Source organism: Hydrogenophaga sp., from assembly GCF_026125785.1.
Lineage (GTDB): Bacteria > Pseudomonadota > Gammaproteobacteria > Burkholderiales > Burkholderiaceae_C > Hydrogenophaga.
In genome coordinates this window covers 55,096-110,641 of sequence record NZ_JAHCKL010000010.1, presented here as the reverse complement: position 1 = coordinate 110,641, position 55,546 = coordinate 55,096, and the positions used below count along the sequence as shown (strand labels likewise).

Genomic DNA, 55,546 nt, shown 5'->3' with positions numbered 1-55,546 from the left:
GTGGCCTTCGGCGAGGCCGTTGTGAACGAGGCCGGGGACGCGCATTCGCCTGCGGCCCGGGCCTTGGGCGGGCTGGTGCGCAAAGGCCAGGCCCATCTGGCCCGCCCGGGGCCCGCCGTCAGCGAACGCCAGTCACTGGCCAGCGACATCGCTGCCGCCATCAGCGCGCTCATGGCCGAGCGCTACGCCGCTGGCCGTGCTGCGAGCATCCAGGGCATGGAGCGCATCGTTCTGGACCACGCCAAACGCCAGCTGGACCTCCAGCGCGCCTGGTTCCAGCCCTTCGGGTTCGAGTCCCACCCGGGTGCAGTTCCACCCTTGAGCGAGGCCCTGGCCGGTTGTCCGGATGTCTGAGTTCGCGCCCTGGATTGGACCGAACATCCAACCTTTGGGCCGATAATGCGCCCATGTCCCAAGACCGCGCCAACGCCCGTCCGCTGACCACCGCGGACCTCATCCACCTCGAACAGATCCGCCAGCTCAAGGCCCGGTACTGCCGACTCATCGACACCAAGCGGTGGGACGACCTGCGCGCCGTCTTCACCGACGATTGCCGCTTCGACGGCATGGGCAACTACCTGCCGGCCGGTGCCGAAGCCGACGCCTTCGTCAGCTTCGTGCGCGTGCGCCATGCCCACACGATCTCCGTCCACCACTGCCACACGCCCGAGATCGTGCTGAGCTCGGACCGCGAGGCACGCGGCATCTGGGCCATGGAGGACTTCGTGGAATGGCAAGGCCTCGAACACGTGGCCGCCGAATGGACCGGCTTCCGCGGCTTTCGCGGCTACGGCCACTACGAGGAGGCGTACCGCCGCAGTGGCGACCAATGGCTCATCGCGTCCGTGCGGCTCACCCGGCTGCGGCTCGACGGCGTGCCCGCCGACGCTCCGCCGTGCCGGCCTGGTGCCTTGAAGGCGTCTGCCGACTGGCTTTGAGGGGTGGCGGCGGCCCCCGCCAAGACTCACCCAGGCAAAAGGCCTTGCGACGTGTGACGCCACAGGGCTTTTGATGTTCTGGTGTTGGAGAGATGCATCACGGCATCGAGTGACTGAAGCTAAGTGGTTGCCCGTGGATTGATATGCATACTGCCTCTGGATAGCCGTCACGGACGCCTATCCAGAGGTCTGATAGGAGCGTCATGGGTAACAGATGGGGTATTCCAAAGGACGTTGAAACACTGGTGCTGATTCGGGACACGGTATGCGTGTACTGCGGCGTGGGCTTTGGTGAAGAAAGGCGCACCAAGCGATCATGGGAGCACATCGTCAACGACCTACGCCTCTGCACTGCCGATAACATCGCGCTCTGCTGTGTCGGGTGTAACTCGTCGAAGGGCGCGAAGTTGCTCCAAGACTGGCTGAAGTCAGATCGCGCGAAGAGACGGGGGATTTCCGAGGGCACGATTGCGCCCGTTGTGCATGACGCCTTGCTGCTCCATCACTCATCGACAAGCTCCTGAATCGACCCATACAGCTTTTGCTTTAGCGCACTATGGTCAACGCCATAGTGCAACCGCCGGTTCACACTGGTGTTTCATGAAGCTCGTTTGCCGATTGTCGGTCGAGTAGAGGGGCAGGGTGGCGAGGCGGAACTGCATGACCCTGTTGCGGCAGGTTGAGTGTTTGCGCGGCCTGGCGGCGTGCACCTCCATTGGGGTTGTGTGCTGGACGCCCAGTTCAGGTGGCTACACGGGCCTGAAAAGAAAAACCCCGCCACTTTTTGAGTAGCGGGGTTTCTTTTACCAACTTGGTGCCGGAGAGAGGAGTCGAACCCCCGACCTTCTCATTACGAATGAGCTGCTCTACCAACTGAGCTACACCGGCGAAGCTCGGCATTATAGCGTCCTGCCCGGCGGGGCTGGTGCCGGAACTCAGTCCTCCAGGTGGTAGCGCGTGACGCGCTCGACCTCGTTCTTCGAGCCCAGGATCACGCTCACGCGCTCGTGCAGCCTGGTGGGCTGGATGTCCAGGATGCGCTGGCGGCCGTTGGTGGCGGCGCCGCCGGCCTGCTCGACCAGCCAGCCCATGGGGTTGGCCTCGTACATCAGGCGCAGCTTGCCGGGCTTTTCGGGTTCGCGCTTGTCCCAGGGGTACATGAAGATGCCGCCGCGCGTCAGGATGCGGTGCACGTCGGCCACCATGCTGGCGATCCAGCGCATGTTGAAGTCCTTGCCGCGCGGCCCTTCCTTGCCGGCCAGGCATTCGTCCACATAGCGCTTCACGGGCGCGTCCCAGTGGCGCATGTTGCTCATGTTGATGGCGAATTCCTTGGTGTCCTCCGGGATCTGCACGTTCTCGCGGGTGAGCACGAAGGAGCCTTGCTCGCGGTCCAGCGTGAACATGGCCACGCCGTCGCCGACAGTGAGCACCAGGGTGGTCTGCGGGCCGTAGACGCAGTAGCCGGCGGCCACCTGGCGGTGGCCGGCTTGCAGGAAGTCGCCCACGTCGACGCCGCGGTCGTCCTCGGGCATGCGCAGCACGCTGAAGATGGTGCCGATGCTGACGTTCACGTCGATGTTGGATGAACCGTCCAGCGGATCGAACAGCAGCAGGTACTCGCCCTGCGGGTAGCGGTTGGGCACCACGTAGATGCCTTCCATTTCCTCGCTGGCCATGGCGGCGAGGTGGCCACCCCATTCGTTGGCTTCGATCAGCACCTCGTTGGCGATGATGTCGAGCTGCTTCTGCACCTCGCCTTGCACGTTCTCGGAGCTGGCCGAGCCGAGCACGCCGCCGAGGTCACCCTTGTTGACAGCCTGGCTGATGCTCTTGCAGGCGCGTGCCACCACTTCAAGCAGCAGGCGAAGCTGCGAGGGGATGTGACCGTGGTCGCGCTGCTGTTCGACGAGGTAGCGGGTGAGGGAGATGCGTTTGGTGCTCATGGTGGTGTGGTCGTCGGGTCAGTCGGCCAGTGCGCGGGTGACCACCTCGCGCACGTCGTTGCTCAGGTCGGGCTTGGCCGCGACGCGGGCGATGGCTTCGCGCGCGGCGCTGCGGTAGGGCTCGGCCAGCTTTTTCCAGCGGTCGAGTGCACGGGCGAGGCGGGCTGCCACCTGCGGGTTGAAGGCATCGAGTTCGATCACGCGCTCGCTCCAGAACCGGTAGCCGGCGGCGTCGCTGCGGTGGAAGGCACCCGGGTTGGCGCTGCAGTAGCTGAAGATCACGCTGCGCGCCCGGTTGGGGTTGCGCAGGTTGAAGTCCGGATGGGCCAGCAACTGGCGCACCGCGGGCAGGATGTGGCCACCGCGGTCGCTCGCGCCGGCCTGCAGGGCGAACCATTTGTCGATCACCAGGGCCTCGTGGCGGAACAGGCTGTGGAAGCGTTCCAGCGCGGTGCGCGCCAGCGGGTGCTCACTGCCCACCAGGGCGGCGAGGGCGTTGAAGCGGTCGGTCATGTTGCCGGCGCGCTGGAAGTGCAGCCAGGCGCGCTCGGGCCAGTCCAGCCGCGCGTCGTGGCGCCAGGCCAGGCACAGCATGGACAGGGACAGGCCGGCCAGGGCGCGGCGGCCGGTGCTCACCGGGTCGGGGCGGTAGGCGCCGTTGTCCTTGTGGTGCTCGAAAGCCCAGGCCCAGTCGTCGCGCAGGGCGCTGGCGAGCTGCGCGCGCATGGCCTCACGCACCGCGTGCACGCGCTGCGGATCGACCTCGGCCAGTTGTTCGGCGATGTAGGTCTCGCCGGGCAGGGTGAGCACGAGCTCCTTGAAGGCCGCGTCCAGGCTGTGGTGGCGCAGCACGTCGCGCATGGCCCCGATGAAGGCACCATCGAGCGGGGCGTCGGGTGCGGGGCCTTCGGCCTGGATGGCGTTGAGCGCCCGGCGCAGGGCGAGGCGCTGGCCCGCCTCCCAGCGGTTGAAGGGGTCGGTGTCGTGCGCCAGCAGCGTCAGGAGCTGGGCATCGGTGTAGTCAAAATCCAGCACCACCGGTGCGGAGAAGCCGCGCAGCATCGAAGGCACGGGCTCGGCATCGAGGTTCACGAAGGTGAAGCTCTCGCTGGGCTGCGTGAGCACGAAGGTGCGGGTGCCACTTTCCGGTTGTCCCCAGTGGGCCAGTTGCAGCGGCAACTCGCGCCCGTGTGCGTCGATGAGCCCGAGCGCGACCGGAATCACGAACGGCTCCTTGTGGGCCTGTCCTGGTGTGGGTGCGCAGCTTTGCGTGAGTGTGAGGGTGTAGCTGCGGGCCTGCGCGTCGTACCGGCCTTCGGCGTGCACATGCGGCGTGCCGGCCTGGCTGTACCAGCGCTTGAATTGCGGCAGCAGGCGCGCGAGTTCGGACCCGGGATTGGCGTCGGCGACAGCCTGGGCGAAGTCGTCGCAGGTGACGGCATGGCCGTCGTGGCGCTGGAAATACAGCTTCATGCCGCGCGCGAAACCTTCGCGGCCCACCAGGGTCTGCATCATGCGCACGACCTCGGCGCCTTTCTCGTAGACCGTGACGGTGTAGAAGTTGTTGATCTCGGCGTAGCTGTCGGGCCGCACCGGATGGGCCATGGGGCCTGCGTCCTCGGGGAACTGCGCGGTGCGCAGCACGCGCACGTCCTCGATGCGCTTGACCGCGCGCGCCGAGGGTTCGGCGCACAGGTCCATGCTGAATTCCTGGTCGCGGAAGACCGTCAACCCTTCCTTGAGGCTGAGCTGGAACCAATCCCGGCAGGTGACGCGGTTGCCGGTCCAGTTGTGGAAGTACTCATGCCCCACCACCGACTCGATGTTGGCGAAGTCGGTGTCGGTCGCGGTGGCGCTGTTGGCCAGCACGTACTTCGTGTTGAAGATGTTGAGGCCCTTGTTCTCCATCGCCCCCATGTTGAAGTCGGCGGTGGCCACGATCATGAAGCGCTCCAGGTCCAGCGGCAGGCCGAAGCGGGCCTCATCCCAGGCCACGCTGGCGATGAGCGAGTTCATCGCATGCTCGGTCTTGTCCATGTCCCCTGGACGCACGTACACCTGCAGCAGGTGATCCGTGCCGCTGCGCGACGTGATGCGCTGCTCGCGCGCGACCAACTGGCCTGCGACAAGCGCGAACAGGTAGCAGGGCTTCTTGTGCGGGTCGACCCACTTGGCGAAATGGCGGCCCTCGGGCAGCGTGCCTTCCTCCACCAGGTTGCCGTTGGACAGCAGCACCGGGTAGCGGGCCTTGTCGGCGCGCAGGGTGACGGTGTAGCTCGCCATCACGTCCGGGCGGTCCAGGAAGTAAGTGATGCGGCGGAAGCCCTCGGCCTCGCATTGCGTGAAGAAGGTGCCCTGGCTCACGTAGAGGCCCATGAGCTGGGTGTTCTTCTCAGGCACGCAGGTGGTGAAGATCTCCAGGTCGAAGGGCTCAGGGCCCTCCGGGAGGTTCTCCAGCACGAGCTGCGTACCCTCGATCTTGAAAGAGCAGCCCGCACCGTTGACCAGCACGCGCGCCAGGTTCAGGTCTTCGCCGTCGAGCCGCAGCGCCTGGGCGGTTGCGTCCGGGTTGCGGCGCAGGCGCATCTTGTTGAGCACGCGCGTCTTGGCCGGGTCCAGGTCGAAGCAGAGGTCGACGGTTTCGATCCAATAGGCCGGCGGTGCATAGTCTTCGCGGCGAATCACGGTGGCGGGGCCTTCACGCAATGAACTCATGGGTCAGACCCCTTGTTTGAGGGAAGCTTCAATGAAGGGATCGAGATCGCCATCCAGCACCTTCTGCGTGGCGGATATCTCGACGTTGGTGCGCAGGTCCTTGATGCGGCTGTTGTCCAGCACGTAGGAGCGGATCTGGTGGCCCCAGCCCACATCGGTCTTGCTGTCTTCCAGCTTCTGCTGTTCTTCCTGGCGCTTGCGCAGCTCGTGGTCGTAGAGACGCGAACGCAGGCGCTTCCACGCCACGTCGCGGTTGCTGTGCTGGCTGCGGCCGTCCTGGCACTGCACCACGATGCCGGTGGGGATGTGCGTGAGGCGCACGGCCGAGTCGGTCTTGTTGATGTGCTGGCCGCCCGCGCCGCTGGCGCGGTAGGTGTCCACGCGCACGTCGGCGGGGTTGATCTCGATCTCGATCGAGTCGTCGATCTCGGGGTAGACGAAGATCGAGGCGAAGGACGTATGGCGCCCGCCGGAGGAGTCGAACGGGCTCTTGCGCACCAAGCGGTGTACCCCGGTCTCGGTGCGCAGCAGGCCGTAGGCGTATTCGCCCTCGACCTTGACGGTGGCGCTCTTGATGCCGGCGGTGTCGCCCTCGGTCTCGTCCTCGATGGTGGTCTTGAATCCCTTGCGTTCGGCGTAGCGCAGGTACTGGCGCAACAGCATGCTGGCCCAGTCGCAGGCTTCGGTGCCGCCCGCGCCGGCCTGGATGTCGACAAAGCAGTTCAGCGGATCGGCCGGGTTGTTGAACATCCGGCGGAATTCCAGCTTCTCCACTTCGACAGCGACCTTGGCGGCTTCGGCCTCGATGGTGAGCAGGCCGGCCTCATCGCCGTCCTCGCTGGACATCTCGAACAGCTCGGTGTTGTCGGCCAGTTCGCTGGACAGCCGGTCCAGAACCAGAACGATGTCTTCCAGGGACTTTTTCTCGCGGCCCAGATCCTGGGCCCGCTTGGGGTCGTTCCAGACGGTGGGGTCTTCCAGCGCCGACTCGACCTCCTTCAGTTTCTGGGCCTTGGCATCGTAGTCAAAGATACCTCCGGAGCTCGGCCACCCGGGAGGTCAGGTCCTCGAGCTGGCTGCGGATGGTGTTGGTGCGTTCGGCGTCCATGGTTCTTTTCCTGCGAATCGGGTCAAAACCGCAATTTTCTCATGGGCGCGGCCCGCTGCGGGCCCGCCGGGCTGGGCGTGGCCTCAGAAGCGCCAGGTGGCGCCGACCATGAAGGCGGCCGTGCCCAGCAACTGGACTTCCAGCGCTGCGCGTGGCGAGAGCCGGTAGCCGACCGCGGGAATGATCACCGGGGAGAAGCCGCCGAAGTTGAGCGGTACCTTGTCCTTGTACTGGCCCACGTAGCCATAGATGATGCCGGCGCTGGCGGACACGTAGATGCGGGGCTGTTCCGGGAAGAGGCCGGGCCAGGACTTGCCTATGTAGGCATAGGCCGAGGGCTGGCCAAATGAATTGTTGAACAGGCTGAATCCGCAGAAGCGGTTGTCGGGCAGCAGCCGGGTCAGGCTCAGTGCATAGACGGGGCGGTGCTCTTCCGAGTAAGTCCAGTGGTGGGTGTAGGGTGAAAAGAAGGTCTCGTAGCGTGGTTCGGAACCGGCTGCGGGCTGCTCGATCCCCGGACAGGGCCGCAGATCCATCGCGTGGCTGGACACGGACCAGCCGGCGCCGCAGAGCATGGACGCCCACAGGGCGAGGGTGATCGAGGGGTGCTTGTTCTTGTGCATGGCGGTCCAGTATGCCCGGCACGGGTGCGGGCCCTGCAACAACCCGTAGGCAGCGCGGGGTTCTCGCGCCTACTCGTTGGGGGCGGCAAGGAAGTCTTCGACGAGCCTGGCCAGTTCGCCGGGCTGGTCGTGGTGCATCATGTGGCCCGCATCCTGGACCAGGGCCTGGCGCAGCCGCGGCACGGACTGCAGACGCTCCTCGAACTGCGCGAGTGTGTACTTGCCCTTCCACCACAGGCCCAGGCTGTCGTCGCTCGCCGTCACCACGAGCACCGGCGCACTGATGCGGCGGTAGAGCTCCAGTGCTTCATCGACGCGGAACAGCTGTGCGCTGATCACCTTGTGCGCCGCATCGCCAAGGATGGCCCATTCGCCGTCCGCGTTCGGCGCCGCCCATTGGCGTGCCAGCCAGTCGGCCTTGTCCCGGGGCAGGCGGGGGTTGGTCTTCATCAGGCGTTCGGCCACGCCTTCGGCGGACGCGTAGCGCTTGAGGTCGCTTTCGCCCCGGTGCAGAGCCTTGATCTCGTCGATCCATTGTGCGTAGCGGCCCGGTGCCTGCGCGGCCCGCGTTTTTGGCATGCCGAAGCCTTCGAGGTTGACCAGGCGGCGGATGCGCTGGGGCCGCACACCTGCGTACATCATGGACAGGTTGCCGCCCATGCTGTGTCCCACCAGATCCACGGGCTGGTCGCCCACCACGCGGTCGAGAAGGATGTCCAGGTCTGCCAGGTAGTCGGGGAACCAATAGGCGTCGGGGGCGGGGCCTTCGCTGCGCGTGTGGCCATAGCCTCGCCAATCTGGCGCGATGATCCAGCGCTCGGTGCGCATGGCGTCCACCATGAACTGCCAGGACGCTGACACGTCCATCCAGCCATGCACCAGAACCAGCGGTGTCTGGCCTGCCTCGCGCCGTCCCCAAGTACGCAGGTGGTAGTTGAGCTGGCGGACCGGGACGAACTCGCTGTGGGAGAGGCGGCGGGCTTGGTACATCCAATGGATCATAAAGAACACGAGCGCGACAAGCCGTCAGGCCAGTCAAGCCCGGGACAAGTGCCGCGCATGGCGCGCAAAGCACAAGGCCCGGCAAAGCCGGGCCTTGTGGCTCTCGCAGGGGAGCGGGTTCAGCGTGCGGCGGTCTGCGCGGGCTCTGCCACGTAGATCTCCACGCGGCGGTTGGCCGCGCGGCCGGCGGGGGTGCCGTTGTCGGCCACCGGTTCGCGCGAGCCGCGCCCATCGGTGGTAAAGCGCGCCGGGGACACGCCGCGCGCCACGAGGTAGTCGCGGGTGGCGTTCGCGCGGTCGAAGGACAGCGGGTTGTTGATGGCGTCGCTGCCGGTGCTGTCGGTGTGGCCGATGATGGCCACCTGCGTCACCTGGTTGCTCTGCAGCGTGGTGGCGAATTGGTTGAGCACACCGCCCAGGGCGGGATTGATGGCGGAGCGGCCGGTGGCGAATCCCGCATCGGCCGGAATGTCGAGCTTGAGGCGGTTGTCCGCCGTCTGGCTCACGCCAATGCCCGTACCCTGGGTGGCTTGTTCCATCGCGCGCTTCTGCTCCTGCATGCGCGTCGACCAGATGTAGCCGCCCAGCGCGCCCGCGCCGGCGCCGATGACGGCGCCCTTTGTAGCGCCCTTGGAGCCGCCGGTGAGGCCGCCCAGCACCGCACCCGCCACGGCGCCTATGCCTGCGCCCTTGGCCGAGTCGGACTGGGTTTCGCTCATGTTGGCGCAGCCGGCCAGGGCGATGGCTGCGGCCAGGGTGGTGAAGGTGAGGGCACGGGTGAGACGGTTGCTGTTCGAATTCATGGTTTTCTCCACTGCGTTATTGAGGGTCACGGCCGGTCGTCCGTGCTTTCGGCGGTGATCGCCGAGGCCCTAAACTTACACCCTGTCTGCAGGGCGTGCCTGTAGGAATTGACCGACTTTACAAAAACTTTCATGAACACTGTTTCTCTGGGTGGCAGCGGGTTGCAGGTCACACCGATCTGCATGGGCACCATGACGTTTGGCCAGCAGGTCGATGAGGCTTCGGCGCACCGCATCCTGGACCGTGCGGTCGAGCGCGGCCTGAATTTCCTGGACACCGCCGAGATGTACTCGGTGCCCGCGCGTGCCGAAACCTACGGCGCTACCGAGACCATCCTTGGCAACTGGTTCGCCCAGCGCCCTGGCCTGCGTCAGAAGCTGGTGCTGGCCACCAAGGTGGCCGGCCCTTCGCGGGGCATGCCCTGGATCCGTGGGGAAGTGGCGGGCCTGACCCGGGCCGAGATCGTCCAGGCTTGCGAGAAGAGCCTGCGCCGCTTGCAGACGGACACCATCGACCTCTATCAGATCCATTGGCCGGCGCGCAATGTGCCCATGTTCGGTGCCACCGCGTTCGACCCCTCCAAGGACCGCGACTGCGCGTCCGTCCAGGAGCAACTGGAAGCCATGGCCGAGTTGGTGCGCGCGGGCAAGGTGCGGGCCATCGGCTTGTCCAACGAGACACCTTACGGCGTGCACGAGTTCGTCCGTGTCGCGGAGCAACTGGGCCTGCCGCGCGTGGCCACGGTGCAGAACCCGTACTGCCTGATCAACCGGAGTTATGAGAACGGGTTGGACGAGACCTGCCATCGCCTGGGGGTGTCGCTGCTGGCGTATTCGCCGCTGGGCTTCGGCCTGCTCAGCGGCAAGTATGACCAGAGCGGCCTGGTCGGGGACGCCGGGCGCCTGGCCCTGTTCGAGTCCATGCGCAAGCAGCGCTGGGGCCGGCCCGAGGCGCTGGATGCCGCGCGCCGCTACAACGCGCTGGCGAGCGAACACGGGCTCACGCCCACGCGCATGGCACTGGCCTTCTGCTACGCCAACTGGCGCGTGGCCAGCACCATCATCGGTGTGACGACTCAGGCCCAGCTCGATGAATGCCTGGACGCCTGGGGCACCACGCTGTCGCCCGAACTGCTGGCCGCGATCGACGCGATTCGCCAGGGTGCACGCGATCCCGCCCAGTAGGCACGCACAGACACACGGAACTTGGCCAAGAAGCCGCACGTCAGCGAAACCCCCGCCACCGCCTGGCTCAAGGCGCATGGCGTGGCGTTCAGCGAGCATCCCTACGAGTACCTGGAGCACGGTGGCGCGCTGCACAGCGCGCAGGTGCTGGGCCTGGACCCGTTCGCGGTGGTCAAGACCCTGATCATGCAGGACGAGACCGCGCGACCGCTGGCGGTGCTCATGCACGGCAACCGCACGGTGTCGACCAAGAACCTGGCGCGCCAGATCGGCGCCAAGGCCGTTGAGCCCTGCAAGCCCGAGGTGGCCAACCGCCACAGCGGCTACCTCGTGGGCGGCACCTCGCCGTTCGGGCTCCGCCGTGCCATGCCGGTCTACGTGCAGTCCAGTGTGCTGGTCTTGCCGCGCATCTGGATCAACGGCGGCCGCCGGGGCTATCTGGTGGGCATCGAACCCTCGGTGCTGACAGGCCCGCTGGGCGCGGCGGCGGTGGACTGCGCGCTGGCAGAATGAAACGCCACGACCCACCGCGAGGTGCCGCGTCGTCACGAGAATGAAGACCGAACCGAGGATATTCCCATGGCAATGACTTACCCACTGCTGGCCACGCTGGCGGCCTACCTGATCGGCTCGCTGTCCTTCGCTGTCCTGGTCAGCCGCACCATGGGTCTGGCCGATCCACGAACCTACGGCAGCAAGAACCCGGGTGCCACCAACGTGCTGCGCTCGGGCAGCAAAGCGGCGGCCATCGTCACACTCCTGCTGGATGCGCTCAAGGGCTGGGTGCCGGTGGTGGTCGTGAAGGGCTGGGGCGAGGCGTGGGGCCTGGGCGATGGCACAGTGGCGCTGGTCGGGCTGGCGGCTTTCCTGGGCCATCTCTACCCTGTCTTCTTCCGCTTCCAGGGCGGCAAAGGGGTGGCCACCGCAGCCGGCGTGATCGTGGGCCTTCAGCCCTGGCTGGGCCTGGCCTCGCTAGCGACCTGGGCGATCATCGCTTTCTTCTTCCGCTATTCCTCGCTCGCGTCGATCGTCACCGCGGTGTTTGCGCCCGCCTATTTCCTGCTCGGGAAGGGCGTGGCGTGGGATGCTCCCGGCGTGCAGGTGATCAGCCTCACGGTCATGGCGCTGCTGCTGGTATGGCGGCATGCGGAGAACATCAACCGCCTGATCGCAGGCAAGGAAAGCAAGCTGGGAGCGAAAAAGCCATGAACGAACCCCGACCCATTCAACGCATCGGCATGGCCGCGCGCTACAGCGAGGCCGCGGTGTTCGGCGGCGTGGTCTACCTGGCCGGCATGGTGCCCGAGCGGGGCGATGCCGACATCCGGGGCCAGACGGAGGATGTGCTGGAGCAGGTGCAACAGCGCCTGCGCGAGGCCGGCAGCGACAAGTCCCGCATCCTGCGTGCACAGATCTATCTGGCCGACATCGGCGAGATCGGGGTCATGAACGAGGTGTGGGATGCCTGGGTGGTGCCCGGCGCCGCGCCGCCGCGTGCCACCGTGCAGGCGGCGCTGGCGCAGTCCCACTACCGCATCGAGATCGTCGTCACCGCCGCGACCCTGTAGGGTTGGTGCCCGGCCTCACAGGGCTTGGCCGCGTCGTCAGTAGCGCCGTTCCAGCGTGAGCTGGTCGTTGTTGCGTTGCATCTGGAAGCGCGTGAGGAAGCTGTTGCCCAGCAGCACGAAGGGCATGGCTTGAGGCAGCACCAGGCCGGGCACGTCGTACACCATGGCCTCGCCGACCTTGATGCTGGCCAGTCTGACCTCGTAACCCGCCACCGCGCCGTTGGCCGTGCTGACCTTGACCTTGCGACCTTTGTCAAAGGCCAGGTTGATGCGGCGCGCGTCCGACTCGCTGAGGATCACCAGCGTGGCGCCGGTGTCGACCATGAACTGCACCTCCCGGCCATTGATCTGGCCTGGTGGCATGAAGTGACCCTGTGCATCGGCGGTCATCACGATGCGCTGCGGGCCTGCCTCTGCATCGGTCTTGCCGCGGCCCACGCTGACCGGAGCATCGCCCACGCGCAAGGTTTGCCGCTGGCCATTGACCTCGATCACAGCCACTTCGCCCTGCGCACTGAGCAGGCGCACACCCTGGTGGAGCTGCCCTGGCGTGAGAAAGCGCGGTGCCCCGCCGTCGATGACCAGCAGCGCCCGTCCGTTGGACAGGCCCGAGAGCGTGACCTGCTGCGCCAGCGCTGGCAGCGCCAGGCCCGCTAAGCCCAGCAACGCGACAGCGGGCGAGATACGCATCTAGTCGCGAAAATTGTTGAAGGACAGCGGCAGGTCCTTGAGCTCGCTGCGGATCAGTGCCATGGCCGCCTGCAGGTCGTCGCGCTTGGCGCCGCTCACGCGCACCGCATCACCCTGGATGGCGCCCTGCACCTTGAGCTTGCTGCCCTTGAGAATCTGCTGGACCTTCTTGCCGTCCTCGGTGCTGACGCCGTTCTTGACCTTGATGGCTTGTCTGACCTTGTCGCCACCCGCCTTCTCGACCTTGCCGGCTTCGAGGAAGCGCACGTCCACGCCACGCTTGGCGAGCTTGCCGCGCAGCACGTCGTCGATCTGCTGGAGCTGGAAGTCGGCATCGCCGTGCAGCACGATTTCCTTCTCTTTCTCCTTGAACTCGATGGCCGCGCTCGTGCCCTTGAAGTCGAAGCGCGTACCGATCTCGCGCGCAACCTGGTCGATGGCGTTCTTTACTTCCACGAAATTGGCTTCAAGGACGGTGTCAAAAGAAGGCATGGCGTTCTCGGATCAGGAAGAAGAAGAGGAGGAGGAAGAAGACAGGGAGATGATGTCCCGGTAGAAGTCGATGATCTTCTGCTTGGAGCTGCCCATGACGCGTGCGCTCCAGACCAGCTTGCGGTCCTTGTTGTCGGCGATCACTTCGGCATCGCGCAGGGCCAGCAGCTTCTCGGGCTTGATGTCCAGCCCGCACAGCGTGATGGCCGCCAGCTTCTCGCGCCGCGCGCGCACCCAGGGAAAGAGGGCCTTGATGTAGAGCCACGCGGGCAGGTGAAACATGAACTCGTTGGGGAACTTTACCGCGAAGGATTTCGGGATGCGCTCCATGTGCGGTTGCGCGGCCCAGCTGATGAAGCGTTCGTCGGCCACCATGGGGCGGAAGCCGAAGTCGGGGTGGCGTTCGTAGAGCTCTCGGAAGCGCCGTGCGATGTAGGTGCAGCGCGCCGGATGGAAGACCACCACCGAGGAGTTGCCCCTGGCGTATTTTCGGCCCTTGGTCGCGCGCCATATGGCACGGCCGATGCGGCCGAAGGGAATGATGGCGCTTTGCAGCATCAGCACCGTGTCCTGGTCTTTCATGAATCCCACGGCCTCGCCCATGTCTCCCATGATGACGGTGTCCAGATCGATGTAGACCACAGGCAGGTCCTGCGGCAGCACGCCTTCCTCGAACATGGCCAGCTTGGCCTGGCAGCCCACCGACTTGAAGGGCTTCTGCATGTAGAAGGGCGGGAATAGCCGGGTCTGCACATGGGGGAGCAGGCCGGCCTTGGGTTCGTCGCAGATGAGCACGAAGCGTGGCACGCTGCGGCTGTGCGCCGTGATGCGCTCGATGAGGTGGTTGATCAGCGTCACCGGGTATTTGGTGCCCCAGCACACCAGCACGCATTGCCAGGTGGGGTCTTGGGCGGGCCTGCTGGCGGGCCTGTCGGCGGCGGAATTCATGGACAGACGAAGGGGGGCTTGGCGCCCGGTCCGAGCGCGGGCGGGTGAGACAATCGAAGGATGATAGTCGAGAACCAGGTTCCTCTACAGGCCTACAACAGCTTTGGCATCGTCGCTCGCGCGCTGCATCTGGCCCGGGTCCGCGACGAGGCGGACGTTGGTGCGCTCATGGCCGGCAGTGCATGGCCGGTGCTGACGCGCGAAGCCCCGCCTTTCGTGTTGGGTGGCGGCAGCAACCTGGTGATCACCGGTGATGTGCGCGCGCTCGTGCTCAAGGTCGAGATCGCCGGGCGTCGCCTGGTCGAGGAGACCGCCAGAGGGTGGGTGGTGGAGGCTGGTGCCGGAGAAAACTGGCACGGCTTCGTGCGTTGGACGCTGGAACAGGGCTGGCCGGGGCTGGAGAACCTGGCGCTGATTCCCGGCACTGTTGGCGCCTCGCCGGTGCAGAACATCGGAGCCTATGGCGTGGAGTTGCAGGACCGTTTTCACAGCCTCGATGCCATCGACCTGCAGACCGGACAGCGCTTCACGCTGGACGCGGCGCAATGCGGGTTCGGCTACCGGGACTCGGTGTTCAAGCACGCCCCTTCGGACGCGCGCGGCATGGGGCTGGCCGGACGTGCGCTCATCACCCGCGTGCGCTTCTGGCTTCCCCGGCCCTGGAAGCCTGTGCTCGGGTACGCGGACCTGGAGCGCAAGACCGCCGAAACCGGCATCCATGCGCCCGATGCCCGGAAGATCTTCGACTGGATCTGCGCCATCCGCAGCGCCAAGCTGCCCGACCCCGCGGTGATCGGCAACGCGGGCAGTTTCTTCAAGAACCCCACGGTCTCTCCCGAGCAGTGCGCGGACATCATCGCGCGCGACCCCAAGGTGGTGCACTACCCGATGGCCGACGGCAGCATCAAGCTGGCCGCGGGCTGGCTCATCGATGCCTGCGGCTGGAAAGGCCGCGGCGTGGGCAATGCCGGTGTGTACGAGCGCCAGGCCCTGGTGCTGGTCAACCGGGGCGGTGCTACCGGTGGCGAGGTGATGACCCTGGCCAAGGCGATCCAGACCAGCGTCTACGAACGCTTCGGCATCCTGCTGGAACCCGAGCCCGTGGTGGTCTGAGAGGCCGGTCGCGGACCGATGGCCCCCGTGTTCGAGGGGGTGGCCCGCAAATGCGGGGTACCCGCGCAGCCTGTGCGTTGCTAACTTCCTGGCGATGCCTTGAGGGGGATTTCCCTTCGGCATTTCAATGCTATGGAAAGGGGAGCAACATGCGAGGGAACATGCGTTGGTGGTCTGTGCTCCTGCTGGGGACTCTGGCGGCGTGCGGCGGCGGAGGCGACGGCGGCGGGGCGGGCAGCAATGGTCCTCTGGTCACCGGAGCGGCGGTGAAAGGACCGGTCGAAGGGGCTTCGGTCTGCGTGTACGCCGTCAGCGGCGGCACCAGGGGCGCACGCATCGACCTTTCCGGAGCGCAGGTGGTCAATGGGTGCTACGTGACGCAGGCCGATGGTGTCTACCGTCTGGCACTGCCTGCCGGCTCCAGTGGCGACGTGGTCATCGAGGCCAGTGGCGGGCGCTACTGCTCGGACGAGCAACCGGTGACGGCAGGTACCTGCGGTGGTGGGGCCACGCTGACATCACTCGCCGGCCAGACCATGGTGACCGCGGTCACCTTGCCGGCCGTGGGCGCCTCGGTCCAGGCCTATGCCACGCCACTGACCACCGCGGCGTTCAACGCGACCACGGGCGTGTTCAGCGCCGCCGCGTTCGACGCCCAGTTCGGTACCTTGGTGGGGCAGATCGTGGGCGTGGGCAGCGGCCTCACGCCGGCCACGCCGCCCACTGCGGCGAACTCGCCCTTCCTGTCGCAACTGGCGAACTACCTGCAGTCGGGTGGCAACTGGCAGCAGATGCTGGCGGCGCTGCAAGGCGGCAACCTGCCGTCGCAGGGCGGCGGTGGGGGGCCGGGGTCGTCGGCCGGTGGCAGCGTCGCGCTGGCCGCGCCTTTTGATTTCTCCGGCAACCCGTCGGACGAAGCCATCATGCAGACCATGGCGGGTGAATACGACGTGGCCATCGTCAACGCCATCGACGCGGCACAGACGGGGCCGGGCAAGCTGGTTGTGGCGTACACGGGCGGTGACGGCGCGGTGACCGTGACCCTCAAGGACGCAGGTGGCAACGTGCTGGTCTCGCGCAGCGCGCCGGCGCTCTCCGACCGCAATTGCGCAGACGGCCGGTGCATCAACCTGTGGGACAGCGCGACCGGCTATGGGGGTGGAGGGCGCCGACTCGGTGTCTACAACTACTACGACGCCGGCAACAGCAGCGTCAGTCCCGTGGCCTATGCGCAGGTCAGTTTCCTGCCGACCGGGCACCTGATGGGCCATGTGGGTACCTACGACATCCGCAACGGCGTGCATGCCTATGGCGGCGCCGTGCCCGCGCAGTTCGCCACACTGGCCGGAACCTATGCGGGTACCGAGCAGACCCAGTTGTGCGGTGCGGGCAACCCGGTGCTGGTGGACATCACGGCCGGGGGCAGCATCCGGGTGCAAGGGCTGTCGTCGGTGAGCTGCCAGGCTCAGGACATGAGCGCGCAATGGGATGGCCAGGACGACTTCATCGCCGTGGAGCCCTCGGGCGACATCCTGCTCAAGCTCAACAGCCGCTTCATCGGCGGTTCGCAGCCCGGTGGTGGCATCACACTCAAGCTGGCGACGTCGCAGTCGCCCACCAGCTTCACCGAGGCCGCATTGACGCTGGCGGGCGCGGCGGGCGGGGTGACCACCGTCAACGCGGTGCGCCAATGAGGCCGCGCCGGGCCGCCTCCAGGGTGGCCTCGGCCCGCGAGTTGATGTTGAGCTTGCGGTAGATGTCCTTGACGTAGCCCGAGACCGTGTGGCGCGACAGCCCCAGCAGTTGCGCTACCTCGGGCAGCGTGTGCCCTTGCGCGATCACCGCGAGCACCTCGGATTCGCGCGCCGACAGTGCCACCGGCGGTGGTGTGCTCGCCGTGGAGCGGAATTGCGCGAGCAGCCGGCGCGCGATGGCCGGAGACAGCGGGGGCTGGCCTTGTGCGATGCGCTGGAGCATCCCCACCAGTTCCGCCACGGTCTGGTCCTTGAGCAGGTAGCCCCGCGCACCCGCGCGCAGCGAGGCAAAGAGGTGCTCGTCGTCGTCGAAGATGGTGGTCACCACCGTCATGCATGCGGGCTGCGTTTGCGCGAGGTCTGCCACGATGTCGATTCCCGAGCCGTCGGGCAACTCCAGATCGATCAAGGCGATGTCGGGCCGCATGTGGGCCAGGTGGCTGCGCGCCTGCGCGCAGGTGTCCGCCCGTGTGATGGCGATGCCATGGAAGCTCTCGGCGAGGGCCTGCGCCAGCCAATCCTGCGCGTGGAGGTGGTCTTCTAGGATCAGGGCGGATTGCATGGGAAACCGATGATACCGGTGCAAGGTATGCAAGCCATTCCCTAGAATGGCGCGCGCCATGCCCTTTCCTTCCTCCCCGCGTACGTTGCAGGCCTTCGGGGTCCTTCTGGTCCTGGCCTGTCTGTTGACCAGCCTGGCACTGGCGTTGCAGGCACCGGTCACGGGCCTGCGCCTGACCGTGGCCGACGGCGGCGCCGTGGTCGTGCATGGCGAGGTGCCGCCCCGGGTGGACCTGGCGCCGGGGCAGCGGCTGGTGTCGTTGGCCGGTGTCGATCTGCGTGCGGACCTGCTGATCGAAGAACCTGACCAGTTGCCTGATTGGGGGCGCTACGGCGCTTTCATGGCCGACATGACGCGACTGGCGCGGGCCATGCCGCCCGGCGGCGAGGTGGTCGCCGTGCTGGACGATGGCCGCAAGGTGAGCCTGCCCGTGCAGACGCGAAGCTGGCTGGCGTTGCCGGCCTTGTTCTGGTTCCAGGCCGGTGTAGGGGTGCTTTGCTTTCTGCTGGCCTACGGGGTGTGGGTGTTCCGCTGGCACGACGCGGCGGCGCGCCACTTTGCCGTTTGCGGCCTGAGCGTGATGGTCTCCGCCTGCAGTGCCGCCGTCTACAGCACGCGCGAACTGGCGCTGGATGGCGACTGGTTTCGCGCGCTGTCGGTCGCGAACCACGGTGGCGCGATGTTGTTCACCGCCGCCTTGCTCGCCTTGCTGTGGCACTACCCGACCCGTCTCGCGCGGCGCAGCCCGGCCGCGCCGATCTACCTGGTGGCGGGCCTGGCCACGCTGGCGTTTGGCTGCAAGACCTTTGACGCGCCGAGTACCGGCTTCCTGGTCCTGCTGGCGATGTTCGCGCTCACCTTTGCCGTTGCCGCGGTGCAGTGGCGGCGCACGCGCGGGCGGCCGCTGGAGCGCGCCGCGCTCCAGTGGTATCTGCTGTCGATCTACCTCGGGACCGGGTTCTTCGCGGCCGGCATCCTGCTGCCGGTGGCGCTGCGTGCGCAGCCCCTGGCCAGCCAGGGGCTGATGTTCGGGGTGTTCCTGTTCATGTTCGCGGGCATTGCGCTGGGCATCCTGCGCTACCGGCTGTTTGACCTGGACCGCTGGTGGTTTGGTGCCTGGAGCTGGTTTCTGGGTGGTCTTTGCGTGCTGTTGCTGGACCTTGCGCTGGTGTCACTCTTCGACATGTCGCAGGCCGGTGCGTTGAGCCTGTCATTGGCCTTGCTCGGGTGGGTCTACTTCCCCGTGCGCCAGTGGCTGTGGGCTCGTCTGGCCGAGCGCCGTGCCTGGCAGGACCCGGACTCGCTGGGTCGCTCGCTCGAGCACCTGGCCGCCGCGCCGGATGCGGGCCAGCTGGCGCAGCGTTGGCACCAGGTGCTGCGCGAGGAGTTCGCGCCGTTGGAGCTTCGGGTGCCGGATGCGCGTGCGTCCGATGGCCGGACCGTGACGATCGAGGAGAACGGCCTGGCGCTGCGTTTGCCCGGCATCGACGGACCCGGCGCCGGGGAGGGCGGTGTGCTGCTGCGCATGCCGCAGTCCGGGGCGCGGCTGTTCCGTCGCGCCGACGTGGCCCGCGCCGACGTGCTCTGGCGCATGGCGCGCCATGTGCAGGAGGCCATGCTGCGTCGCGAGCAGGACGTGCAGGCCGAGCGGCGGCGCATCATGCGTGACCTGCACGACGACCTCGGCGCGAAGCTGCTTTCGCTGAGTTACCTGGGCCAGGAGGAGGCGCGCCAGATAGCGCGCTCTGCCATGCAGGACATGCGCGACGTGCTGGCAGCCCTCTCGGCCAGCCCTTGCGGGTTGGACGAGGCCTTGCAGGCGTGGCAGGCCCAGACCCGCGAACGGCTGGCCCCGTTGTCGCGCTCCCTGGACTGGCGGCAGGACCCTGTGCCCCAAGGCCTGTGCCTGAGTGCCCGCCAGTACACCAACCTGGGGCGCATCCTGCGCGAGGCCGTGACCAACAGCCTCAAGCATGCGGACGCGCAGACGGTCCGCGTGGTCTGGCGCCTGGCGTCGGGGCGCCTGCTGCTTAGCGTGGAAGACGAGGGCGCGAAGGACACCACGGCCACGCCAACGCAAGCCCGCTCGATCAGCGAACGGGTGCGCGACCTGGGGGGCACGGTGACGTGGTCTTCCGGTTCGGCGGGCGGCACCGTCGTGGAGGTCGAGGTGCCGCTTCACCCGACAAGCTGAACCCGCAACGGCGGTTCAGTTGCCCTTCTTCACGCCGTCGGTGAGTTGGGGCAGCACCGCACTGCCGCCCGACAGCAGGCCGCTGCGTGTGTAGACGCCCAGCTTGGCGCGGGTGTCGGTGATGTCGAGGTTGCGCATGGTGAGCTGGCCGATGCGGTCCAGCGGCGAGAACGGCGCATCCTCCACCTTTTCCATGCTCAGGCGCTCGGGTGCGTAGGTGAGGTTGGGGCTCTCGGTGTTGAGGATGGAGTAGTCGTTGCCCCGGCGCAGTTCGAGCGCGACCTCGCCGGTGACGGCGCGGGCGACCCAGCGCTGTGCCGTCTCGCGCAGCATGATGGCCTGGGGGTCGAACCAGCGGCCCTGGTAGAGCAGGCGGCCCAGGCGCAGGCCGTTGATGCGGTACTGCTCGATGGTGTCCTCGTTGTGGATGCCGGTCACCAGGCGTTCGTAGGCGATGTGCAGCAGCGCCATGCCAGGGGCTTCGTAGATGCCACGGCTCTTGGCCTCGATGATGCGGTTCTCGATCTGGTCACTCATGCCCAGGCCGTGCCGCCCGCCGATTTCGTTGGCCTTGAGGAACAGGTCCACCGCGGAGTCGAAGCTCTGGCCGTTGAGCGCGACCGGCTGGCCGTCCTCGAAGCGCACGGTGACTTCCTCTGCCTTGACGTCGACCTCCGGCTTCCAGAACGCCACGCCCATGATGGGGTTGACGATGCGGATGCCCGAGTTCAGGTGCTCCAGGTCCTTGGCCTCGTGCGTGGCCCCCAGCATGTTGCTGTCGGTGCTGTAGGCCTTTTCCACCGACATCTTGTAGTCGAAGCCGTTGGCGATCAGGAACTCGCTCATTTCCTTGCGTCCGCCGAGCTCGTCGATGAAGGTCTGGTCCAGCCAGGGCTTGTAGATCTTCAGGCTGGGGTTGGTCAGCAGGCCATAGCGGTAGAAGCGCTCGATGTCGTTGCCTTTGAAGGTGCTGCCATCGCCCCAGATGTGGACGTCGTCCTCCTTCATGGCGGCCACCAGCATGGTGCCGGTGACGGCACGGCCCAGCGGCGTGGTGTTGAAGTAGGTGATGCCGCCCGTGCTGATGTGGAAGGCGCCGCTCTGTATGGCAGCGATGCCTTCGTGCGCGAGCTGCAGCCGGCAATCGACCAGGCGCGCTTTCTCGGCGCCGTAGGCCATGGCCTTGCGCGGGATCTCGTCGTAGTCGCTTTCGTCAGGCTGGCCGAGGTTGGCGGTGTAGGCGTAGGGCAGGGCACCCTTCTTTTTCATCCACAGCAGTGCGGCGGAGGTGTCCAGCCCGCCGGAGAAGGCGATGCCGACTTTCTGTTTCGTGGGGAGGTTCTGGAGAATGGTGGCCATGGGCGTTGCTCCGGCGGTTCAACCGAAGTGGCAGATGTAGTGGTAGGGCTCGCTCACGCGGATGTCGAAGCTGCTGTTGCCAGGCACGCTGAATTGCTCGCCCGGGCCTGAACGGACCCAGGTGTCGCTGCCGGCGAGGCGGTACTCGCAGCTCCCGGCCACGCACTCCATGATTTCAGGCGCCCCGGTCTTGAACGTGAGGGCGGCGGGCAGCACCACGCCGACCGATTTCTTCGTGCCGTCGGCCAGGGTGATGCCGTGGCTGACGCACTTGCCGTCGAAGTACACGCTGGCCTGGGTCTGGACGGTCACGCCGTCGAATTGGGTGGTGCTCATGGTGGCGGGGAGGGTGAGTGACGGTAGGGAGAGAAAGAAAAAGGCGAAACCGCGATTTTAGGTCGCTTGCTCTTGCCGGCCTGAGCCGGCTTCAGATCCGCCGCTGCCAGTCGACGGCGTCGAAGCCCACGGTGATGCTGCCGTCGGCCCATTCCACCACCGGCCGCTTGATCACGCTGGGGTTCTCCAGCGCGAGCGCGCGGGCCGGGCCCGGCCCGTCCACGGCAGAGCGCGTGGCTTCGTCGAGCTGGCGCCAGGTCGTGCCCTTGCGGTTGATGACGGTTTCCCAGCCGGCGGCAGCGAGCCAGCGGTCCAGGGCCGCCGTGGGCACGCCCTGTTTCTTGAAGTCGTGAAAAACGTGGGCGACGCCGTGGTCGGTGAGCCAGGTGCGGGCCTTCTTCACGGTGTCGCAGTTGGGGATGCCATGGACGGTGATCATGGGCGGCATTGTCCGGCATCCGCTGGGCCGGCGCGATGGGACAATCTCGACCATGCTCGACATTCCCGTGCCCCCCCATCCCACCACGCTGGCCGAGTGGCTGGCCCATGCCGAACGACTGCACCCGGTCACCATCGACATGGGGCTGGAGCGCGTGCAGCGTGTGGCGCGCCGCATGGGGCTGGCGCTGGACTGCCCCGTGATCACCGTCGCCGGGACCAACGGCAAGGGCAGCACCTGCGCCATGCTGGAGTCCATCTACGCCCAGTCGGGTTACCGCACCGGTGTCTACACCTCGCCCCACCTGGTGCATTTCGAGGAGCGTTGCCGCATCGCCGGGGAGCCGGTGGCGGCGTCCGAACTGCTGCCTTCCTTCGCGGAAGTGGAAGCGGCACGCCTGGGTCAATCGGGCGACGATGGACAGGGCGAGGTCAGCCTGAGCTATTTCGAGTTCACCACCCTGGCCATTCTGCGCACGCTCTCGCGCAACGGGCTGGACTTGGCGATTCTGGAGATCGGCCTGGGCGGCAGGCTCGACGCGGTCAACATCGTCGATCCAGACTGCGCCGTGATCACCAGCATCGCCCTGGACCACATGGCCCTGCTGGGCAACGACCGCGAGGCCATCGGCTTCGAGAAGGCCGGGATCATGCGCACCGGCCGCCCGGTGGTGGTGAGCGACCCGGTGCCGCCGCAGAGCGTGCTGGACCGGGCGCTGGAGATCGGTGCCGAGCTCTGGCGCGTGGGCCGCGATTTCCATTTCGCTGGCGACCAGCAGCAATGGGGTTGGGCCATGCATCCTTCGCACGGCGGCCGGCGCTACAGCGGCCTGGCCTACCCCGCGCTGCGCGGTGCAAACCAACTCGTCAACGCCTCGGGCGTGCTGGCGGCTGTGGAGGCCTTGCGCGGTCGCCTTCCCGTGACCGCGCAAGCCGTGCGCAACGGACTGGCCATGGTCGAGCTGCCAGGCCGCTTCCAGATCGTGCCCGGCAGTCCCGCGCTGGTGCTGGACGTGGCGCACAACCCGCATTCCGTGGCGGCGCTGGCGGAAAACCTCGACGCCATGGGCTTCTACCCAGGAACCCATGCGGTGTTCGGGGCCATGGCCGACAAGGACCTGGGTGCCATGCTGGAGCGCATCGCGCCGCTGATCGACCACTGGTACCTGACCGATCTTCCCTTGCCCAGGGCCAGCAGCGCGGCGGCGCTGGCCACCCTGCTGGACGGCCAGCCTGCCACCGCGCCGGGGGGGCAAAGCAGGGTGGCGGGCCAATATCCCGACCCCATGACGGCGCTGCGCGCGGCGGTCTCGCGCGCGGACCCCGCTGATAGAATCGTGGTCTTCGGATCCTTCTACACCGTGGGCGGCGTTTTGCAGGATGGTGTGCCCCGGATGTCGGCCAAACACCTGCCAGGCTGAGCCCCTCCCCCACGGACCGGATCGATCCTCCGCCAGGCCTTTCATGGCGACACGGTCCCACCCCGAATGTTCAAATCCCGTTCAGGCTCCCAGGGCAACGCCTCGACACCGCCACCGCAGAGCATCGAGGCCGTGCGCCGGCGTGCGCGCCACCGCCTGATCGGCGCCAGCGTGCTGGTGCTGGTGGGGGTGGTCGGTTTTCCGCTGCTCTTCGACACCCAGCCGCGCCCCATTCCGGTCGACATTCCGATCGAGATCCCCTCGCGCTCCGGCGCCGCCCGGCCGCCCGTCGCCGCTGCTGCGCCAGCAGCCTCCGCCAAGGCAGCTGCACCCGCACCCGCGCCCAGCCCAGCGCCCAAACCCGCTGCCGAGGGTGTGCACGCCCGCGAGAGCCTGGGTGCCAAGGAAGAGGTGGTGGAAGCCGCGCCGGCGGCACGACCCGCTGCCGCTCCCACACCGGCACCTGCCCCGGCTCCGGCGCCCGCACCTTCTCCCGCTCCAACCCCGGCCAAGGCGCCGGCCGCAGCACCCCCCGCGTCGTCGGATGCCGCGCGCGCCAAAGCCCTGCTGGAGGGCAAGCCCGCGCCGGCCGCCGCCGCCGCCAACGCCGAGCGCCTGGTGGTGCAGGTGGGGGCGTTCTCCGAAGAGTCCGGCGCCCGCGAGGTGCGTCAGAAACTCGAAGCCGCCGGCCTCAAGACCTATACCCAGGTGGCCCAGACTTCCGATGGCCGGCGCATCCGGGTGCGCCTGGGGCCGTTCGACAGCCGCGCCGAAGCCGACAAGGCGGCCGCCCGCGTCAAGGCCCTGGGCCTGACCGCGGCGGTGCTCACGCTCTGAGCGGCGCGGCGCGAGCGGCGGAGTCGGCGACCATGGTGACCACGGACTGGGTGCTGTTGGCGGTGTTGCTGGTGTCCGTGCTGATCGGCATCTGGCGAGGACTGGTCTACGAGGTCCTGTCGCTGGCGAGCTGGGTGGTGGCCTTTGTGGCGGCGCAGGCGTTCGCGGACGATGTGGCCGCCCGGCTGCCGATGGACGGACTGTCCGAGCCGTTGCGCCTGGCGGCGGCGTTTCTGCTGGTGTTCATTGCCGCGGCCTTCGCCGGTGGCCTGGTGGCCTGGCTGGTCAAGAAGCTGGTGACCACCGTGGGCCTGCGGCCGGTGGACCGCGTACTGGGTGGCGCTTTCGGGCTGGCGCGCGCGGTGGTGATGCTGCTGGGCGTGGCGGTGGTGGTCAGCGTGATGCAGATGCAGAACGCGGCGTGGTGGAAATCGTCGGGTACCGCTGGGGTGCTCACCGCCACCTTGCAGGAGATCCGGCCCTTGTTGCCGGAGCCGGTGGCCCGACATATCCATTGAATTTTCCTGTTTTCCTGAGGATCCGAACATGTGTGGAATCGTGGGCGTGGTGAGCAAGGCGCCGGTCAATCAGCTTATCTACGACGCCTTGCTGTTGTTGCAACACCGCGGCCAGGATGCGGCCGGCATCGTCACCCAGCAAGGCCGCAAGTTCTTCATGCACAAGGCCAAGGGCATGGTGCGCGACGTCTTCCGCACCCGCAACATGCGCGCGCTGCCGGGCAACGCGGGCCTGGGCCAGGTCCGCTATCCCACGGCCGGCAACGCCTACAGCGAAGAGGAAGCGCAGCCCTTCTATGTGAACGCGCCCTTCGGCCTGGTGCTGGTGCACAACGGCAACCTGACCAACGCCAAGGCGCTGGCGCAGGAGCTGTTCCAGACCGATCACCGCCACATCAACACCGAGAGCGATTCCGAGGTGCTGCTCAACGTGCTGGCGCACGAACTCGAAAAGGCCACGCGTGGCGCCACGCTCAAGCCGGCGGACGTGTTTGCTGCCGTGCGCGGCGTGCACCAGCGCGTCAAGGGGTCCTATGCGGTGGTGGCGCTGGTCGCCGGCCATGGCGTGCTCGCGTTCCGGGACCCGCATGGCATCCGGCCGCTGTGCGTGGGCCACAACAGCCAGGGCAGCGTGATGGTGGCGAGCGAATCCGTCACGCTGGAAGGCACGGGCTTCGAACTGGAACGCGACCTCCAGCCGGGCGAAGCGGTCTTCATCGACCTCGAAGGCCAGAAGCACTTCCAGCAGTGCAGCGACAAAGTCAGCCACAACCCCTGCATCTTCGAGTACGTCTACCTGGCCCGCCCGGACTCCGTGCTCGACGGCATCTCGGTCTACCAGGCTCGACTGAACCTGGGCATCACGCTGGCCAAGCGGGTGGTTTCCACCGTGCCGCCCAGCGAGATCGACGTGGTGATTCCCATCCCCGAGTCGTCCAGACCCAGCGCGATGGAACTGGCGCAACTGCTGGGCCTGCCGTACCGAGAAGGCTTCGTCAAGAACCGCTATGTGGGCCGGACCTTCATCATGCCGGGCCAAGGCGTGCGCAAGAAGTCGGTGCGGCAGAAGCTCAACGTGATCGGGAGCGAGTTCAAGGGACGCAACGTGCTGCTGGTGGACGACTCCATCGTGCGCGGCACCACCAGCCGCGAGATCGTGCAGATGGCGCGTGATGCCGGCGCGCGCAAGGTCTATCTGGCCAGCGCCGCGCCGCCGGTCCGCTTTCCCAACGTCTACGGCATCGACATGCCCACGCCCGATGAACTGGTGGCCCATGGCCGTTCGGTGGACGAGGTGCGCGAGATCATCGGCTGCGATGCGCTCATCTACCAGGACGTGGACGCGATGAAGCAGGCCATCGGCTCGCTCAATCCTGCGCTGGCAGGCTTCGACGCCTCCTGCTTCGATGGCGTCTACGTCACCGGCGACATCACCCCGGACGAAATTGCCCGCCTCAACCAAGGACGCGCCCAGGGCGAGGAAGCCGAGGAAGACACCTCGCGCCTGGCCCTGCCCAATGCGCAGACCGCCTGAGAAAGCCTGGCCATGACCCAGCAGAAGACAAACACCCCATCCACACTGCACCGCGACACCCTGGCGGTGCGCGCGGCCGTCGAGCGCAGCCAGTACGGTGAAAACGCCGAGGCCCTCTACCTCACCAGCGGCTATGTGCAGCCCAGTGCCGAGGCCTCGGCGCGCCGCTTTGCGGGCGAGGAAGACGGCTACACCTACGGGCGCACCGGCAACCCCACCGTCACCAGCTTCGAGCAGCGCCTGGCAGCGATGGAAGGCACCGAGGCCGCGATGGCCACCGCCTCCGGCATGGCCGCCATCATGCTGATGTGCTTCAGCCTGCTGCGGTCGGGTGACCACGTGGTGTTCTCGCAGTCGATGTTCGGCTCCACCATCAAGCTGATCGGGACCGAGTTCGCGCGCTTCGGCGTCGAGTCCACCATCGTCCCGCAATCCGACATCGACGCCTGGCGCGCAGCGGTGCGGCCAGGCACGAAGCTGCTCTTCGCCGAAACGCCCACCAACCCCCTGACCGAGGTCTGCGACATCGCCGCACTGGCCGACATCGCGCACAGCGTGGGGGCGTTGCTGTGCGTGGACAACTGCTTCGCCACGCCTGCGCTGCAGCGCCCGGTGACGCTGGGCGCCGACATCGTCATGCACTCGGGCACCAAATTCCTCGATGGGCAAGGCCGTGTCATGGCCGGCGCGCTGTGCGCACCCGAAGCGCTGGTGCGCGAGAAATTCCTGCCGGTGCAGAAAAACGTCGGCATGGTGCTCTCGCCCTTCAACGCCTGGGTGGTGCTCAAGGGGCTGGAGACATTGAGCCTGCGCATGCAAGCCCAGAGCGCGGCCACGCTGGCGCTGGCCCGGTGGCTGGAACAGCATCCCGCCGTGGCCCGCGTGCACTATCCTGGCCTGGACAGCCACCCCCAGCATGCGCTGGCCATGCGCCAGATGTCCGGCGTGGGCGGCGCGGTGCTGTCGTTCGACCTCAAGGCGGCCGACGCCACGCAGGCGCGCGCGCGCGCCTTCCATGTGCTGGACGCGCTGCAGGTGCTGTCTCTGTGCACCAACCTGGGCGACACCAAGACCCTGTTGTCCCACCCTGCCAGCACCTCACACGGCAAGCTGACCGAAGCGCAGCGCCAGGCCGCCGGCATCGGCCAGGGGCTGATCCGCGTTGCGGTCGGTCTTGAACACCTGGATGACCTGAAGGCCGACCTCGCGCGCGGCCTGGATACCCTCTCATGAGCACCGTCAGAACCCGTTTCGCCCCATCGCCCACCGGCTTCATCCACCTCGGCAACATCCGCTCGGCCCTCTATCCCTGGGCGTTCGCGCGTGCCTCCGGCGGTGTCTTCATCCTGCGCATCGAGGACACCGATCTCGAACGCTCCTCCCAGGCCGCGGTGGACGTGATCCTGGAGGGCATGCAGTGGCTCGGCCTGGACCACGACGAAGGCCCGTACTACCAGATGCAGCGCATGGACCGCTACAAGGCGGTGCTCGCCGACATGGTCGCCGCGGGCCTGGTCTACCCTTGCTACATGAGCATGGCCGAACTCGACGCGCTGCGCGAGAAACAGATGGCGGCCAAGGAAAAGCCCCGCTACGACGGCACCTGGCGCCCGGAACCCGGCAAGACCCTGCCACCGGTGCCCGAGGGCGTGAAGCCCGTCCTGCGCTTTCGCAATCCGCAAGGCGGTGTGGTGGCCTGGGACGACAAGGTCAAGGGCCGCATCGAGATCGCCAACGACGAACTCGACGACCTCGTGATAGCACGACCCGACGGCACGCCCACCTACAACTTCTGTGTCGTCGTCGATGACATCGACATGGACATCACCCACGTCATCCGGGGTGACGACCATGTGAACAACACGCCGCGCCAGATCAACATCTTCCGCGCCCTCGGCAAGGAGCCGCCGGTGTATGCGCACCTGCCCACCGTGCTCAACGAGCAGGGCGAGAAGATGAGCAAACGCAACGGCGCCAAGCCGGTCACGCAGTACCGCGACGAAGGCTACCTGCCCGACGCCATGGTGAACTACCTCGCACGCCTGGGCTGGAGCCACGGCGACGACGAAATCTTCAGCCGCGAGCAGTTCCTTTCGTGGTTCAACCTGGACCACCTCGGTCGCAGCGCCGCGCAGTTCGACGAGGCCAAGCTGCGCTGGGTCAATGCCCAGCACCTGAAAGCCATGGACGACAACGTGCTCGCGCCGCTGGTGGCGCAGCAACTGACACGCCAGGGTGTGCAGTCCGACGCGCGCCTGCCGCGCATCTGCGGGCTTTTCAAGGACCGCTGCGACACCACCGTGGCGCTGGCCCAGTGGGCCCGGGCGTTCTATGCCGAGGTTTCACCCAGCGCCGAAGAGCGCGCCCAGCACATCACCGAGGCCGTGCGACCCGCGCTGGCCTCGCTGGCCGAACGCCTGGCGGTTTGCGCCTGGGACAAGCCCGCCATTGCCGGTGCCATCAAGGAAACGCTGGTGGCGCATGGCCTGAAGATGCCGCAACTGGCCATGCCGGTGCGCGTGCTGGTGATGGGAACAGCCCAGACGCCGTCGCTGGATGCGGTGCTGGAACTGCACGACCGTGACACGGTGCTCGGCCGTTTGCGAAACAGCTGAAAAAATGACATATAATGCGAGGCTTGCTGAAACGCATTGAGTCACGCAGGTGATGAAGTGAAAACAGCAAGCCTTTGTGGGGGTATAGCTCAGCTGGGAGAGCGCTTGCATGGCATGCAAGAGGTCAGCGGTTCGATCCCGCTTACCTCCACCAAAGTTTTTGGATCGCGAAGAAGAACACGGTCATCCGGGTGCTAGAATTCGCGGTTCGGTCAGTCCAAGGTTTTGACCCTATCGTCTAGAGGCCTAGGACATCACCCTTTCACGGTGAGTACCGGGGTTCGAATCCCCGTAGGGTCGCCAAACAAGCCGCAAGGCAAGTAGGCACAAGTGGTTGGCACTTGGTTCGCAAGAACGAACGCCATCTGCCAGGAGTGGTAGTTCAGTTGGTTAGAATACCGGCCTGTCACGCCGGGGGTCGCGGGTTCGAGCCCCGTCCACTCCGCCAAACATGAAAGCCGCTGCAAGCCCTCGCTTGCAGCGGCTTTTTCTTTGTCCGCCTTCCAGTCACCTCACGGGATCAGCACCGCCGCACCCTGCGGGCGGCCGTTGCGCAGGTCGTCCAGGGCCTGGTTGGCGTGGGCCAGCGGGTAGGTTGTGGTGGCCACGTGCAGGGGCATGCGTTGTGCCACTTGCAGGAATTCCGCTGCGTCGGCGCGTGTGAGGTTGGCCACCGAGAGCAGTTCCCGCTCGCCCCACAGGAGCTGGTAGGCAAAGGCGGGTATGTCGCTCATGTGGATGCCGCCGCACACCACGCGGCCGCCTTTGCGCACCGCTTGCAGTGCAGCGGGGACGAGGGCGCCCACGGGAGCGAAGAGGATGGCTGCGTCCAGCGGTACTGGCGCGCGTTCGTCCGAGCCGCCCGCCCATGTGGCGCCCAGTGAACGTGCGAAGTCCTGCGCGGCGGTGTCGCCCGGGCGCGTGAACGCATACACCTCGCGGCCTTGCTGGCGTGCCACCTGCGCGATCAGGTGGGCCGCCGCCCCGAAGCCGTACAGGCCCAGGCGGCTGGCTCCCTCGCCCGCCATGCGCAAGGCGCGCCAGCCGATCAGGCCTGCGCACATCAGCGGCGCGATGTGCACCGCATCCAGCGGCAGTTTCAGTGGTGCGCAGAATGCGGCTTCGGCGACCACATGGGTGGCGAAGCCGCCGTCGCGGCCATGGCCGGTGAACACCGGGTGGTCGCAGAGGTTCTCGCGGCCCATGTGGCAAAAGCTGCAGTGGCCGCAGGTGTGGCCCAGCCAGGGCACACCCACGCGGTCGCCGATCTGCAGGCCGAGCGTGCTGCCTTTGCCGAGTGCCTCAACGGTGCCGACGATCTCGTGGCCGGGCACGAGCGGCAGTTGTGGCAAAGGCAGTTCACCGTCGACAACATGCAAATCGGTGCGACAGACCGCGCAAGCCAGTACGCGCAAACGCACCTCCCCGGGGCCGGGTGCTGGCAGCGGCCGTTCTTCCAGGCGCAGGGGTTGGCCGGGGGCTTGCAGAACCATGGCTTGCATCATGACGGGCACTCCGATGGGTGGGATGGATCTTGTTTGTAGCGCGCTGACCGCACGCGACATTGATCCAGCGCAAGCCTGCCGCCGTTGAGCGGGCGTACCGTGGAAACCAATGTGCTTCACGCGTACCGGAGAACGTCCATGTCCAGTCTTCGCTCCATCCTGCTGCATCTTGACAACACGGCCCGCGCGGCCGATCGCACTCGGCTGGCCCGGAGCCTGGCCGAGGCGTTCGATGCCCATGTCGTCGGGCAGCCTTGCACCCTGTCTGCGCTGACGCGTTTTGCCTATGCGCTGCAAGGTGCCGGCCAGATCGTGGAGGTGCTGGAGGCCATGGATCGGGAAGGGCGCGACCGCATGCACGCGGGTTTTGCGGCGGTGGCGGCGGGCTCCTCACGCATGCATTGGTCCGAACCTTTGCCGGATGCGCCCTGGAGCTTTGCGCGGCGGGCGCTGTACGCCGATCTGATGATCCTGGGCCAGCGCGACCCGAAGGACCCCGCCGATGCCGAGCTGCCGGCCGACTTTCTGCCCAGCCTGCTCATCGAAAGCGGCCGGCCCGCGCTGATCCTGCCCTCCGCCAACTCGGTGGATACCGTGGGCCAAACCGTGCTGGTGGCCTGGAAAGAGACCCGCGAGTCGGCGCGCGCCGTGACCGCGGCGCTGCCCTGGCTGCGGCGCGCGCGCGCCGTGCATCTGCTGGGGTATGGCGATGCCGTGCAGGACAGTCTCGACGCGCTCAAGGGATTTCTGCAGACGCATGGCATCGTCGCCATGGCGCACGCCGGGGGACCGGAGCCCGACGAGGCCGGCAACCCGTTGCTGTCGGCTGCGGCCGATCTGGGGGCCGATCTGCTGGTCATGGGGTGCTATGGCCACAGCCGCGCCCGTGAATGGGTGCTGGGCGGCGCCACGCGCACGGTATTGGGGTCCATGACGCTGCCGGTGCTGATGGTGCACTGAAGTCGCGGCGGCGGGCGTGCTGTGGGCTTCCCTCAATTGGGGGTTGTGACGCGGTCGCGCGGCGCGTACAAGCCTGCGGTGCGCCCCCTCTGTCGGGGGCCTTGCGGGAGAGATGGACATGGCAACAGGACAGGCAGAATCCGCGCGCGCCAAAGCGGCGAAACCCGCGCGCACGCGCAGCGCGCCGCGCAAGGAGGCCAAGCCGCGGCGCGCACCCGCCCGCATGGGCGACAGGCTGTTCGACGCGCGGCCTGACCGGCTGGATTTTCGCGACCTGCGCTACGCGCCACCGCTGCGCTCGCTGGAAGCCCACTACCCGCCCACGCGCTTCCTGGCCGAGGTGGTGCCCGCTTACACCCGTGCCGGTCTCGTGCTGGACCAGGGCACACAGGGCGCCTGCACGGGCTTCGGCCTGGCGGCGGTGGTGAACTACCTGCTCTGGATACGGCGCTTCGACCAGGAGCCCGATGCCGAGGTGGTGCGCGTCAGCCCGCACATGCTGTATGAGCTGGCTCGTCGCTACGACGAATGGGATGGCGAGGACTACGAGGGCTCCTCGTGCCGGGGCGCCCTCAAGGGTTTCCACAAGCACGGCGTATGTCAGGACCGCTATTGGCGCAAGGACCGGCGCGGCGCCAAGTCGGACGTGGCGTGGGAGCTCGATGCGTTGAAGCATCCGCTGGGGGTGTACTACCGTGTGGACAGGCGCTCCGTGGTGGAGATGCAGGCCGCCATCGGCGAGATCGGTGCCATCTATGTGTCGGCCCGCGTGCACGATGGCTGGGACCAAGTGCCACGCACCGCCAAGCTGCCCGCCTCGCACGACGAGGCGCACCTGCCCACCATTCCCGCGCCCAGCAAGGGTTCCGCGCTGGGCGGTCATGCCTTTGCGCTGGTGGGTTACAACGACCGGGGCTTCATCGTTCAGAACTCCTGGGGTGACGGCTGGGGCGCCGGGGGATTCGCGGTGTTGCCGTATGCCGACTGGGTGGCCAATGGCACCGATGCCTGGGCGGTGGCGTTGGGTGTGCCCCAGAGCCACACCATGTCGCTCGAACGCCTGGCCGGTCTGCGCTGGCCAGGGCGGGGTGGCCGGGCGCTGGGCTTTGTCGCGCGCGACGTGAAGAACAGCGACAACCCGCCCGATGATCCTTGGCCGATCGACCGCGAGTTCCTGCACAAGCCCTACCAGCCCTGGTCCACCGCCCAGGCGTTCGAGCACACCCTGGTCACGGGCAACAACGGCCACGTGATCGTGACCGACCTCGCCGCGGGCGTCGATGGGCGCGAAGCCGATTTCGTGCAGGCCCAAGTGGACCGCGCGCTGGCTTTCTTCCAGTCGCGCAAGGACGCTCGTCTCATGGTCTACGCGCATGGCGGCCTCAACAGCCAGGACGATTCGATCGACCGCATCCGCGTGCTCGCGCCCTACTTCGAGGCCAATGGCATCTACCCCTTCTTCCTGACCTGGCGCACGGGTCCCGTGGAGACCTTGACCGGTCTGCTGTCCGACAAGATTCGTGCGCTGTTCGGCCTGGACGAGGATGCCCGGGCCATGGGCCTGTTCGACATGCTGGGCGAGGCGCGCGACCGCAGCGTCGAAGCCGTGGCCAGCAAGACGGTCAAGAGCCTGTGGTCCGAGATGCGCCAGAACGCCCGCCTTGCTGCCAACCCGGGGCGCGGCAGCGCGTTGCTGGCGGCATCGCTGGCGCGCCTGCAGAGCGCCTTGGGCAGTGGCAAGCCGCTCGAGTTGCATTTCGTCGGGCATTCGGCCGGCTCCATCGTGCTGGGGCATCTGCTGGACCGCCTTGCCGCGCAGCGGGTGCGGGTGGCCAGTTGTTCCCTGTACGCGCCCGCCTGCACGGTGGCGTTCGCCATCGAGAAGTTTCTCAAGGCCAGCCCGGCCGTGTTCGACATCGGCAGCCTGCACCTGCACTACCTCACCGACAAGCAGGAGAAAGACGATGACATGGTCCGGCTGGGCCCCATTACGCTGTACGGCAAGTCCCTGCTGTACCTGGTGAGCCGCGCGCTGGACGACGAGCGCAAGATGCCGCTGCTGGGCATGGAGCGGGCGCACGATCCGGCCTTCTTCACCGAGGACCAGTGGGCGGAGAAGCAACTGGTGCACCTGCAGACCTGGCGAAGCCAGTTTCCCGCGGCCAACCTGCACCCCATGCCCGCGCCGTACATCCGCGTCAACCGCGAGGGCAAGACCGCCCAGGCCACGCACGGCTGCTTCGACAACAGCGTCGACGTGATCACCGAGACGATCGAGCGCATGACCGGAGCGCCGCTGCCGCATCCCATCGAGTGGCTGGACTATTGAGGCACGCTCAATGGCGGGGACCCTCCCGCGCTGAACCTGCGGGACACACCCGGCAGGGGCAGCGCGTACACTGCGCAGCGGTCATTCCTTTCCGCTCTGTCTTCGTTGCCCATGCCTGCGCGCAAGTCCTCTTCCAGTCCATTGCAGATCACACCCGTGCAGGCGCGGCGCACGTTCGAGGTGGTGGTGCACCACATCCGCGAGCAGCTCGCCAGTGGCGCGCTCAAGCCGGGGGACAAGCTGCCGTCCGAAAAAGACCTGGCTGAGCAACTCGGCGTGGGGCGCAACGCGGTGCGCGAGGCGTTGCGCAACCTGGAGAACGCCGGGCTGATCGAAATGGGCCTGGGCGTGAAAGGAGGAGCTTTCATCCGGGAGGCGGACCCAGGCCAGGTCACGCAGCTCATGCGCGACATGGTGCACACGGGGTCGCTCTCGGTCGATGACCTCACCGAGCTGCGCATCCACCTCATGGATGTGGTGGTGCGCCTGGCCTGCGAGCGGGCCACCGAGGCGGACTTCGCGGCACTCAAGGACATCGTCGAGAAGACCGCATCCACCGTGTCGGACCCGAGCTACGACCTGCGGCTGACCTATTCGCTGCAGTTCTACCGCATTCTCGCGGGCGCTACGCGCAACCGGGCCATCACCATGGTGGTGGAGTCGCTCAGCGATGCGGTGGGCCGCCTGCTCGGTCCCACCTATTTTTCTCCGGTGGAACTCGCGGCCGCGCGCTGGCGTTTCTACGAGCACTTCGTGCGCCGCGATGCCGACGCTGCCAGCCGCGAGCTTCGCTCCCTGCTGGAGGCGCTGCGCGACCTGGCCAAGCGGCTGGAAGCCGGCCAGGCCGTGCCGTCGTCGGCCTGAGGCGATGCGGCGGCGCGCTCCCTCCGGCAACAGGTCGTCGGCCGCCACGTCCGCCGACGCCACGGACCCTTTTCACGACTGGAATGAGCGCGCGGCGGTGCGCGGCATGCCGTCGCTGACCGACTTCGTCCTGGATGCCCGTGGCGACGAGTTGTCGGGTGTGCGCTGGTTGGCCTTCGGTGCCGCGGACGAACTGCTGTCGCACCCCGCGCTGGGCGATCTCGACCTGCAGACGCGCAACCGGCTGGGTGCGGCGCGCCTGGTGCACTTTCTCGACGACATGGCGCTCACCGAACACCGTATCGTCAATGTCGCGGCGCAGCGCATCGCGGAAAACCGGCTGCGCGGTCACGATGTGCCAGAGCCCCTGGCACTCGATGCGCTCAAGCTCTACACCGATGAGGGCTACCACGCCTACTTCACCGCGCTGGCCGTCGGCCGGATCCGCGAGGCCTTCGGACTGGCGGCGTACGAAGGGCCGAGCCAAAAGATCACCGGGATCGAAGCGCTGGTGGCCGAGGTGCCTGCGCCACGGCGTGACATGGCCTGGTTTCTGGTGGGCTTCGTCGGGGAGACCATGGTCACCAAGGCCATTGTCGATGCCATGCGCAGCACCGCGCATTCCGCGTTGCAACGCCTGTTGCTGGCGCATCTGGAGGACGAGTGGGTGCATGCGCGCTACTTCGCCCACCTGTTCTCTCGCGTGTGGCCGACGCTGGCGGCGCAAGAGCGCGCTGACCTTGGCGAACTGCTGCCTCGCATCATGGGGGCCTTCCATGTCCGCGACCCGGAGCGCATCGCGCACACCCTGACCGACGCCGGCGTCCCGGCATCCGCCCGGAAGACGGTGCTGGCGAGGCAGGCGCCGGAAGAGGGGCAGTTCGCCCGCGCGCGGCATATGGGGGCCAACACGCTGCAGGTGATGGCGCGCTGCGGCGTCTTCCGCGACGAGGCGGTGCGCGGGGCCTTCGTTCGCGCAGGCCTGATCGACCGGGATGGGAACCTCCAGGGAAAGTCTGCGTAGCCGCTTCGGCGGGTCGATGCAGTGAACTAGGGTTTACACCAATGTAGGGATATTTCTGCGGCTTCAAAATAGTGGGACCTTTTAAAGGTCGGACAGTTAAAAGCACTTGGAGACGCCGTGAGACTTCAGAACAAACGGGCCGTGGTGACGGCCGCCGCATCGGGTATGGGCCAGGCTGGCGCCGAAATCTTTGCGCGCGAGGGCGCGGCGGTGGTCGCCATCGACGTGGATGGCGCGCGCCTGCGCCAGGTGGTGGACGGCATCAAGGCCGCGGGCGGCAAAGCCCATGCCATCGAGATCGACCTGCTGGATGCGGACAACTGCCGCCAATCCCTGGAAGAGGCGGTTCGCCTGCTGGGTGGCCTGGACGTGCTCTGGGCGCATGTGGGCATGCCCGGCCTGCGCGAGGTGGAGAACCTGGACGTGGCGGCCTACGCGGAGGCGATGGACCTGAACGTGCGTTCCGGCCTGCTGGCGGCGGGCGCGGCCATTCCGCACATGCGTGCCGCCGGTGGCGGCTCCATCATGTTCACCGCCTCCACCGCTGGCCTGGTGGGAGCTTCGGTGAGCCCGGTGTATTCGGCCGCCAAGTTCGGCGTCGTCGGCATGGCCAAGTCGCTCGCGCTGCGTTGCGCGCCAGACCGCATCCGCGTCAACGCCATCTGCCCCGGCCCCATCGACACGCCGATGTTCCCCAAGTTCTTCGACCCCAAGGCCAGCGCGGAAGCCGCCGCCAAGGCGCAGGCGGCCGTGCTGGCCGCCATTCCGCTGGGCCGCATCGGGCAGCCGCAGGAGGTGGCGAACGCCGCACTGTGGCTCGCTTCGGATGAAGCGTCCTTCGTGACCGGCGTGGCCCTGCCGGTGGACGGCGGGTTCACCGCGCGCTGACGTACGCGCGGCCTCGCCTGCGCCCTGTCGGGCGTTGTCGGCCGCGCCATTGCCCCATGGAATATTTCATCGTTGCCTTGCTCAACGGCGTGAGCTACGGCTTGCTGCTGTTCATGCTGTCTTCCGGCCTCACGCTGATCTTCAGCATGATGGGTGTGCTCAATTTCGCGCACGCCAGCTTCTACATGCTGGGCGCCTACTTCGCGTACGCCATCAGCACCCACCTCGGGTTCTGGACCGGGCTCATCGTGGCGCCGCTGCTGGTGGGGCTGGTTGGTGCGCTCGTCGAACGCCACGGCCTGCGCGTGGTGCACCGCCACGGTCACATCGCCGAGCTGCTCTTCACCTTTGGCCTGGCCTACATGATCGTGGAGATTGTTCAGGTGATCTGGGGCCGTGCAACCCAGCCGTATGGCGTGCCACCCGAGCTGGACCGTCCGCTGTTCACCCTGTTCTCGACCACCTTTCCGGCCTACCGGGGGTTCATGATGCTGGTGGCCCTGTTGATGCTGCTGGCCATCTACCTGGTGTTGAAGAAAACGCGCATCGGCCTGGTGATCCAGGCGGCACTGACCCACCCTGAATCGGTGGAGGCCCTGGGCCACAACGTCCCGCGCGTGTTCACGCTGGTGTTCGGCGGCGGCGCGGCGCTCGCCGGGCTGGCGGGGGTGATCGGCGGCAACGCCTTTGTGACCGAGCCGTCCATGGCCGCGGCCGTGGGCAGCATCATCTTCGTGGTGGTGGTCATCGGCGGCCTGGGTTCGCTGCTGGGCGCGCTACTGGCCTCCTTGCTGATCGGCGTGGTGCAGACCTTCGCGGTGTCCATGGACTATTCGCTGCTCACGCTGACCGCGGGTTGGGGACTCAGCCTCGACGAGAACGGACCGCTGCAGGACCTGTTCAAGCTCACCGTGGCGCAGGTCGCACCCATCCTGCCCTATGTGCTGCTCATCCTGGTGCTGGTGTTCCGGCCGCGCGGGCTGCTGGGCACGCGGGAGACCTGAACCATGCAGCCATCCGAATCCGTCTGGAAGCGCGTGCTTCCCTGGGCCCTGGTCGCTCTGGTGGTGGTGTTCGCGCCACTGGTGTTCAACAGCTCGGCCTCGGTCTATTTCCTCTCGACCATGGGCACGCTCATCCTGTTCTGCCTGTCCTACAACATGCTGCTGGGGCAGGGGGGCATGCTCTCCTTCGGCCATGCGGTGTACTCCGGGCTGGGCGCGCATTTCGCGGTTCACGCCATGAACATGGCGGCCGATGGCAGCGGCCTGTATGTGCCGGTCTACCTGATCCCGCTGGTGGGCGGCATCGCCGGCATGTGCTTCGGTGCGCTGTTCGGGCTGATCATGACCAAGAAGGCCGGCATGACCTTCGCCATGATCACGCTGGGCATTGGTGAACTGGTGTTCGCGCTTTCGCACATGTTCCCGCGCTTCTTCGGTGGCGAAGGCGGCCTGTCCACCAACCGCAGCTATGGCGAACCCTTGCTGGGGTTGTCCTTCGGGCCGCAGATCCAGGTGTACTACCTCATTGCCTTCTGGCTCGCGCTCAGCACCCTGGTCATGTACGCGTTCACCCAGACGCCGCTGGGCCGCATTGCCAACGCGGTGCGCGACAACCCGGAGCGCGCCGAGTTCATCGGCTACGACACGCGCCGCGTGCGCTACATCGTGCTGGTCGCCGCGACCTTCTTCGCGGGGGTTTCCGGCGGCCTGTCGGCGATCAACTTCGAGGTCATCAGCGCCGAAAGCCTGAGCGCGCAGCGCTCGGCCGACGCGCTCATCCTCACCTTCATCGGCGGCACGGCGAGCTTCGCCGGCCCCATCGTGGGTGCGGTGGTGGGCGGCTTCCTGATGCACAAGCTCTCCGACTTCACCGGTGCCTGGCAGTTCTACATCGGCGCGTTCTTCGTGCTGTTCGTGATGTTCGCGCCCGCCGGTCTCACGGGGGTGCTGTCGGCCAACTGGCGCGTGATTCGCCATGGCCGCTTCGGCCGCGTGGCCCGCGAGTGGAGCACGGTGGTGTTCGCGGCCACCCTGATCGCGCTGGGCTCGGTGGTGCTGGTGGAACTGGCCTATATCCACGCGTTCGGCACCAGCAAGGCCGCCGCCGCCCGGTTGCTGGACGGACTGGGCGACAACGGCATGGCCATTGGCACCGGCGTGGGCGTGCTGCTTATCGCCATTGGCGGCGTGTGGCTGCGCGCGCGCAAGGCCGCATTCGTGCGGGCCTGGGATGCGGTGAATGCCGACATCGATGCGCAGGCCCTAGGAGGAGGAAAGACACCATGAGCGCAGCGACCACGCCTGCCATCGAACTGCGCGACGTGCGCAAGCGCTTCGGTGCCACCGAGATCATCCGCGGCGCCAACCTGGTCGTGCCCGCCGGCGAGCGGTTCGCCATCATCGGGCCCAATGGCGCGGGCAAGACCACGCTGTTCAACCTGATCTCGGGTCGCTTCGGCATGAGCTCGGGTGACATCCTGCTCAAGGGCCGTTCCATCGCCGGCCTCAAGCCGTTTGAGATCAACCGTGCCGGGCTGTCCCGCAGCTTCCAGATCACCAACATCTTCCATCGCCTCAGCGTGTATGAGAACCTGCGTTGTGCCGTGATGTGGTCGCTGGGTTACCGCTATTCCTTCTGGCAGCGCCTGGCGGGTCTGCGCGACGTGCGCGAGCGTGCCGAGGCCATCCTGCTGCAGACCGGCCTGCAGGCCAAGCGCGACGTGGCGGCCGGCCTGCTGCCTTATGCGGAGCAGCGTGCGCTGGAGATCGGCGTGACGGTGGCGGGCGGGGCGGACGTGATCCTGCTGGACGAGCCCACCGCGGGCATGAGCCGTTCGGAGTCCGACGCGGCGGTGGACCTGATCCGCCGCATGACCGAAGGCAAGACCCTGCTGATGGTCGAGCACGACATGGGCGTGGTGTTTGGCCTGGCCGACAAGATCGCGGTGGTGGTGTACGGCGAGGTGGTCGCCTGTGACACGCCCGAACGCATCCGTTCCAACGCGGCGGTGCAGGAGGCCTACCTCGGCACGCTGGCGCACGAGGAGGCTACTGCATGAGCGCGGCGCCGATGCTTGAGATGCACGACGTGCACGCCTACTACGGCAAGAGCCACGTCCTGCACGGCCTGAACCTGCACGTGGGGCAGGGCGAGATCGTCAGCCTGCTGGGCCGCAACGGCGTGGGCCGGTCCACCGCGGTGAAGGCGGCGATGGGGCAGGTGCAGGCCAGCGGCTCCATCCGGTTCAAGGGCGAGCAGATTCTGGGCCTCAAGGCCTTCCAGATCGCCCACAAGGGGTTGGGCTATGTGCCCGAGAGCCGCGATGTCTATCCCACGCTCACCGTGGAGCAGAACCTGATCCTGGGCGAGAAGAAGGGCCGCGCCTCGCGCTGGTCCATGGACGACATGTACGGTCTCTTCCCACGCCTGAAAGAACGCCGCCATACGCCCGCCGGCGTGCTGTCCGGTGGTGAACAGCAGATGCTCACGCTGTGCCGCACCCTGATGGGCGACCCGGACCTCATCATGATCGACGAGCCCACCGAAGGCCTTGCGCCCAAGATCGTCGAACAGGTCGGCGCCTATCTCTCGGAACTGCGTCGCCGGGGCATCTCGGTGCTGCTGGTCGAGCAGAAGCTGGCCATCGCCATGCAGATTTCCCAACGCGTCTATGTCATGGGGCATGGCGCCATCGTCTTCGAGGGCACGCCCTCGGACCTCCAGCACAACAGCCAGATCCGCAAGGAGTGGCTGGAGGTGTGACGACGCTTCCCTGGCTGCGCCCATCCACCTTTCTAGGAGACACCATGAAAACCATCCAACGCACCGCCGCTTTCGTGGCTGCTTCCCTGGCTTGCGGCCTGGCCTGGGCCGACGTCGTCAAGATCGCTCACATCGATCCCTTCTCCGGACCGGCCGCCGCCATTGTGGAGAACGCCAACAAGACCCTGCGCCTGGTGGTGGACATCGCCAACAAGGAGAACTGGGCATCCGGACACACCTTCGAGGTGGTGAACTTCGATGGCAAGGGCAGCCCGCAGGAGTCCTTGCAGCAGCTCAAGAGCGCGGCCGACCAGGGCATCCGCTACATCGCGCATGCGCACAGCTCGGCGGTGGCCGCCGCGTTGATCGACGCCATCAACCGCCACAACGAGCGCAACCCGGGCAAGGAGCTGATCTACCTGGACGTCACCAACGGTGCGCCGGAACTGACCAACGAGAAATGCAGCTTCTGGCACTTCCGCTTCGACTCCCACCAGGACATGAAGACCCAGGGCCTGGTGAGCTACATGGCCACGCTGCCGGACCTGAAAAAGGTCTACCTGATCAACCAGAACTACTCCACCGGCCAGCAGACCAGCGCGGGCGTGAAGGCGGTGCTCAAGCAGAAGCGGCCGGACATCGAGATCGTGGGTGACGATCTGCACCCCATGCTGGCGGTGAAGGACTTCGCGCCCTACGTGGCCAAGATCAAGGCTTCGGGTGCGCAGGCCGTGGTGACCGCCAACTGGAGCGCGGACCTCACGCTGCTGATCAAGGCCGCCAAGGACGCCAGCCTGAAGGTGCCGTTCTTCACCTACAACGCGGCCACCACGGGTGTGCCGACCGCGCTGGCCTCGGCCAACGCGGACGACGTCAAGCTCATCACCTACTGGAACCCCAACGACTACACCGACCGCAGCAAGAGCCTGATCGAGCCCTTCCGCGCCAAGTACAACGACGACTTCGTGGTGCTGCCTTACTACAGCACCATCAAGCTGCTGTCGGGCGCCATGGCCAAGGCCAAGACCACCGAACCGGTGGCGGTGGCCAAGGCGCTGGAGGGCCTGAAGGTCATGAGCATGAACGGCGAGATCGAGATGCGCAAACTCGACCACCAGATCCAGCAGTCCCAGGTGGTGTCGAGCTGGACCAAAGCCGATGGCAAGACGGTCAAGTACGACCTGGAGAAAACCGGCTACGGGTGGAAGACGCTGCAGAAGCTGGAGCCCTATGTGTCGTCCCTGCCCACCTCGTGCCAGATGAAGCGTCCTGGCTGATCACCCACTTGACAGGAGATATCCCATGGGAAGCATTCAGACAAATTTCACCCCTCCCGCCTTTCTCGACGGCAAGGCCAAGCTGCTGCTGATCGATGGCAAGCTGGTGCCGTCGGTATCAGGCAAGACGTTCAAGACCTACAACCCGAGCACGGGCAAGGTTCTGGCCGAAGTGGCCGAAGCCGGTCGGGAAGACATCGACCGCGCGGTGGCGGCTGCGCGGCGCGCCTTCGAAGAAGGCCCGTGGAGCCGCTTCAAGCCCTTTGACCGCCAGGCCGTGCTGCTGCGCCTGGCCGATCTGGTGGAGAAGCACTTCGACGAACTGTGCCTGATCGACACCCTGGACATGGGTGGCCCCATCGCCCGCACCTCGGCCGCGCGGCGCCGCGGCGTGGCGCTGCTGCGCTACTACGCGGGCCTGGCCACGGCCACGCACGGCCACACCATCGACAACTCGGTGGACGGCGACATCTTCTCCTACACCCTCAAGGAGCCGGTGGGGGTGGTGGCGGCCATCAACCCCTGGAACGGCCCGCTGGGTCTGGCCATCTGGAAGATCGCTCCGGTGCTGGCCACGGGCTGCACCATGGTGCTCAAGCCCGCCGAGCAGGCACCGCTGTCGCCGCTGCGCCTGGGAGAGCTGTGCCTGGAGGCGGGCGTGCCCGCTGGCGTGGTCAACATCGTCACCGGCTTCGGGGAAGCAGGCGCTGCGCTCTCCGCGCACCCCGGGGTGGACAAGATCGCCTTCACCGGCTCCACCGAAGTGGGGCAGCACATCGTGCGCGCCTCGGCGGGCAACATGAAGCGCGTCTCGGTCGAACTCGGTGGCAAGTCACCCAACATCGTCTTCGCCGACGCCGACCTGGACCAGGCGGTGCCGGGGGCGGCGATGGCGGTGTTCAACAACTCCGGGCAGATCTGCAGCGCGGGCACGCGCCTGTTCGTGCAGCGCAGCATCCACGACGAATTCGTGCAGCGCGTGGCGGCCTTTGCCAAGACGCTGCGCGTGGGCGACCCGCTGGACCCGCAGACGCAACTCGGTCCGCTGGTGAGCGACACGCAGTTGGAGCGGGTGACGGGCTACCTGGCCAGTGGCAAGGCCGAGGGGGCGCAGGCGCTCTCGGGCGGTCAGCGCATCACCGAGGGGGCGCTGGCCGATGGGTACTTCGTGGCGCCGACGATTTTCGCCAACGTGACCGACAGCATGGCGATCGCGCGCGAGGAGATCTTCGGGCCGGTGATCTCGGCGATGCCGTTCGACAGCATCGAGGAGGTGATCCGGCGGGGCAACGACACGCCCTACGGGTTGGGTGCTGGGGTGTGGACGAGGGACATCGGCAATGCGCAGAGGGTCTCGCGCGGTTTGCGCACGGGCTCGGTGTGGGTGAACTGCTACCAGGCCATGGACCCGGCGGTGCCGTTCGGGGGCTACAAGATGAGCGGCTACGGGCGCGAGTCCGGCACCGAGCACATGGAGGAGTACCTCCAGACCAAGGCCGTATGGGTCAAGAACCCACCTGAGAAACGCTGAACACGGCAACGCCATGACCACCTCCAGCACTGGGTTTGACTTCATCATCGTGGGCGCCGGCGCGGCCGGCTGCGTGCTTGCCAACCGCCTTTCGGAAGATCCGGCGGTGCGTGTGGCGCTGGTTGAAGCGGGCCCCTCCGACATGCGCTTTCCGGTGAACCTCAAGACCACGGTGCCCATCGGCAACGTGTTCCTGTTGCCGCACGAGCGCTACAACTGGCAGTTCGCCTTCCAGGGAGGGGTGGGTGTCAACGGGCGCGAGGTGCCTTGTCCGCGCGGCCGCCTGTTCGGTGGCTGCACCTCGGTCAATGGCACCGTCTATATCCGTGGACACAAGCTGGACTACGACGAGTGGGCCGCGCTGGGGAACCCCGGCTGGCGCTACGACGACGTGCTGCCCTTCTACCTGCGCCATGAGAACCGCGCCGCCGGCGCCTCGCGTTGGCACGGGCAGGGTGGTGAGCTGGACGTGCAGCGCCTGCGGCACACGAACCCGCTCTCGCACGCCTTCGTGCAGGCCGCGCAGCAGGCGGGCCATGCGCACAATGACGACTTCAACGGCGCGCAGCAGGATGGCTTTGGCCTGTTCGATCTCAATCAGCGCGATGGCCGCCGCCTCAGCAGTTCACGGGCCTTCCTGCACCCGGTGATCCACCGTCCCAATCTCACGGTGTTCGCCGACACGCTGGTCGAGCGCATCCGCCTGCGCGGTGGCCGTGCCGTGGGTCTCACTGTGCGCCATCAGGGCCAGCGCAAAGACCTGGATGCCCAGAGCGAGGTGATCCTGAGCGCGGGGGCGGTCGGCTCGCCGCAGTTGCTCATGCTCTCCGGCATCGGTGCCGCGCAGGGTCTGCGACAGCACGGGGTGCAGGTGCTGCACGAATTGCCTGGCGTGGGCGCCAACCTGCAGGACCATCCCACGGTGTCGGTGGCGCTGGCCAATCCGGGCGCGGAGTCCTATGCGCTGACCTGGCGCGTGGCGCCGCGCGTGGCCCTGGCGCCGTTCCAGTACCTCTTTGGCCGCACCGGCATGCTCTCGTCCAACGCGGCGGAGGCCGGTGGGTTCTTCCGTTCGCTGCCCGAGCTGGACCGGCCCGACGTGCAGTACACCTTCATGGTGGGCATGAAGGAAAGCGCTCGCACCATGCCGCGCCGGCACGGGGTGATGCTGCACGTGGCCCTGCTGCGGCCGCGCACGCGCGGGCAGGTGTCGCTGGCGTCTGCCGACCCAACGGCCAAGCCGGTGCTGGACGCGCGGTTCCTCGAAGACCGCGAGGACGCGCGCACCCTGGTGCGCGGCTTCAAGGAAGCCCGCCGCATCCTGTCCATGCCGGCCATGGCGAAGTACCTGGGTGACGAGCTGCTGCCCGGGGCCGCCACGGTGGGCGACGACCGCATCGAGACCTATGTGCGCCAGGCCACGGCCACCACCTACCACCCGGTGGGCACCTGCAAGATGGGGCCGGCGAGCGACGCGATGGCGGTGGTGGACGCCCAGCTGCGCGTGCACGGCCTCGAAGGCCTGCGCGTGGCCGACGCCTCCATCATGCCCAACATCATCGGCGGCAACACCGCCGCGCCTTCCATGATGATCGGCGAACGCGCGGCGCACTTCATGCTGAACCCCGCCATGGCCGCAGTGGCCACGGCGGGCGAGCTCACGGCTGCAGCGTGAAGCCTTCGTAGCCCTTGAACGCGACGTCCGCGCACTTCATGCGGTAGACGCCGTGGCCGCCCACATAGGGCAGGAAAACGCGCGGCTTGCCCGGTATGTTGGCGCCGGTGTACCAGGAGTTGGCGCGCGGGAAGAGCGTGGTGTCCGCGACGTCGTTGACGTGGCGGACCCACGCCTCCTCGTAGTCGGTTCGGGCCTCCATGCGGCGAATGCCCTTCTGGCCCAGGTAGCGCAGGCAGTCGGAGATCCACTCGATGTGCTGTTCGATGGAGGTGATCATGTTGGTCAGCACCGAGGGGCTGCCCGGGCCGGTCACCATGAACAGGTTGGGGTAGCCCGCGGTCATGAGGCCAAGGTAGGTCTTGGGACCCTGGGCCCATTTCTCGGCCAGCGAGGGCCCGCCATCGACCCGGATATCGATGTTGAGGATGGCGCCGGTGACCGCGTCGTAGCCGGTGGCGAACACGATGGCGTCGAGTTCGTACTCTTTCTCGGTGGTGCGCAGGCCGCGCGGCGTGATCTGCTCGATCGGGTGCTCGCGCACGTTGACCAGCAGCACGTTGTCGCGGTTGTAGGTCTCGTAGTAGTCGGTGTCCACGCAGATGCGCTTGGTGCCGATGGCGTGGTCGGTGGGCGTGAGCAGCGCGGCCACGGCCGGGTCCTTGACCTTTGCGCGGATCTTGTTGCGCACGAACTCGGCCATGGTCTGGTTGGCCTTCTCGTTGGAGAGAATGTCCTTGTAGATGCGGGTGAAGCCGGGGCCGCCGTGCAGCCAGCCTGCCTCGTAGACCTTCTGGCGTTCTTCGTCGCTCACCTCCAGCGCGCCCTTGTCCGGCGTCGGGTGGTTGGCGATGCCCGCCGAGGAATAGCGGGCCTTCTCGCGGCGCGCGGCGTAGTAGGCCTTGAACCAGGCCTCGTAGTCTTCGGGCATGGCCTTGTTCCAGGCCGGCAGGCTGAAGTTGGCGGTGCGCTGGAACACCGTCACATGCCGGGCCTGCTCGGCGATGCGCGGTATGGCCTGGATGCCGGAAGAGCCGGTGCCGATGACGCCCACCCGCATGCCGCTGAAGTCCACCCCCTCGTGCGGCCAGGTGCCGGTGTGGTAGAGCTTGCCCTGGAAGCTGTCGCGGCCAGGGAAGTCGGGCATGCGCGGCAGCGAGAGGCAGCCTCCGGCGACGACGAAGAAACGCGCGGTGACGCTCTCGCCCTTGTCGGTCTGGACGGTCCAGGTGCTGTGCGCGGAATCGAAGGCGGCGCGGGTCACGCGGGTGCCGAAGGTGATCGCATCGCGCAGGCCGAAGCGGTCGGCGACGTGGTTGGCGTAGCGCAGGATTTCCGGCTGCGGCGCGTAGCGCTCGCTCCAGCGCCATTCCTGCTGCAGTTCCTCGCTGAAGGAATAGGAGTACTCCATGCTCTCCACGTCGCAGCGCGCACCGGGGTAGCGGTTCCAGTACCAGGTGCCGCCCACGCCGTCGCCGGCTTCGAAGGCCCGCACCTTCAGGCCCTGCTGGCGCAGTTTGTGGATGGCATAGAGTCCGCCGAAGCCGGCGCCGACGATGACAACGTCCAGCGCGGGCGCCGGATGCTCGGATGCGTTCACGGAAAGGGTCTCCTTGGTTGGGGTGGCAGACGGTTTCTGGCTCCGCGGTCAGACCACCATGGGGACGGCCGCGCCATCCATGGAGATGGACACCCCCGAGACGTAGCCCGCGCGCGGCGAGGCGAGGAACACCACCACATCGGCGATGTCTTCCGGGCGGGCCAGCCGGCCCAGGGGCGCGCGCGATTCGGCCTGGCGCAGCGCCTCCGCTTCGGGGATCTGGCGCTGGCGCGCGTCGGCCGCGATGCCGGCGGCAGCGCGGTCGGTGAGGGTGAGGGCCGGGTTCACGGCGTTCACACGCACGCCCTTGGGACCGTACGCGGCGGCCAGTCCGGCGGTGGCAAGCATGAGCGCGGCGTTGGCCGAGCCGCCGGCCAGGTGGTGCACGGTGGCCACCTTGCCGCCCATGCCCACCACATTGACCACGGCGCCCCGACCGCGCTCGGCCATGCGCTTGATCAGCGGATCGGTGACGTGGATGTAGCTGAAGAACTTGGCCTGCATGGCCGCCTGCCAGGCCGCCGGACTCAGTTCGGCGAACGGGGTGAGCCGGGCCGCACCCGCGGAGTTCACCAGCACGTCCACCGGGCCGCCGGCCTGTTCCACCGAGTCCACCATCGCACTGGCGGCCTGCGCGTCGCTCAGGTCGGCGGCGTGCGTGGCCACGGTCTGGCCGGTCTCCTTGTGCAGCGTCTCCCGTGCCGTCTGCAGGTGGGTGGTGTCGCGCCCCACGATGCTCACGCGGGCGCCCTCCCGCAGGAAGCCCAATGCGCAGGCCAGGCCGATGCCGCGGCTGCCCCCCGTGATCAGCACATGTTGTCCTGTCAGCTTCAGGTCCATGGCATCTCCTGTTTTGGTTGATGTTGAAATGGTCTTACCAGTAGAATTCTACGACCTTTAGCCGCGCCGACAGGCGCGCGACCCAGGAGACATCCGTGAGCGAGAACAGCACCCCATCCTCTCCCGTCCGGCTGGACGCCATCGTGGTGGGGGCCGGTTTCGCCGGCATCTACCAGCTCTACAGCCTGCGCCGCATCGGCCTGTCGGCCCGCGTGCTGGAGGCCGGCGACGGCGTGGGCGGCACCTGGTACTGGAACCGCTACCCCGGTGCGCGCTGCGACGTGGAGAGCCTGGACTACTCCTATTCCTTCAGCGAGGAACTGCAGCAGGAATGGGACTGGACCGAGCGCTACGCGCCGCAGCCGGAGATCCTGCGCTACATCAACCACGTGGTCGACCGCTTCGACCTGCGGCGCGACATCCAGCTCAACGCCCGCGTGACCTCCGCCGTCTACGACGAGGTGTCCGGTCTGTGGACCGTGACCACCGGGGCGGGTGAGCGGTTCGTCGCTCCCTACTGCATCATGGCCACCGGCTGCCTGTCGATCCCGCAGGCGCCGCAGTTTCCGGGCCTGGAGCGTTTCCAGGGTGAATGGCACCACAGCGCCAACTGGCCGCTGGACGGGGTGAACTTCGCCGGCAAACGCGTGGGTCTCATCGGCACGGGGTCGAGCGGCGTGCAGATGACGCCGGAGATCGCGGCGCGCGCGGCGCACCTCACGGTGTTCCAGCGCACCGCCAACTACAGCGTGCCTGCGCAGAACGAGCCCATCACCGCAGAGCAACTGAAAGAGGTCAAGGCCCACTACGGTGCGCGCCGAGCCCGCGCGCTGGAAACGCACACCGGCCACTTCCTGATCGCCAACGACAAGTCGGCCATGGAGGTGAACGACGAGGAGCGCCGCAAGGAGTTCGAGTTCCGCTGGCGGGGCGCGGGCGGTGGTTTCCGCATGCTGCGTGCCTTCAACGACCTCATGGTCAACAAGCAGTCCAACGAGAAGGCCGCGGACTTCGTGCGCGGCAAGATCCGCGAAACGGTCAAGGACCCCGCCACGGCCGAGCTGCTGTGCCCCAAGGACGACCTTCCCTTCGGCACCAAGCGCCTGTGCGTCGACTCGGACTACTACCAGACCTTCAACCGCCCGAACGTGTCCCTGGTCGACGTCAAGGCCGACCCGCTGGTGGAGGCCACGCCCACGGGGTTGCGCACCCGCTCGGGCAAGGACTATCCGCTGGACATGATCGTGTTCGCCACCGGCTTCGACGCCATGACCGGGGCCCTCAAGTCGATCGACGTGCGTGGCGTGGGCGGCGTGTCGCTGCGCGACAAGTGGGAACACGGTCCACGCACCTACCTGGGCCTCGCGGTGGCGGGCTTTCCCAACATGTTCATCCTGGCCGGCCCCGGCAGCCCTTCGGTGCTGAGCAACATGGTGCACTCCATCGAACTGCATGTGGACTGGCTCACGCAGTGCCTGCAGGACGCCCGCACCCAGGGCGTGCAGCGCATCGAAGCCTTGCAGTCGGCCGAGGACGAGTGGGTGAGGCACGTCAATGAGGTGGCTGACCGCACGCTCTACCCGACGGCCAACTCCTGGTACATGGGCTCCAACATGCCCGGCAAGCCGCGGGTGTTCATGCCGTATGTGGCCGGGGTTCCGGCGTACCGGAAGATCGTCACCGAGGTGGCCGCGCAGGGGTACCGGGGGTTCGAGTTGGCCTGATGTTTGGGGGTGGTTGGTGTGGTTCTGGTTTGCAGACCCCAACAACCCAACCATCAGGGAATAGGGTGAACAGGCCCTAGACCGCCACCCCCCGCCCGGAGGCCGCTGCCTCATGCACCGCCAGCGCCGTGCGCAAGGTTCGCAACCCATCGCGGCCCGAGCACAGCGGCTGCTCGCGTCCTTCCGCCACCGCCCGGACGTGGCGCAGTTGCTCGATGTAAGGGTCCTGCCGGTGCAGCATGTTGCGTTGCAGGGTCAGGGGTTCGTGCCAGCCGCGCTGGCCGTCAAAGCGCCAGACGTTGAGGCGGGGCAGGGTGAGCGAGCCTTCGGTGCCGCTGAGGAAATGGGTGTCCACCGACACCTGGGCGTAGTGCGCTGCCTCGCCGGCCGCGAGGTCCCAGTTCCAGGGTGTCACCGCGGCATCGGAGACCGCGAGCGTGCCGAGCGCGCCGTTGGCGAAGCGCAGCAGCACCGCGGCGGTGTCCTCGACCTCGTAGCCGCGAACGGCGCTGGAGGTGATGGCCTGCACGCTGTCGATCTCGCCGACGAGGAAGCGCAGCAGATCCAGGTCGTGGATCAGGTTGATCAGCACCGGCCCGCCCCCCTTCTCGCGGCGCCAGGCGAGTTCGAAATAGCTGTCCGGCTTGAGCCAGGTGGCCATGCCGTTGACGCTGACGGGCCGGCCCAGAACGCCTTCGTTCACCAGCGCGCGGGCGCGCTGGATGATGGGGTTGTGTCGGCGCTGGTGGCCGACCATGATGGGAACGCCCGCGCGCTCGCCGGCCTGGCAGAGGCGCTCTGCGTTTTCCACGGTGTCGGCCACGGGCTTTTCCATCAGCACCGGCAGGCCGCGCTCGATGCAGTGGATGCCCACGTCGGCGTGCGTGTGGTTGGGCGTGGCCACGATGGCGGCGCGCGCGGGAGATTTCTCCAACAGCTCGCGGTGGTCGGCGAACCAGGCCAGGCCCAGGCTCTCGGCCAGCGTGCGCGCGGCCGGGGTGGGGTCGGCGATGGCGGCAACGGACACGTCGGGGTGGCGGAGCATGCGCTCGATGTGCATGCGGCCAATGGCGCCCGCGCCAATGACGGCGACGGGCATGCGGGCGGCGGATGGGGTCATGGCGGAGCAGGTGGATCGAGAAGTAGGGGGGTGGAAAGGATGGGTATGGGGGCGATGGTATCCTAAGGTCCAACCAAACATGGGGTCTGACCCGTCCGCATCCGACACGCCGTCTCGGCGTTCGCCGCGCGACCCGCCCCGACAGCCAGAAAAGGTTCAATGTGAGCAGCAGCAGTGATGTGAAGACGGTGCGCAAGACGGTCGACCTGGTCGTCGTGGGGGCTGGGTCTGGTGGCATGACGGCCGCCCTGATGGCGACCTTGGCCGGCCTGGACGTGCTGCTGTGCGAGGGCACCGAGCAGGTGGGCGGCACCACGGCCACCGCGGCAGGTACGGTCTGGCTGCCCAACAACACGCCCTCCAAGGCCGCGGGCTTTGAAGACAGCCTGGAAGACGCCATGCGCTACCTGGACGGGCTGGTGCCTTCGGGCGAACTGCGGCGTTTGCGCGAGGTGTATCTGGCCAGCGGTCCGCGCATCGTCGACGAGATCGTGCGGCGCAGCCAGGTGAAGTTCATGGCGGCGGGCAAGCACCCGGACTATGTGGACATTCCCGGCTCGCGCGTGGCGGGGCGCGCCCTGGCGCCGCTGCCGTACGACGGGCGGCTGCTAGGGCGCGACTTCCACCGGATCCGGCCGCCGATGAAAGAGTTCATGGTGCTGGGCGGCATGATGGTCGGCAAGGCGGACATCGGGCATCTGCTCAACCGCTTCAAGTCGTGGGCCAGTTTCAAGTACAGCGCCGGCCTGGTGCTGCGCTACCTGACGGACCGGTTGCGCCATGCGCGCGGCACCCGGCTGGTGATGGGCAACGCACTGGTCGCGCGGCTCTTTGCCAGCCTGCGCGACGCCGGCACCGCCATCGAATTCGGTGCGCAGCTCGATGAATTGCGGCGCGATGGCGGTGGCCGTGTGACCGGCGCCTGCTTCATGCTGGGCAGCGGTGAGCGCCTGGAGGTGGAGGCGCGGCGCGGCGTGGTGCTGGCCGCCGGTGGCATCGGGCGCAACCCCGCGTTGCGCAAGCAGTGGATGGCCCAGGGTCACGACCGCTGGCCCTCGCTGATCTTCGAGGGCAACCAGGGCGGTGGCGTGCGCGCGGCGGTGCAGGCCGGTGCGGCGGTGGACCGAGCGGCACATGGCGAGGGCGTGCTCTGGCAGCCGGTTTCCGTGACGCCCGATGGTCAGGGCGGCACCGGGCTGTTTCCACATCTGTTCCTGGACCGCGCCAAGCCGGGCCTGATCGCCGTGGACAGCGCGGGCCGCCGCTTCACCAACGAAGGCGCTTCCTACCATTACTTCTGCAGCGACATGGTCAAACGCCATGCGACGACCCCCTGCATACCGGCCTGGCTGGTCTGTGACGCCGCCTTCGTGCGCAAGTACGGCCTGGGCCTGATCCACCCCGGCACCACCGACCTGCGCCTGCACCTCAAGAGCGGCTACCTGCACAGCGCGGACACGCTGGAGGCGCTGGCGCGCGACATCGGCGTGGACGCGCAGGGCCTGCGCGACAGCGTTGAGCGCAACAACGGCTTCGCGCGCACGGGCGTGGACACCGACTTTGGCAAGGGCTCCACCGAGGTGAGCCGTTTCAACGGCGATCCGGACCACCAGCCCAATCCTTGCCTGGGGCCGATTGCCCAGGCACCCTTCTGCGCCATGGCTGTGTGGCCGGGGGATGCGGCGGCCGATGCGGGTCTGGCCACCGACGAGGACGGTCGGGTCCTCGACACCGAAGGCGCGCCGATCCCCGGGCTCTACGCCTGTGGCAACGACAGCGCATCGCTCATGCGCGGCACCTATCCCGGGCCGGGCGCGACCATCGGCCCGGCGATGGTGTTCGGCTACCGCGCCGCCATGCATGCCGCGCAGCAGCCCATGAACTGAGACCGTGTGCGGCGCTACCATGCGCGTTGATCTCTCAACTTTACGGAAAACAACATGACTTCTGCAGTTCAATCTGTCGCTCTGGTTGCCGGCGCCAGCGGTATCGTGGGCACCGGTGTGGCTCAGCGCCTCGTGGCCGATGGCTGGCGCGTGCTGTGCGCCTCGCGTTCGGGCGGAGGCCAGATCGCCGGCACCGAAGGGCTCGCGCTGGACCTGATGGACCCCAAGGCCTGTCGCGATGCGCTGGCCCGTCACCCTGAGATCACGCACCTCTTCTTTGCCGCCTACCAGCCCGCGCCCAGCCGCGCCGCCGAGGTGGCGCCCAACCTGGCCATGCTCCGGAACCTGGTGGAAGCGGCCAGCGCGGTGCTGCCGGCGCTCAGCAAGGTGGTGCTGACCACCGGTGCCAAGTTCTACGGCATCCAGTGGGGGCAGAGCAAGACGCCCTGCCGCGAGACCGACCCGCGCCAGTTGCCGCCCAACTTCTACTACGACCAGGAAGATTTCCTGCGCGAAGCGCAGCAGGGCCAGAAGTGGTCTTGGGTGAACCTCATTCCGCCTTTCGTCTCCGGTTTCGCGGTGGGCAACCCCATGAACCTGGTGATGGGCGTGGGCATCTACGCCGCGGTGTGCAAGGAGATGGGCTTGCCGTTGCGCTTCCCCGGCAGCCAGGGGGCGTACGACGCCGTGCACCAGATCGCCGACGCCCACGTGATCGGTGGCGCCGCTTGCTGGGCGGCGCATTCGGATGCCGCCTCGAACCAGGCTTTCAACGTCACCAATGGCGACCCGGCGCGCTGGCGCAACAACTGGCCGGTGATTGCCGATGCGCTGGGCATGGCCTGGGCCGATACCAAGACCATGCCCCTGGCCGACGTGATGCCCGACCAGCAGGCGCTCTGGGACCGCATCACCCAGCGCCATGGCCTGCGCGAGATTGCCATCAACCGCATCGTCAACTGGGCCTGGGTGGACTACATGCTGCGCATGTCGCACGACGTGCTGCTGGAAACCAACAAGATCCGCCGCGCCGGCTTCCACGAATGCGTGGACACCGATGCGGTGTTCGTGCAGCGCTTGCGTGAGCTGCAGCAACACAAGATTCTGCCGACCTGACCGAGACCGGCACGGAGACACCCGCATGACCCACCCACGCCACCGGCGCACCGCCGACCTCACCCTGGGCTTTCTCACGCTGGGCGTGAATGCCGAACCGCTGGACGTGATCGACGCGGCGGCGCAGGCCGGCTTTGGCGCGGCGGGTCCGCGTGTCAGCGGACGCTACCCGGGCGATGCCTGGCCCTCGGTGGACGGCCGCGCCGATGCGTTCGACGAGATTCGCCGCACCGCGGCCGCGCGTGGCGTGCGCATATCCAGTGTCAGCGGCTACTACATCTCACCCCAGGTCACGCTGGACCACATGCTGGCCAACGTGAACGCGGCGCGCGCCGTGGGCGCGCCCATGATCCTGCAGGGCTGCTTCGACGGCGATGCCGCGCGCGTCACCGCGCTGGTGCGCGACTACGCCGCCGCGGCCCGTGAGGCGGGCGTGCGCATCGCGCTGGAGTTCATGCCGATGAGCGAGCTCAAGACCCTGGCGCAGACGCAGGACATCATCGCCGCCAGCGGTGCCGGGAATGTCGGTGTGCTCATCGACGCGCTGCACCTGGCACGCTCCGGTGCCAGCGCCCGCGACGTGGCCGCGCTCGATCCAGCGTCGATCTACCTGACCCAGCTGTGCGATGCGCCCGCGACGCTGGCCGAAGGTGACACGCTGTTCAACGAAGCGATGGCGGGCCGACGCCTGCTGGGCGATGGCGGCCTGGACCTCGTGGGCCTGGTGCAGGCACTGCCACCCCAGGCCGAGCTGGAACTGGAGACACCGGCCGTGCAGCATGCCGCGCTGGCACCGGTGCCGCGCGCGCGCCATGCGGCCGAGGCGGCGCAGCGCTTCTTCGACCGGCATTTCCAGGGCTTGTCCGACCCGGTTGCACAGGGAAAAACCGGGTGAACAGGCCCTTTGCTCAGGGGTAGAGACCGAGCGCGCGGGCCTTGAGCGTGGCCAGCGCGACCAGCAGGTCCAGCGTGGGTGTGGCCACCCCGTGTTCGCGCGCCAGGCGCAGTGGCGCCAGGAACATGCTCTCCAGTTCCATGCGGCGCCCCTCGGCGGCATCCTGCGCGATGCTCGGCACGTGGGACGACTGGCGCACGAAGGCCATCTGCGCGCCGAAGTCCATGCTCATGCTGCAGCCCTCGGCCAAGGCGATGGCGGTCACCTCTGCCTGGATGCGCAGGCGCGCGTCGATCAGAACCTGTTCGGCAAAGAGCTCTTTCATCGGTACCGGCGCCAGCACACCCATGGGGCCGGAGGCCAGGTTCTGCGCCAGCTTGGCCCAGATCGCGCCGCGGATGGCGGCCGTCGCCTCCACCGGGAAGCCGGCATCGCGCAGCACGGCGGCCGTCGTGCGAAGACGTTCGGTGTCCTGGCCGGAGGGTTCCCCGAGCGTGAGCGGCCGGTTGCCGCCCCGGACTTCGATCACCCCGGGCGCCACCACCGTGCAGGCACTGGAGGTGACGCCGCCGATCACGCGCTCGGGACCTATGGCCTGCCACAGCCGGTCGCGCGGATCCAGCGCGGGCAGGCGCCGGCCCTCGCGCAACCCTCCCTCCGCATGGTGGTACCACCAGGGTATGCCGTTCTGCAGGAACACCACGGGCGTCCGCACGCCCAGCAACGGGGCCATCGCGTCGGCGGCATCCGCCAGCGCATGAGATTTCAGCGTCACGAGCACGAGATCCTGCGGGCCGAGCTCGCGCGCGTCGTCGCTGGCCTGCACGCTGGCTTGCAGCTCACCGTGGTCGGTGCGCAGCGTGAGGCCGGCCTGCCGCACCGCCGCCAGCGTGGCACCCCGCACCACGACGCTCACCTCGGCACCGGCCCGGGCGAGCAGGGCAGCGAAGTGCCCGCCGGTAGCACCCGCTCCAAAGACCGCGATCTTCATGGCGGCGTCACCTTCTGCTCCGGGTCATGGGTTTCCGCGTTCTCGCGGTCCGCATGGAGTGCTATCAGTTTGTTGAGCAGCAGCATCAGCTGCTTGCGCTCTGCGCGCGGCAGGGGTTCCAGCACGGCCTCGCGCGTATCGCGCGCGGCGATGCTGGCCTCGGCCAGCACCCGCTCGCCTTCCTGCGTGAGGAACAGCATGCGGGTGCGCCGGTCGGTGGGGTGCGGCTGACGAACGATCAGCGCCTTCGCCTCCAGGCGGTCGAGTACGCCGGTGAGCGTGGCTTTGTCGAACTTGATGATGGCCGACAGCCGGGTGGCATCCACTCCGGGGTGTTCGTGAATACCCACCAGCGACGCGAACTGCACCGTGGTGAGGTTGTGTGGAGTGAGTTGCTCGGTGGCGATGGACACCGAGATCTGGAACGCCCGGCGGAACAGGTAGCCGGGTGCCTGTCGAAGGTCTTTGATCGAGAGTGTGGCCATGGGCGCAGTGTAGGGGCAGTGCACGGGCAGGTTCCAACGCCACTTGGCAGATTTTATTTGAACAGATATAGTTCGTATGCAAACAACATGATTGAAGCGGCGCACCACGCGCCAACAGAAGGAGACCTGCATGCGTACCGATATATGTGAGCGCCTCGGCTGCGAGGCGCCCGTGTTTGCCTTTTCCCATTGCCGCGACGTCGTGGTGGAAGCCACCCGGGCCGGCGGTTTTGGCGTGCTGGGAGCGGTGAGCTTCTCGCCCGAGCAGCTCGAGCGCGAGCTCAAGTGGATCGACGAGCACGTCGATGGAAAGCCTTATGGCGTTGACGTGCTGATTCCCGCCAACTACGACAAGGCGGCCGAAGCGGC

General features: G+C 67.3%; 51 protein-coding genes and 4 tRNA genes (2 of these 55 running past the window's edge). 35 read left to right on the top strand and 20 right to left on the bottom strand.

Going from position 1 to position 55,546, the window contains the following annotated elements; translation table 11 throughout:
* Positions 1-354, top strand: the 3' portion of a protein-coding gene (locus KIT53_RS11840; RefSeq protein WP_297752566.1) for a hypothetical protein. The gene continues 27 nt to the left of window position 1, outside the view; the window shows 354 of its 381 coding nt (coding positions 28-381); the start codon falls outside the window, past its left edge; the stop codon is at positions 352-354.
* 53 nt (positions 355-407) lie between these two features.
* Complete coding sequence (locus KIT53_RS11835; RefSeq protein ID WP_297752563.1) at positions 408-938, top strand: nuclear transport factor 2 family protein; 531 nt, start codon at positions 408-410, stop codon at positions 936-938.
* An 812-nt stretch (positions 939-1,750) separates the two neighbouring features.
* Here the strand turns inward: KIT53_RS11835 and KIT53_RS11830 are convergent.
* The 7 genes from KIT53_RS11830 to KIT53_RS11800 all read right to left on the bottom strand — a co-directional run bounded on the left by KIT53_RS11830 (position 1,751) and on the right by KIT53_RS11800 (position 9,135).
* Positions 1,751-1,826 (bottom strand) — tRNA-Thr (locus tag KIT53_RS11830).
* Between the two features lie 47 nt (positions 1,827-1,873).
* A complete protein-coding gene (locus KIT53_RS11825; protein ID WP_297752560.1) occupies positions 1,874-2,884 on the bottom strand; it encodes a class 1 fructose-bisphosphatase in 1,011 nt (336 codons plus the stop codon).
* Between the two features lie 18 nt (positions 2,885-2,902).
* On the bottom strand, positions 2,903-5,599 hold the full coding sequence (pepN, locus tag KIT53_RS11820; RefSeq protein ID WP_297752557.1) for an aminopeptidase N: 2,697 nt from the start codon (positions 5,597-5,599) through the stop codon (positions 2,903-2,905).
* Positions 5,600-5,602: 3 nt separating this feature from the next.
* Positions 5,603-6,707 (bottom strand): peptide chain release factor 2 gene (gene prfB / locus KIT53_RS11815; RefSeq protein WP_297752554.1). Its coding sequence is split into 2 segments (ribosomal slippage): positions 5,603-6,625 and positions 6,627-6,707, totalling 1,104 coding nucleotides; the frame shifts between segments, so codons are not numbered across the junction.
* Between the two features lie 83 nt (positions 6,708-6,790).
* Complete coding sequence (locus KIT53_RS11810) at positions 6,791-7,330, bottom strand: hypothetical protein (protein ID WP_297752551.1); 540 nt, start codon at positions 7,328-7,330, stop codon at positions 6,791-6,793.
* Positions 7,331-7,399: 69 nt separating this feature from the next.
* The gene (locus KIT53_RS11805) at positions 7,400-8,320 is read right to left on the bottom strand and encodes an alpha/beta hydrolase (RefSeq protein ID WP_297752549.1); all 921 of its coding nucleotides are present in this window, start codon (positions 8,318-8,320) and stop codon (positions 7,400-7,402) included.
* Between the two features lie 131 nt (positions 8,321-8,451).
* A complete protein-coding gene (locus KIT53_RS11800; protein WP_297752546.1) occupies positions 8,452-9,135 on the bottom strand; it encodes an OmpA family protein in 684 nt (227 codons plus the stop codon).
* A 132-nt stretch (positions 9,136-9,267) separates the two neighbouring features.
* Between KIT53_RS11800 and KIT53_RS11795 the strand changes: the two genes are divergently transcribed.
* The 4 genes from KIT53_RS11795 (at position 9,268) to KIT53_RS11780 (ending at position 11,888) form a co-directional block, all read left to right on the top strand.
* Positions 9,268-10,320, top strand: coding sequence for an aldo/keto reductase (locus KIT53_RS11795; protein WP_297752544.1), 1,053 nt, complete (start codon positions 9,268-9,270; stop codon positions 10,318-10,320).
* A gap of 21 nt (positions 10,321-10,341) precedes the next feature.
* A complete protein-coding gene (locus tag KIT53_RS11790) occupies positions 10,342-10,833 on the top strand; it encodes an aminoacyl-tRNA deacylase (RefSeq protein ID WP_297752541.1) in 492 nt (163 codons plus the stop codon).
* A 66-nt stretch (positions 10,834-10,899) separates the two neighbouring features.
* Entirely contained in the window at positions 10,900-11,529 is a 630-nt protein-coding gene (gene plsY, locus KIT53_RS11785; RefSeq protein WP_297752538.1) for a glycerol-3-phosphate 1-O-acyltransferase PlsY, read from the top strand.
* The gene (locus KIT53_RS11780; protein WP_297752535.1) at positions 11,526-11,888 is read left to right on the top strand and encodes a RidA family protein; all 363 of its coding nucleotides are present in this window, start codon (positions 11,526-11,528) and stop codon (positions 11,886-11,888) included. The genes plsY and KIT53_RS11780 overlap by 4 nt, the downstream gene beginning before the upstream one ends.
* Positions 11,889-11,924: 36 nt before the next feature.
* Here the strand turns inward: KIT53_RS11780 and KIT53_RS11775 are convergent, their stop codons facing one another.
* Genes KIT53_RS11775 through KIT53_RS11765 form a run of 3 tightly spaced genes read right to left on the bottom strand, consistent with a single transcriptional unit; the run spans position 11,925 to position 14,018 of the window.
* On the bottom strand, positions 11,925-12,578 hold the full coding sequence (locus tag KIT53_RS11775) for a TIGR02281 family clan AA aspartic protease (protein ID WP_297752532.1): 654 nt from the start codon (positions 12,576-12,578) through the stop codon (positions 11,925-11,927).
* Positions 12,579-13,070 carry a YajQ family cyclic di-GMP-binding protein gene (locus tag KIT53_RS11770; RefSeq protein ID WP_297752529.1) on the bottom strand — a complete coding sequence of 164 codons (492 nt, stop codon included), beginning with the start codon at positions 13,068-13,070 and terminating at the stop codon, positions 12,579-12,581.
* A 12-nt stretch (positions 13,071-13,082) separates the two neighbouring features.
* Complete coding sequence (locus KIT53_RS11765; RefSeq protein WP_297752527.1) at positions 13,083-14,018, bottom strand: hypothetical protein; 936 nt, start codon at positions 14,016-14,018, stop codon at positions 13,083-13,085.
* Between the two features lie 60 nt (positions 14,019-14,078).
* Between KIT53_RS11765 and murB the strand changes: the two genes are divergently transcribed.
* Together murB and KIT53_RS11755 are read left to right on the top strand one after the other, a co-directional pair.
* Positions 14,079-15,131 (top strand): UDP-N-acetylmuramate dehydrogenase, encoded by a 1,053-nt coding sequence (gene murB / locus KIT53_RS11760; protein ID WP_297752524.1) that lies wholly within the window; start codon positions 14,079-14,081, stop codon positions 15,129-15,131.
* 161 nt (positions 15,132-15,292) lie between these two features.
* Positions 15,293-16,825: a hypothetical protein gene (locus KIT53_RS11755; RefSeq protein ID WP_297752521.1), complete on the top strand. Its 1,533-nt coding sequence runs from the start codon at positions 15,293-15,295 to the stop codon at positions 16,823-16,825.
* On the opposite strand, the gene KIT53_RS11750 is transcribed toward KIT53_RS11755, so the two are convergent.
* Positions 16,806-17,447, bottom strand: coding sequence for a response regulator transcription factor (locus KIT53_RS11750; RefSeq protein ID WP_297752518.1), 642 nt, complete (start codon positions 17,445-17,447; stop codon positions 16,806-16,808). The genes KIT53_RS11755 and KIT53_RS11750 overlap by 20 nt on opposite strands.
* A 58-nt stretch (positions 17,448-17,505) precedes the next feature.
* Between KIT53_RS11750 and KIT53_RS11745 the strand changes: the two genes are divergently transcribed.
* Positions 17,506-19,641 carry a hypothetical protein gene (locus tag KIT53_RS11745; protein WP_297752515.1) on the top strand — a complete coding sequence of 712 codons (2,136 nt, stop codon included), beginning with the start codon at positions 17,506-17,508 and terminating at the stop codon, positions 19,639-19,641.
* Between the two features lie 15 nt (positions 19,642-19,656).
* Here KIT53_RS11745 and argG read toward each other — a convergent pair whose 3' ends face one another.
* The 3 genes from argG to KIT53_RS11730 form a co-directional block, all read right to left on the bottom strand.
* Entirely contained in the window at positions 19,657-21,000 is a 1,344-nt protein-coding gene (gene argG / locus KIT53_RS11740; protein WP_297752512.1) for an argininosuccinate synthase, read from the bottom strand.
* A gap of 18 nt (positions 21,001-21,018) precedes the next feature.
* Positions 21,019-21,336 carry a pyrimidine/purine nucleoside phosphorylase gene (locus KIT53_RS11735; protein ID WP_297752509.1) on the bottom strand — a complete coding sequence of 106 codons (318 nt, stop codon included), beginning with the start codon at positions 21,334-21,336 and terminating at the stop codon, positions 21,019-21,021.
* Positions 21,337-21,427: 91 nt separating this feature from the next.
* The gene (locus tag KIT53_RS11730; RefSeq protein WP_297752505.1) at positions 21,428-21,775 is read right to left on the bottom strand and encodes an arsenate reductase; all 348 of its coding nucleotides are present in this window, start codon (positions 21,773-21,775) and stop codon (positions 21,428-21,430) included.
* A gap of 52 nt (positions 21,776-21,827) precedes the next feature.
* On the opposite strand from KIT53_RS11730, the gene folC reads away from it, so the two are divergent.
* The 9 genes from folC to KIT53_RS11685 all read left to right on the top strand — a co-directional run bounded on the left by folC (position 21,828) and on the right by KIT53_RS11685 (position 29,147).
* Positions 21,828-23,195 carry a bifunctional tetrahydrofolate synthase/dihydrofolate synthase gene (gene folC, locus KIT53_RS11725; RefSeq protein ID WP_297752502.1) on the top strand — a complete coding sequence of 456 codons (1,368 nt, stop codon included), beginning with the start codon at positions 21,828-21,830 and terminating at the stop codon, positions 23,193-23,195.
* Positions 23,196-23,261: 66 nt separating this feature from the next.
* Positions 23,262-24,032, top strand: a complete 771-nt coding sequence (locus KIT53_RS11720) for an SPOR domain-containing protein (RefSeq protein WP_297752499.1) — start codon at positions 23,262-23,264, stop codon at positions 24,030-24,032.
* Positions 24,033-24,064: 32 nt separating this feature from the next.
* The gene (locus tag KIT53_RS11715; RefSeq protein WP_297752497.1) at positions 24,065-24,550 is read left to right on the top strand and encodes a CvpA family protein; all 486 of its coding nucleotides are present in this window, start codon (positions 24,065-24,067) and stop codon (positions 24,548-24,550) included.
* 28 nt (positions 24,551-24,578) lie between these two features.
* On the top strand, positions 24,579-26,084 hold the full coding sequence (gene purF / locus KIT53_RS11710) for an amidophosphoribosyltransferase (protein ID WP_297752494.1): 1,506 nt from the start codon (positions 24,579-24,581) through the stop codon (positions 26,082-26,084).
* Between the two features lie 12 nt (positions 26,085-26,096).
* Complete coding sequence (locus tag KIT53_RS11705) at positions 26,097-27,317, top strand: O-succinylhomoserine sulfhydrylase (protein WP_297752490.1); 1,221 nt, start codon at positions 26,097-26,099, stop codon at positions 27,315-27,317.
* The gene (gltX, locus tag KIT53_RS11700; protein WP_297752487.1) at positions 27,314-28,699 is read left to right on the top strand and encodes a glutamate--tRNA ligase; all 1,386 of its coding nucleotides are present in this window, start codon (positions 27,314-27,316) and stop codon (positions 28,697-28,699) included. The genes KIT53_RS11705 and gltX overlap by 4 nt, the downstream gene beginning before the upstream one ends.
* Before the next feature lie 78 nt (positions 28,700-28,777).
* Positions 28,778-28,853, top strand: a tRNA-Ala gene (locus tag KIT53_RS11695).
* Between the two features lie 73 nt (positions 28,854-28,926).
* Positions 28,927-29,002: transfer RNA gene (locus KIT53_RS11690), tRNA-Glu, on the top strand.
* A 68-nt stretch (positions 29,003-29,070) separates the two neighbouring features.
* Positions 29,071-29,147, top strand: a tRNA-Asp gene (locus KIT53_RS11685).
* Positions 29,148-29,211: 64 nt separating this feature from the next.
* Here KIT53_RS11685 and KIT53_RS11680 read toward each other — a convergent pair.
* Positions 29,212-30,201, bottom strand: a complete 990-nt coding sequence (locus KIT53_RS11680; RefSeq protein WP_297752606.1) for a zinc-dependent alcohol dehydrogenase family protein — start codon at positions 30,199-30,201, stop codon at positions 29,212-29,214.
* Positions 30,202-30,342: 141 nt separating this feature from the next.
* Between KIT53_RS11680 and KIT53_RS11675 the strand changes: the two genes are divergently transcribed.
* From KIT53_RS11675 to KIT53_RS11620, 12 genes are all read left to right on the top strand, one after another.
* The gene (locus KIT53_RS11675) at positions 30,343-31,164 is read left to right on the top strand and encodes a universal stress protein (protein WP_297752483.1); all 822 of its coding nucleotides are present in this window, start codon (positions 30,343-30,345) and stop codon (positions 31,162-31,164) included.
* A 118-nt stretch (positions 31,165-31,282) separates the two neighbouring features.
* Entirely contained in the window at positions 31,283-33,493 is a 2,211-nt protein-coding gene (locus KIT53_RS11670; protein ID WP_297752480.1) for a C1 family peptidase, read from the top strand.
* 111 nt (positions 33,494-33,604) lie between these two features.
* Entirely contained in the window at positions 33,605-34,357 is a 753-nt protein-coding gene (locus tag KIT53_RS11665) for a GntR family transcriptional regulator (protein WP_297752477.1), read from the top strand.
* A 106-nt stretch (positions 34,358-34,463) separates the two neighbouring features.
* Positions 34,464-35,381 carry a diiron oxygenase gene (locus KIT53_RS11660; RefSeq protein ID WP_297752474.1) on the top strand — a complete coding sequence of 306 codons (918 nt, stop codon included), beginning with the start codon at positions 34,464-34,466 and terminating at the stop codon, positions 35,379-35,381.
* 117 nt (positions 35,382-35,498) lie between these two features.
* Positions 35,499-36,269 (top strand): SDR family oxidoreductase, encoded by a 771-nt coding sequence (locus tag KIT53_RS11655; RefSeq protein WP_297752471.1) that lies wholly within the window; start codon positions 35,499-35,501, stop codon positions 36,267-36,269.
* 56 nt (positions 36,270-36,325) lie between these two features.
* Positions 36,326-37,273 carry a branched-chain amino acid ABC transporter permease gene (locus KIT53_RS11650; RefSeq protein WP_297752468.1) on the top strand — a complete coding sequence of 316 codons (948 nt, stop codon included), beginning with the start codon at positions 36,326-36,328 and terminating at the stop codon, positions 37,271-37,273.
* 3 nt (positions 37,274-37,276) lie between these two features.
* On the top strand, positions 37,277-38,560 hold the full coding sequence (locus KIT53_RS11645) for a branched-chain amino acid ABC transporter permease (RefSeq protein ID WP_297752465.1): 1,284 nt from the start codon (positions 37,277-37,279) through the stop codon (positions 38,558-38,560).
* On the top strand, positions 38,557-39,333 hold the full coding sequence (locus KIT53_RS11640; protein ID WP_297752461.1) for an ABC transporter ATP-binding protein: 777 nt from the start codon (positions 38,557-38,559) through the stop codon (positions 39,331-39,333). The genes KIT53_RS11645 and KIT53_RS11640 overlap by 4 nt, the downstream gene beginning before the upstream one ends.
* 11 nt (positions 39,334-39,344) lie before the next feature.
* Entirely contained in the window at positions 39,345-40,037 is a 693-nt protein-coding gene (locus KIT53_RS11635) for an ABC transporter ATP-binding protein (protein WP_297752603.1), read from the top strand.
* A gap of 44 nt (positions 40,038-40,081) precedes the next feature.
* Positions 40,082-41,314, top strand: coding sequence for a branched-chain amino acid ABC transporter substrate-binding protein (locus tag KIT53_RS11630; protein WP_297752458.1), 1,233 nt, complete (start codon positions 40,082-40,084; stop codon positions 41,312-41,314).
* 25 nt (positions 41,315-41,339) lie between these two features.
* On the top strand, positions 41,340-42,845 hold the full coding sequence (locus KIT53_RS11625; protein WP_297752455.1) for an aldehyde dehydrogenase family protein: 1,506 nt from the start codon (positions 41,340-41,342) through the stop codon (positions 42,843-42,845).
* Between the two features lie 13 nt (positions 42,846-42,858).
* Positions 42,859-44,520 (top strand): GMC family oxidoreductase N-terminal domain-containing protein, encoded by a 1,662-nt coding sequence (locus KIT53_RS11620; protein ID WP_297752452.1) that lies wholly within the window; start codon positions 42,859-42,861, stop codon positions 44,518-44,520.
* On the opposite strand, the gene KIT53_RS11615 is transcribed toward KIT53_RS11620, so the two are convergent.
* Both KIT53_RS11615 and KIT53_RS11610 read right to left on the bottom strand, forming a co-directional pair.
* Positions 44,504-46,120 carry an NAD(P)/FAD-dependent oxidoreductase gene (locus tag KIT53_RS11615; RefSeq protein ID WP_297752450.1) on the bottom strand — a complete coding sequence of 539 codons (1,617 nt, stop codon included), beginning with the start codon at positions 46,118-46,120 and terminating at the stop codon, positions 44,504-44,506. The two genes, KIT53_RS11620 and KIT53_RS11615, sit on opposite strands and share 17 nt — an antisense overlap.
* A gap of 48 nt (positions 46,121-46,168) precedes the next feature.
* A complete protein-coding gene (locus KIT53_RS11610) occupies positions 46,169-46,960 on the bottom strand; it encodes an SDR family oxidoreductase (RefSeq protein ID WP_297752448.1) in 792 nt (263 codons plus the stop codon).
* A gap of 95 nt (positions 46,961-47,055) precedes the next feature.
* Here KIT53_RS11610 and KIT53_RS11605 point away from each other — a divergent pair, with 95 nt between their 5' ends.
* A complete protein-coding gene (locus tag KIT53_RS11605; RefSeq protein ID WP_297752445.1) occupies positions 47,056-48,684 on the top strand; it encodes an NAD(P)/FAD-dependent oxidoreductase in 1,629 nt (542 codons plus the stop codon).
* A gap of 76 nt (positions 48,685-48,760) precedes the next feature.
* Here the strand turns inward: KIT53_RS11605 and KIT53_RS11600 are convergent, their stop codons facing one another.
* Positions 48,761-49,804, bottom strand: a complete 1,044-nt coding sequence (locus KIT53_RS11600; protein ID WP_297752442.1) for a Gfo/Idh/MocA family oxidoreductase — start codon at positions 49,802-49,804, stop codon at positions 48,761-48,763.
* Positions 49,805-49,965: 161 nt separating this feature from the next.
* On the opposite strand from KIT53_RS11600, the gene KIT53_RS11595 reads away from it, so the two are divergent.
* From KIT53_RS11595 to KIT53_RS11585, 3 genes are read left to right on the top strand one after another with little or no spacing between them, the layout of a single operon-like run.
* Positions 49,966-51,690, top strand: a complete 1,725-nt coding sequence (locus KIT53_RS11595; RefSeq protein WP_297752439.1) for an FAD-dependent oxidoreductase — start codon at positions 49,966-49,968, stop codon at positions 51,688-51,690.
* A gap of 54 nt (positions 51,691-51,744) precedes the next feature.
* Positions 51,745-52,806 carry an SDR family oxidoreductase gene (locus KIT53_RS11590; RefSeq protein ID WP_297752436.1) on the top strand — a complete coding sequence of 354 codons (1,062 nt, stop codon included), beginning with the start codon at positions 51,745-51,747 and terminating at the stop codon, positions 52,804-52,806.
* A gap of 25 nt (positions 52,807-52,831) precedes the next feature.
* Positions 52,832-53,701, top strand: coding sequence for a TIM barrel protein (locus tag KIT53_RS11585; RefSeq protein WP_297752432.1), 870 nt, complete (start codon positions 52,832-52,834; stop codon positions 53,699-53,701).
* Positions 53,702-53,714: 13 nt separating this feature from the next.
* On the opposite strand, the gene KIT53_RS11580 is transcribed toward KIT53_RS11585, so the two are convergent.
* Both KIT53_RS11580 and KIT53_RS11575 read right to left on the bottom strand, forming a co-directional pair.
* Complete coding sequence (locus tag KIT53_RS11580; RefSeq protein ID WP_297752429.1) at positions 53,715-54,692, bottom strand: 2-dehydropantoate 2-reductase; 978 nt, start codon at positions 54,690-54,692, stop codon at positions 53,715-53,717.
* Positions 54,689-55,177: a MarR family transcriptional regulator gene (locus tag KIT53_RS11575; RefSeq protein ID WP_297752426.1), complete on the bottom strand. Its 489-nt coding sequence runs from the start codon at positions 55,175-55,177 to the stop codon at positions 54,689-54,691. Before KIT53_RS11575 ends, KIT53_RS11580 begins: the two co-directional genes overlap by 4 nt.
* Positions 55,178-55,307: 130 nt before the next feature.
* On the opposite strand from KIT53_RS11575, the gene KIT53_RS11570 reads away from it, so the two are divergent.
* On the top strand, positions 55,308-55,546 hold the 5' end (the start) of the coding sequence (locus KIT53_RS11570; protein WP_297752423.1) for a nitronate monooxygenase. Its footprint extends 886 nt past the window's final position; only the first 239 of its 1,125 coding nucleotides appear in the window; the start codon lies at positions 55,308-55,310; its stop codon lies off the right edge, out of view.

Bases quoted from the DNA above. Each gene is read 5' to 3' on its own strand.
- KIT53_RS11635 (WP_297752603.1), top strand. From the start codon at position 39,345: ATGCTTGAGATGCACGACGTGCACGCCTACTACGGCAAGAGCCACGTC.
- KIT53_RS11720 (WP_297752499.1), top strand. From the start codon at position 23,262: ATGTTCAAATCCCGTTCAGGCTCCCAGGGCAACGCCTCGACACCGCCA.
- KIT53_RS11575 (WP_297752426.1), bottom strand. From the start codon at position 55,177: ATGGCCACACTCTCGATCAAAGACCTTCGACAGGCACCCGGCTACCTG.
- KIT53_RS11775 (WP_297752532.1), bottom strand. From the start codon at position 12,578: ATGCGTATCTCGCCCGCTGTCGCGTTGCTGGGCTTAGCGGGCCTGGCG.
- KIT53_RS11705 (WP_297752490.1), top strand. From the start codon at position 26,097: ATGACCCAGCAGAAGACAAACACCCCATCCACACTGCACCGCGACACC.
- KIT53_RS11625 (WP_297752455.1), top strand. From the start codon at position 41,340: ATGGGAAGCATTCAGACAAATTTCACCCCTCCCGCCTTTCTCGACGGC.
- KIT53_RS11735 (WP_297752509.1), bottom strand. From the start codon at position 21,336: ATGAGCACCACCCAATTCGACGGCGTGACCGTCCAGACCCAGGCCAGC.
- plsY (WP_297752538.1), top strand. From the start codon at position 10,900: ATGGCAATGACTTACCCACTGCTGGCCACGCTGGCGGCCTACCTGATC.
- murB (WP_297752524.1), top strand. From the start codon at position 14,079: ATGATAGTCGAGAACCAGGTTCCTCTACAGGCCTACAACAGCTTTGGC.
- KIT53_RS11825 (WP_297752560.1), bottom strand. From the start codon at position 2,884: ATGAGCACCAAACGCATCTCCCTCACCCGCTACCTCGTCGAACAGCAG.
- KIT53_RS11730 (WP_297752505.1), bottom strand. From the start codon at position 21,775: ATGATCACCGTCCATGGCATCCCCAACTGCGACACCGTGAAGAAGGCC.
- KIT53_RS11600 (WP_297752442.1), bottom strand. From the start codon at position 49,804: ATGACCCCATCCGCCGCCCGCATGCCCGTCGCCGTCATTGGCGCGGGC.
- KIT53_RS11765 (WP_297752527.1), bottom strand. From the start codon at position 14,018: ATGAATTCCGCCGCCGACAGGCCCGCCAGCAGGCCCGCCCAAGACCCC.
- KIT53_RS11715 (WP_297752497.1), top strand. From the start codon at position 24,065: ATGGTGACCACGGACTGGGTGCTGTTGGCGGTGTTGCTGGTGTCCGTG.
- pepN (WP_297752557.1), bottom strand. From the start codon at position 5,599: ATGAGTTCATTGCGTGAAGGCCCCGCCACCGTGATTCGCCGCGAAGAC.
- KIT53_RS11780 (WP_297752535.1), top strand. From the start codon at position 11,526: ATGAACGAACCCCGACCCATTCAACGCATCGGCATGGCCGCGCGCTAC.
- KIT53_RS11750 (WP_297752518.1), bottom strand. From the start codon at position 17,447: ATGCAATCCGCCCTGATCCTAGAAGACCACCTCCACGCGCAGGATTGG.
- KIT53_RS11670 (WP_297752480.1), top strand. From the start codon at position 31,283: ATGGCAACAGGACAGGCAGAATCCGCGCGCGCCAAAGCGGCGAAACCC.
- KIT53_RS11640 (WP_297752461.1), top strand. From the start codon at position 38,557: ATGAGCGCAGCGACCACGCCTGCCATCGAACTGCGCGACGTGCGCAAG.
- KIT53_RS11835 (WP_297752563.1), top strand. From the start codon at position 408: ATGTCCCAAGACCGCGCCAACGCCCGTCCGCTGACCACCGCGGACCTC.
- KIT53_RS11675 (WP_297752483.1), top strand. From the start codon at position 30,343: ATGTCCAGTCTTCGCTCCATCCTGCTGCATCTTGACAACACGGCCCGC.
- KIT53_RS11645 (WP_297752465.1), top strand. From the start codon at position 37,277: ATGCAGCCATCCGAATCCGTCTGGAAGCGCGTGCTTCCCTGGGCCCTG.
- KIT53_RS11800 (WP_297752546.1), bottom strand. From the start codon at position 9,135: ATGAATTCGAACAGCAACCGTCTCACCCGTGCCCTCACCTTCACCACC.
- KIT53_RS11660 (WP_297752474.1), top strand. From the start codon at position 34,464: ATGCCGTCGCTGACCGACTTCGTCCTGGATGCCCGTGGCGACGAGTTG.
- KIT53_RS11665 (WP_297752477.1), top strand. From the start codon at position 33,605: ATGCCTGCGCGCAAGTCCTCTTCCAGTCCATTGCAGATCACACCCGTG.
- KIT53_RS11745 (WP_297752515.1), top strand. From the start codon at position 17,506: ATGCCCTTTCCTTCCTCCCCGCGTACGTTGCAGGCCTTCGGGGTCCTT.
- KIT53_RS11810 (WP_297752551.1), bottom strand. From the start codon at position 7,330: ATGCACAAGAACAAGCACCCCTCGATCACCCTCGCCCTGTGGGCGTCC.
- KIT53_RS11610 (WP_297752448.1), bottom strand. From the start codon at position 46,960: ATGGACCTGAAGCTGACAGGACAACATGTGCTGATCACGGGGGGCAGC.
- KIT53_RS11795 (WP_297752544.1), top strand. From the start codon at position 9,268: ATGAACACTGTTTCTCTGGGTGGCAGCGGGTTGCAGGTCACACCGATC.
- gltX (WP_297752487.1), top strand. From the start codon at position 27,314: ATGAGCACCGTCAGAACCCGTTTCGCCCCATCGCCCACCGGCTTCATC.
- KIT53_RS11755 (WP_297752521.1), top strand. From the start codon at position 15,293: ATGCGTTGGTGGTCTGTGCTCCTGCTGGGGACTCTGGCGGCGTGCGGC.
- KIT53_RS11770 (WP_297752529.1), bottom strand. From the start codon at position 13,070: ATGCCTTCTTTTGACACCGTCCTTGAAGCCAATTTCGTGGAAGTAAAG.
- KIT53_RS11620 (WP_297752452.1), top strand. From the start codon at position 42,859: ATGACCACCTCCAGCACTGGGTTTGACTTCATCATCGTGGGCGCCGGC.
- KIT53_RS11585 (WP_297752432.1), top strand. From the start codon at position 52,832: ATGACCCACCCACGCCACCGGCGCACCGCCGACCTCACCCTGGGCTTT.
- KIT53_RS11805 (WP_297752549.1), bottom strand. From the start codon at position 8,320: ATGTACCAAGCCCGCCGCCTCTCCCACAGCGAGTTCGTCCCGGTCCGC.
- KIT53_RS11590 (WP_297752436.1), top strand. From the start codon at position 51,745: ATGACTTCTGCAGTTCAATCTGTCGCTCTGGTTGCCGGCGCCAGCGGT.
- KIT53_RS11680 (WP_297752606.1), bottom strand. From the start codon at position 30,201: ATGCAAGCCATGGTTCTGCAAGCCCCCGGCCAACCCCTGCGCCTGGAA.
- KIT53_RS11630 (WP_297752458.1), top strand. From the start codon at position 40,082: ATGAAAACCATCCAACGCACCGCCGCTTTCGTGGCTGCTTCCCTGGCT.
- purF (WP_297752494.1), top strand. From the start codon at position 24,579: ATGTGTGGAATCGTGGGCGTGGTGAGCAAGGCGCCGGTCAATCAGCTT.
- KIT53_RS11650 (WP_297752468.1), top strand. From the start codon at position 36,326: ATGGAATATTTCATCGTTGCCTTGCTCAACGGCGTGAGCTACGGCTTG.
- KIT53_RS11580 (WP_297752429.1), bottom strand. From the start codon at position 54,692: ATGAAGATCGCGGTCTTTGGAGCGGGTGCTACCGGCGGGCACTTCGCT.
- folC (WP_297752502.1), top strand. From the start codon at position 21,828: ATGCTCGACATTCCCGTGCCCCCCCATCCCACCACGCTGGCCGAGTGG.
- argG (WP_297752512.1), bottom strand. From the start codon at position 21,000: ATGGCCACCATTCTCCAGAACCTCCCCACGAAACAGAAAGTCGGCATC.